Source organism: Pollutimonas nitritireducens (assembly GCF_002849615.1).
In the GTDB taxonomy this organism is placed as follows: Bacteria; Pseudomonadota; Gammaproteobacteria; order Burkholderiales; family Burkholderiaceae_B; genus Pollutimonas; species Pollutimonas nitritireducens.
The window spans coordinates 1-57,283 of sequence record NZ_PDNV01000013.1 but is presented as its reverse complement, the minus strand read 5'-3'; the positions used below and the strand labels follow the sequence as shown (position 1 = coordinate 57,283).

General features: G+C 58.3%; 53 protein-coding genes, 1 tRNA gene and 1 pseudogene (1 of these 55 cut by a window edge). 35 read left to right on the top strand and 20 right to left on the bottom strand.

The genetic code is table 11. The features are described from left to right. From metH to CR155_RS18090, 4 genes are all read left to right on the top strand, one after another. On the top strand, positions 1-2,581 hold the 3' portion of the coding sequence (metH, locus tag CR155_RS18105) for a methionine synthase (protein ID WP_102071436.1). The gene continues 1,193 nt to the left of window position 1, outside the view; the window shows 2,581 of its 3,774 coding nt (coding positions 1,194-3,774); its start codon lies beyond the left edge, outside the window; the stop codon is at positions 2,579-2,581. 23 nt (positions 2,582-2,604) lie between these two features. Then, positions 2,605-3,468, top strand: a complete 864-nt coding sequence (locus CR155_RS18100; RefSeq protein ID WP_102071435.1) for a helix-turn-helix transcriptional regulator — start codon at positions 2,605-2,607, stop codon at positions 3,466-3,468. 125 nt (positions 3,469-3,593) lie between these two features. Further along, the gene (gene relB / locus CR155_RS18095; RefSeq protein ID WP_102071434.1) at positions 3,594-3,803 is read left to right on the top strand and encodes a type II toxin-antitoxin system RelB family antitoxin; all 210 of its coding nucleotides are present in this window, start codon (positions 3,594-3,596) and stop codon (positions 3,801-3,803) included. 49 nt (positions 3,804-3,852) lie between these two features. After that, positions 3,853-4,128: a type II toxin-antitoxin system RelE/ParE family toxin gene (locus CR155_RS18090; protein ID WP_102071433.1), complete on the top strand. Its 276-nt coding sequence runs from the start codon at positions 3,853-3,855 to the stop codon at positions 4,126-4,128. 88 nt (positions 4,129-4,216) lie between these two features. On the opposite strand, the gene CR155_RS18085 is transcribed toward CR155_RS18090, so the two are convergent. Continuing rightward, a complete protein-coding gene (locus CR155_RS18085) occupies positions 4,217-5,677 on the bottom strand; it encodes a DHA2 family efflux MFS transporter permease subunit (protein WP_439650459.1) in 1,461 nt (486 codons plus the stop codon). 72 nt (positions 5,678-5,749) lie between these two features. On the opposite strand from CR155_RS18085, the gene CR155_RS18080 reads away from it, so the two are divergent. The 4 genes from CR155_RS18080 (at position 5,750) to CR155_RS18065 (ending at position 8,051) form a co-directional block, all read left to right on the top strand. Next, complete coding sequence (locus CR155_RS18080; RefSeq protein WP_102071432.1) at positions 5,750-5,938, top strand: DUF3460 family protein; 189 nt, start codon at positions 5,750-5,752, stop codon at positions 5,936-5,938. An 8-nt stretch (positions 5,939-5,946) separates the two neighbouring features. Beyond that, the gene (locus CR155_RS18075; RefSeq protein ID WP_102071431.1) at positions 5,947-6,825 is read left to right on the top strand and encodes a segregation and condensation protein A; all 879 of its coding nucleotides are present in this window, start codon (positions 5,947-5,949) and stop codon (positions 6,823-6,825) included. Positions 6,826-6,861: 36 nt separating this feature from the next. Next, the gene (panC, locus tag CR155_RS18070; protein ID WP_102071430.1) at positions 6,862-7,704 is read left to right on the top strand and encodes a pantoate--beta-alanine ligase; all 843 of its coding nucleotides are present in this window, start codon (positions 6,862-6,864) and stop codon (positions 7,702-7,704) included. A gap of 116 nt (positions 7,705-7,820) precedes the next feature. After that, complete coding sequence (locus CR155_RS18065; protein ID WP_102071429.1) at positions 7,821-8,051, top strand: response regulator transcription factor; 231 nt, start codon at positions 7,821-7,823, stop codon at positions 8,049-8,051. Between the two features lie 3 nt (positions 8,052-8,054). On the opposite strand, the gene CR155_RS18060 is transcribed toward CR155_RS18065, so the two are convergent. Beyond that, positions 8,055-8,717: a copper resistance protein NlpE N-terminal domain-containing protein gene (locus CR155_RS18060; protein ID WP_102071428.1), complete on the bottom strand. Its 663-nt coding sequence runs from the start codon at positions 8,715-8,717 to the stop codon at positions 8,055-8,057. Between the two features lie 115 nt (positions 8,718-8,832). Here CR155_RS18060 and CR155_RS18055 point away from each other — a divergent pair, with 115 nt between their 5' ends. The 7 genes from CR155_RS18055 to CR155_RS18025 all read left to right on the top strand — a co-directional run bounded on the left by CR155_RS18055 (position 8,833) and on the right by CR155_RS18025 (position 20,487). After that, entirely contained in the window at positions 8,833-9,615 is a 783-nt protein-coding gene (locus CR155_RS18055; RefSeq protein ID WP_102071427.1) for a prepilin peptidase, read from the top strand. A gap of 167 nt (positions 9,616-9,782) precedes the next feature. Then, positions 9,783-10,421 carry a dephospho-CoA kinase gene (gene coaE / locus CR155_RS18050; protein ID WP_102071426.1) on the top strand — a complete coding sequence of 213 codons (639 nt, stop codon included), beginning with the start codon at positions 9,783-9,785 and terminating at the stop codon, positions 10,419-10,421. A gap of 21 nt (positions 10,422-10,442) precedes the next feature. Beyond that, positions 10,443-11,195, top strand: coding sequence for a cell division protein ZapD (gene zapD / locus CR155_RS18045; RefSeq protein WP_102071425.1), 753 nt, complete (start codon positions 10,443-10,445; stop codon positions 11,193-11,195). 219 nt (positions 11,196-11,414) lie between these two features. Beyond that, positions 11,415-12,713, top strand: coding sequence for an MdtA/MuxA family multidrug efflux RND transporter periplasmic adaptor subunit (locus CR155_RS18040; protein WP_102071424.1), 1,299 nt, complete (start codon positions 11,415-11,417; stop codon positions 12,711-12,713). Between the two features lie 9 nt (positions 12,714-12,722). After that, positions 12,723-15,830 (top strand): multidrug efflux RND transporter permease subunit, encoded by a 3,108-nt coding sequence (locus CR155_RS18035; RefSeq protein ID WP_102071423.1) that lies wholly within the window; start codon positions 12,723-12,725, stop codon positions 15,828-15,830. After that, positions 15,827-18,949 (top strand): efflux RND transporter permease subunit, encoded by a 3,123-nt coding sequence (locus CR155_RS18030; protein ID WP_102071422.1) that lies wholly within the window; start codon positions 15,827-15,829, stop codon positions 18,947-18,949. Before CR155_RS18035 ends, CR155_RS18030 begins: the two co-directional genes overlap by 4 nt. Before the next feature lie 2 nt (positions 18,950-18,951). Continuing rightward, complete coding sequence (locus CR155_RS18025; RefSeq protein ID WP_199171816.1) at positions 18,952-20,487, top strand: efflux transporter outer membrane subunit; 1,536 nt, start codon at positions 18,952-18,954, stop codon at positions 20,485-20,487. A gap of 20 nt (positions 20,488-20,507) precedes the next feature. Here the strand turns inward: CR155_RS18025 and CR155_RS18020 are convergent, their stop codons facing one another. Both CR155_RS18020 and CR155_RS18015 read right to left on the bottom strand, forming a co-directional pair. Next, the gene (locus tag CR155_RS18020; protein WP_102071421.1) at positions 20,508-21,524 is read right to left on the bottom strand and encodes a Bug family tripartite tricarboxylate transporter substrate binding protein; all 1,017 of its coding nucleotides are present in this window, start codon (positions 21,522-21,524) and stop codon (positions 20,508-20,510) included. Between the two features lie 51 nt (positions 21,525-21,575). Next, complete coding sequence (locus CR155_RS18015; RefSeq protein ID WP_102071420.1) at positions 21,576-22,736, bottom strand: M20 family metallopeptidase; 1,161 nt, start codon at positions 22,734-22,736, stop codon at positions 21,576-21,578. 110 nt (positions 22,737-22,846) lie between these two features. Between CR155_RS18015 and CR155_RS18010 the strand changes: the two genes are divergently transcribed. Next, positions 22,847-23,605 carry an IclR family transcriptional regulator gene (locus CR155_RS18010; RefSeq protein WP_102071419.1) on the top strand — a complete coding sequence of 253 codons (759 nt, stop codon included), beginning with the start codon at positions 22,847-22,849 and terminating at the stop codon, positions 23,603-23,605. Positions 23,606-23,609: 4 nt separating this feature from the next. Here the strand turns inward: CR155_RS18010 and CR155_RS18005 are convergent, their stop codons facing one another. Together CR155_RS18005 and CR155_RS18000 are read right to left on the bottom strand one after the other, a co-directional pair. Then, complete coding sequence (locus CR155_RS18005; RefSeq protein WP_102071418.1) at positions 23,610-24,674, bottom strand: Nudix family hydrolase; 1,065 nt, start codon at positions 24,672-24,674, stop codon at positions 23,610-23,612. Next, complete coding sequence (locus CR155_RS18000) at positions 24,667-25,533, bottom strand: ATP-binding protein (protein ID WP_102071417.1); 867 nt, start codon at positions 25,531-25,533, stop codon at positions 24,667-24,669. The genes CR155_RS18005 and CR155_RS18000 overlap by 8 nt, the downstream gene beginning before the upstream one ends. A gap of 147 nt (positions 25,534-25,680) precedes the next feature. Here CR155_RS18000 and CR155_RS17995 point away from each other — a divergent pair, with 147 nt between their 5' ends. The 4 genes from CR155_RS17995 to CR155_RS17980 all read left to right on the top strand — a co-directional run bounded on the left by CR155_RS17995 (position 25,681) and on the right by CR155_RS17980 (position 27,906). Beyond that, the gene (locus tag CR155_RS17995) at positions 25,681-26,646 is read left to right on the top strand and encodes a polyprenyl synthetase family protein (protein ID WP_102071416.1); all 966 of its coding nucleotides are present in this window, start codon (positions 25,681-25,683) and stop codon (positions 26,644-26,646) included. A 60-nt stretch (positions 26,647-26,706) separates the two neighbouring features. Continuing rightward, positions 26,707-26,783, top strand: a tRNA-Pro gene (locus CR155_RS17990). Between the two features lie 452 nt (positions 26,784-27,235). After that, a complete protein-coding gene (locus tag CR155_RS17985) occupies positions 27,236-27,490 on the top strand; it encodes a FitA-like ribbon-helix-helix domain-containing protein (RefSeq protein WP_233214409.1) in 255 nt (84 codons plus the stop codon). Further along, positions 27,487-27,906, top strand: a complete 420-nt coding sequence (locus tag CR155_RS17980; RefSeq protein ID WP_102071414.1) for a type II toxin-antitoxin system VapC family toxin — start codon at positions 27,487-27,489, stop codon at positions 27,904-27,906. The genes CR155_RS17985 and CR155_RS17980 overlap by 4 nt, the downstream gene beginning before the upstream one ends. Before the next feature lie 133 nt (positions 27,907-28,039). On the opposite strand, the pseudogene CR155_RS21170 reads toward CR155_RS17980, so the two are convergent. Next, positions 28,040-28,171, bottom strand: a pseudogene (locus CR155_RS21170) (AraC family transcriptional regulator); the annotation flags it as partial. Between the two features lie 367 nt (positions 28,172-28,538). Here CR155_RS21170 and CR155_RS21165 point away from each other — a divergent pair. The 7 genes from CR155_RS21165 to CR155_RS17940 all read left to right on the top strand — a co-directional run bounded on the left by CR155_RS21165 (position 28,539) and on the right by CR155_RS17940 (position 35,136). Beyond that, positions 28,539-28,889, top strand: a complete 351-nt coding sequence (locus CR155_RS21165) for a hexameric tyrosine-coordinated heme protein (RefSeq protein WP_233214408.1) — start codon at positions 28,539-28,541, stop codon at positions 28,887-28,889. A 245-nt stretch (positions 28,890-29,134) separates the two neighbouring features. Then, positions 29,135-29,383 (top strand): hypothetical protein, encoded by a 249-nt coding sequence (locus CR155_RS17965; RefSeq protein ID WP_102071413.1) that lies wholly within the window; start codon positions 29,135-29,137, stop codon positions 29,381-29,383. Positions 29,384-29,425: 42 nt separating this feature from the next. Further along, positions 29,426-29,710, top strand: coding sequence for a hypothetical protein (locus CR155_RS17960; protein WP_143705215.1), 285 nt, complete (start codon positions 29,426-29,428; stop codon positions 29,708-29,710). Positions 29,711-30,170: 460 nt separating this feature from the next. After that, positions 30,171-31,637: an MFS transporter gene (locus CR155_RS17955; protein WP_102071411.1), complete on the top strand. Its 1,467-nt coding sequence runs from the start codon at positions 30,171-30,173 to the stop codon at positions 31,635-31,637. A 95-nt stretch (positions 31,638-31,732) separates the two neighbouring features. Further along, entirely contained in the window at positions 31,733-33,013 is a 1,281-nt protein-coding gene (locus CR155_RS17950) for a M20 family metallopeptidase (RefSeq protein ID WP_102071410.1), read from the top strand. Between the two features lie 26 nt (positions 33,014-33,039). Next, positions 33,040-33,675 (top strand): trimeric intracellular cation channel family protein, encoded by a 636-nt coding sequence (locus tag CR155_RS17945; protein WP_102071517.1) that lies wholly within the window; start codon positions 33,040-33,042, stop codon positions 33,673-33,675. A 99-nt stretch (positions 33,676-33,774) separates the two neighbouring features. Continuing rightward, positions 33,775-35,136, top strand: a complete 1,362-nt coding sequence (locus CR155_RS17940; protein WP_102071409.1) for an MBL fold metallo-hydrolase RNA specificity domain-containing protein — start codon at positions 33,775-33,777, stop codon at positions 35,134-35,136. A 43-nt stretch (positions 35,137-35,179) separates the two neighbouring features. Here the strand turns inward: CR155_RS17940 and CR155_RS17935 are convergent, their stop codons facing one another. The 6 genes from CR155_RS17935 to CR155_RS17910 all read right to left on the bottom strand — a co-directional run bounded on the left by CR155_RS17935 (position 35,180) and on the right by CR155_RS17910 (position 44,836). After that, complete coding sequence (locus CR155_RS17935; RefSeq protein ID WP_102071408.1) at positions 35,180-38,362, bottom strand: tetrathionate reductase subunit A; 3,183 nt, start codon at positions 38,360-38,362, stop codon at positions 35,180-35,182. A gap of 35 nt (positions 38,363-38,397) precedes the next feature. Then, a complete protein-coding gene (gene nrfD / locus CR155_RS17930; protein WP_102071407.1) occupies positions 38,398-39,438 on the bottom strand; it encodes an NrfD/PsrC family molybdoenzyme membrane anchor subunit in 1,041 nt (346 codons plus the stop codon). A 9-nt stretch (positions 39,439-39,447) separates the two neighbouring features. Beyond that, positions 39,448-40,224, bottom strand: a complete 777-nt coding sequence (gene dsrO, locus CR155_RS17925; protein WP_369406188.1) for a sulfate reduction electron transfer complex DsrMKJOP subunit DsrO — start codon at positions 40,222-40,224, stop codon at positions 39,448-39,450. A gap of 128 nt (positions 40,225-40,352) precedes the next feature. Further along, positions 40,353-40,991, bottom strand: coding sequence for a response regulator transcription factor (locus CR155_RS17920; RefSeq protein ID WP_102071405.1), 639 nt, complete (start codon positions 40,989-40,991; stop codon positions 40,353-40,355). Beyond that, positions 40,988-42,844, bottom strand: a complete 1,857-nt coding sequence (locus tag CR155_RS17915) for a sensor histidine kinase (protein ID WP_158238302.1) — start codon at positions 42,842-42,844, stop codon at positions 40,988-40,990. The genes CR155_RS17920 and CR155_RS17915 overlap by 4 nt, the downstream gene beginning before the upstream one ends. Before the next feature lie 354 nt (positions 42,845-43,198). Further along, positions 43,199-44,836 carry a thiamine pyrophosphate-dependent enzyme gene (locus CR155_RS17910; protein ID WP_102071403.1) on the bottom strand — a complete coding sequence of 546 codons (1,638 nt, stop codon included), beginning with the start codon at positions 44,834-44,836 and terminating at the stop codon, positions 43,199-43,201. 199 nt (positions 44,837-45,035) lie between these two features. Between CR155_RS17910 and CR155_RS17905 the strand changes: the two genes are divergently transcribed. The 3 genes from CR155_RS17905 (at position 45,036) to CR155_RS17895 (ending at position 48,124) form a co-directional block, all read left to right on the top strand. After that, positions 45,036-45,977 (top strand): LysR family transcriptional regulator, encoded by a 942-nt coding sequence (locus CR155_RS17905; protein ID WP_102071402.1) that lies wholly within the window; start codon positions 45,036-45,038, stop codon positions 45,975-45,977. Positions 45,978-46,142: 165 nt separating this feature from the next. Further along, a complete protein-coding gene (locus CR155_RS17900) occupies positions 46,143-47,117 on the top strand; it encodes a Bug family tripartite tricarboxylate transporter substrate binding protein (protein WP_102071401.1) in 975 nt (324 codons plus the stop codon). A gap of 2 nt (positions 47,118-47,119) precedes the next feature. Continuing rightward, on the top strand, positions 47,120-48,124 hold the full coding sequence (locus CR155_RS17895) for a D-2-hydroxyacid dehydrogenase family protein (RefSeq protein ID WP_102071516.1): 1,005 nt from the start codon (positions 47,120-47,122) through the stop codon (positions 48,122-48,124). A gap of 27 nt (positions 48,125-48,151) precedes the next feature. Here CR155_RS17895 and CR155_RS17890 read toward each other — a convergent pair whose 3' ends face one another. Further along, positions 48,152-49,201, bottom strand: a complete 1,050-nt coding sequence (locus CR155_RS17890; protein ID WP_102071400.1) for a DMT family transporter — start codon at positions 49,199-49,201, stop codon at positions 48,152-48,154. Between the two features lie 135 nt (positions 49,202-49,336). On the opposite strand from CR155_RS17890, the gene CR155_RS17885 reads away from it, so the two are divergent. Genes CR155_RS17885 through CR155_RS17875 form a run of 3 tightly spaced genes read left to right on the top strand, consistent with a single transcriptional unit; the run spans position 49,337 to position 51,425 of the window. Continuing rightward, positions 49,337-49,750, top strand: a complete 414-nt coding sequence (locus CR155_RS17885; RefSeq protein WP_102071399.1) for a YgaP family membrane protein — start codon at positions 49,337-49,339, stop codon at positions 49,748-49,750. A 56-nt stretch (positions 49,751-49,806) separates the two neighbouring features. Further along, positions 49,807-50,469 carry a c-type cytochrome gene (locus CR155_RS17880; RefSeq protein ID WP_439650462.1) on the top strand — a complete coding sequence of 221 codons (663 nt, stop codon included), beginning with the start codon at positions 49,807-49,809 and terminating at the stop codon, positions 50,467-50,469. Then, entirely contained in the window at positions 50,466-51,425 is a 960-nt protein-coding gene (locus tag CR155_RS17875; RefSeq protein ID WP_102071398.1) for a c-type cytochrome, read from the top strand. Before CR155_RS17880 ends, CR155_RS17875 begins: the two co-directional genes overlap by 4 nt. A 62-nt stretch (positions 51,426-51,487) precedes the next feature. Here CR155_RS17875 and CR155_RS17870 read toward each other — a convergent pair whose 3' ends face one another. Genes CR155_RS17870 through CR155_RS17860 form a run of 3 tightly spaced genes read right to left on the bottom strand, consistent with a single transcriptional unit; the run spans position 51,488 to position 52,682 of the window. Beyond that, positions 51,488-51,910, bottom strand: coding sequence for a DUF6691 family protein (locus CR155_RS17870; protein WP_102071397.1), 423 nt, complete (start codon positions 51,908-51,910; stop codon positions 51,488-51,490). 12 nt (positions 51,911-51,922) lie between these two features. Then, positions 51,923-52,354, bottom strand: a complete 432-nt coding sequence (locus CR155_RS17865) for a YeeE/YedE family protein (RefSeq protein WP_102071396.1) — start codon at positions 52,352-52,354, stop codon at positions 51,923-51,925. A gap of 10 nt (positions 52,355-52,364) precedes the next feature. Next, entirely contained in the window at positions 52,365-52,682 is a 318-nt protein-coding gene (locus CR155_RS17860) for an ArsR/SmtB family transcription factor (protein WP_102071395.1), read from the bottom strand. A gap of 124 nt (positions 52,683-52,806) precedes the next feature. Here CR155_RS17860 and CR155_RS17855 point away from each other — a divergent pair, with 124 nt between their 5' ends. Then, positions 52,807-53,556: an MBL fold metallo-hydrolase gene (locus tag CR155_RS17855; RefSeq protein WP_102071394.1), complete on the top strand. Its 750-nt coding sequence runs from the start codon at positions 52,807-52,809 to the stop codon at positions 53,554-53,556. 29 nt (positions 53,557-53,585) lie between these two features. On the opposite strand, the gene CR155_RS17850 is transcribed toward CR155_RS17855, so the two are convergent. After that, the gene (locus CR155_RS17850) at positions 53,586-54,503 is read right to left on the bottom strand and encodes a LysR family transcriptional regulator (protein WP_102071393.1); all 918 of its coding nucleotides are present in this window, start codon (positions 54,501-54,503) and stop codon (positions 53,586-53,588) included. Between the two features lie 136 nt (positions 54,504-54,639). On the opposite strand from CR155_RS17850, the gene CR155_RS17845 reads away from it, so the two are divergent. Further along, a complete protein-coding gene (locus tag CR155_RS17845) occupies positions 54,640-55,650 on the top strand; it encodes an MBL fold metallo-hydrolase (protein ID WP_102071392.1) in 1,011 nt (336 codons plus the stop codon). Here the strand turns inward: CR155_RS17845 and CR155_RS20705 are convergent. Both CR155_RS20705 and CR155_RS17835 read right to left on the bottom strand, forming a co-directional pair. Continuing rightward, complete coding sequence (locus CR155_RS20705; RefSeq protein WP_143705213.1) at positions 55,626-56,024, bottom strand: hypothetical protein; 399 nt, start codon at positions 56,022-56,024, stop codon at positions 55,626-55,628. The two genes, CR155_RS17845 and CR155_RS20705, sit on opposite strands and share 25 nt — an antisense overlap. 138 nt (positions 56,025-56,162) lie before the next feature. Continuing rightward, a complete protein-coding gene (locus tag CR155_RS17835; RefSeq protein ID WP_102071390.1) occupies positions 56,163-57,152 on the bottom strand; it encodes a Bug family tripartite tricarboxylate transporter substrate binding protein in 990 nt (329 codons plus the stop codon). Positions 57,153-57,283: the final 131 nt, after the last annotated feature.

Below are 57,283 nucleotides of genomic sequence, written 5' to 3'. Positions count from 1 at the left end.
CCGCCAGCAGGTCGAGAACGGCGCGCAGATCATAGACATCAATATGGACGAGGCCATGCTGGACTCGGCCGCCTGCATGCATCGCTTCCTGAACATGGTGGCGTCCGAGCCTGATATTGCACGGGTCCCCATCATGATCGACAGCTCGAAATGGGACGTCATCGAAACAGGGCTGCGTTGCGTGCAAGGCAAGGCGGTGGTCAATTCCATATCCATGAAAGAAGGCGAGGGTCCTTTCCTCGAGCATGCACGCCTGTGCCGCAAGTACGGCGCCGCGGCTGTGGTCATGGCATTCGACGAAGAGGGTCAGGCCGACAACCTCGAAAAGCGCAAGGCCATATGCCGGCGCGCCTACGACTTGCTCGTCAATGAGGTCGGCTTTCCACCCGAAGATATCATTTTCGATCCTAACGTATTTGCCATTGCCACTGGTATCGACGAACACAACCATTATGCGGTCGACTTTATCGAGGCGACGCGCTGGATCACGGACAATCTGCCGCATGCACGCGTGTCCGGCGGCATCTCCAATGTCAGCTTTTCCTTCCGTGGCAACGAAGCCATGCGCGAGGCCATTCATGCGGTCTTCCTGTACTACGCGATCCAGGAAGGGCTCACCATGGGCATCGTCAATGCGGGTCAGCTTGGGGTGTACAGCGACCTGGACAACACGCTGCGCGACATGGTCGAAGACGTGGTGCTGGATCGCCCCGTGCCCCTGGGCAAGACTGAACCCGCCGATGAGCGCAGCCCGACCGAGCGGCTGGTCGAGCTGGCGGAAACGGTAAAGGGATCCGGCGCGAAGAAGGAGGAAGACCTGACATGGCGCGAACAATCGGTCGAGGCCCGGCTGTCGCATGCGCTCGTTCATGGCATTACGACATTCATCGTCGAAGACACCGAGGAGGTGCGCCAGAAAATCGCCGATGCGGGCGGACGTCCGATCCAGGTGATCGAAGGACCGTTGATGGACGGCATGAACATCGTTGGCGATTTGTTCGGCGCGGGAAAAATGTTTCTTCCCCAGGTCGTGAAATCGGCACGTGTCATGAAACTGTCGGTCGCTCATTTGGTGCCCTTCATCGAGGAAGAGAAACGGCAGATCGAAGCGGCAGGCGGCGACGTGCGCGCCAAGGGCAAGATCGTGATTGCCACCGTCAAGGGCGACGTACACGATATCGGCAAGAATATCGTGACCGTGGTTTTGCAGTGCAATAACTTCGAAGTAGTGAATATGGGCGTCATGGTGCCTTGCACCCAGATACTGGCCAAGGCCAAGGAAGAGAAGGCCGACATGGTCGGGCTCTCCGGCCTGATTACGCCCAGCCTGGAAGAGATGGCCTATGTGGCGTCGGAAATGCAGCGCGACGATTACTTTCGCAGCCGAAAAATGCCTCTGCTCGTGGGTGGGGCTACGACCAGCCGTGTGCACACGGCGGTGAAGATAGCACCCAACTACGAGGGGCCGGTCATCTATGTGCCGGATGCAAGTCGTTCGGTGGGCGTGGCCACGCACTTGATGTCCGACGGCGCCGACACCTGGTTGGCGAATCTTGCGGAAGAATACGAAACGGTGCGCACGCGCCATGCCAATCGCAAGGCAACCCCCCTGGTGAGCCTGGCCGAGGCACGGGCCGGACGCCCGGCCATAGATTGGTCCAGCTACACACCACCGCGGCCAAAATTCATCGGGCGCCGCACATTCAAGAACTACGATCTCTCCGAGATTCTTAAATTCCTGGACTGGACGCCGTTTTTCCAGACCTGGAGCCTCTTCGGCCAGTATCCCGCCATTCTGCAGGACAAGGTCGTGGGCGAGCAGGCACGCAAGCTCTTCGAGGAAGGGCAGGCCATGATGAAGAAGGTGGTGGACGGGCGCTGGCTGACGGCCAATGGCGTCATCGCCTTCTATCCGGCCAATACGGTCAATGATGAAGACATCGAGATCTATCGCGACGAGACACGCTCGGAAGTCCTGTTCACATGGCGCAATGTGCGCCAGCAGCAGGAAAAGCGCGAAGGCGTCGATTACAAATGCCTGGCTGACTACATTGCACCCAAATCCAGCGGCGTGGCCGATTACATCGGGATGTTCGCGGTGACCGGCGGCCTGGGTATTGAAAAGCACGACAAGCGCTTCCTGGACGATAACGACGATTATTCCAGCATCATGCTCAAGGCGATCGCCGACCGCCTTGCCGAAGGATTTGCCGAAACCCTGCATGCCCGGGTACGTCGCGACCTGTGGGGATATGTACCCCACGAAGATCTGCCCGATGCGGAGATCATTGCCGAGAAATACCAGGGTATACGCCCGGCGCCCGGCTACCCGGCATGCCCCGAGCATGTGGTCAAGAAAGAAATGTTCCGGGTGATGGAATGCGAGGATATCGACATGCAATTGACCGACAGTTATGCCATGTATCCGGCTTCCAGCGTATCGGGCTTTTATTTCAGCCATCCCATGTCGCAGTATTTCAATGTTGGCAACATAGGCGATGACCAGGTCAAGGACTATGTGCAACGCAGCGGACGCGATGAAGACGATGTGCGCCGCAGCCTGGCAAGCCTGTTGAGATAGGCCTGGCGTAACGGAGGTAGTCCATGCAGGCCAAGGGCGCGCCGCCGTCGGCGGACCAGGTCAACTCGGCGCGGCGCAAAGCGCTGGGTGACTTTCTGCGCAGCGCTCGCGCTCGCGTACAGCCCGAAACCATGGGGCTGCCCGCCGGCGTGCGGCGCCGTACGCCCGGGCTGCGCCGTGAAGAAGTGGCACAGCTCTGCAGTATCAGCGTCACCTGGTACACATGGATAGAGCAAGGCCGAGATGTCTCCGTGTCGCCCAGCGTGTGGGCCCGGCTGGCCTCGGTATTGGCACTGTCGCGCGCCGAGCGCCATTATCTGTTCGAACTTGCGGAGTGTACCGACCCCGAGCATGGCCGCGAGCATGCGCATCCCCTGCCCGAGGGGCTCGCCGATTGCGTGCACAGCATCATTGCACCTGCCTACATCCTCGATCGGTGCTGGAATGTGCTGGCTCGCAATGAAGCCTTATTGCATCTTTTCGATGGCTGGCCCGATCGCGACGCAAGGCCCAATCTGTTGCGGTATATCTTTCTGGATCCTGCGGCCCGCCAGCTGGTGGTGGACTGGGACCAGCGGGCCAGCCGAGTCGTGGCTGAGTTCAGGGCCGATGCGGCCGCACACGCCGACGAGCCCGACGTGCGCGCTTTGCTGGATGAATTGCTGCAGTCCAGTCCCGTGTTCGCACACTGGTGGACGCGGCATGCGGTCGTGGACCGCGAAGGCGGCCTTCGCGAGTTCCAGCATCCCGTATCGGGCGCTTTGAGCTACCAGCAGATCACTTTCCGCCTGGCAACGCGGCCGGACTGCAAGCTTGTGATGCTGCTGGATAATGGGACGATTGGGTCGTCTTCCGATTCAAGTCGAGACCGAACCTCCAGAATTTAGGGGGTGATTGTTGTTTTTGTCATGGGTAAATGCTTGCAATAACGCAAACCCGCGAAAAACAGGAAACTGCCCCGGTTGTGCTCAATTGTTTTAAACTAGAGGAACAGTCAACAAGGAGCTTTTCCATGAGCGTTGCCCTCTCTCCCATTGTCTCGGAATTCGAGACCGAAGAACAAGCGGCCAGCTATGACCGCTGGCTTCGTGCGAAAGTGCAAGCTAGCTTGGCAGACACCAGCCCGCGCATCCCCCACGATGAAGTGATGGCTCACATGGACGCCATTATCGAAGAAGCGGAAAAACGCCACCAAGCCAAGAATAAAACACGCGCACTATAAAGGTCGTGACGGCTAAATAAGCCTGTGTCTCACGCGCGACCTAATAACCATGCTGACTATTACCTGGCTTTCCACTGCTAAACGTGATTTAGCGGAAATTATCACCTACATTGCCGAACGCAGCCCCCAAGCGGCTCGTAATATCAGACGGCACATTGAAAGCGCCCTGCTGCCGGTTGCAGAACACCCCTACTTGTATAAGCCTGGTCGTATATCCGGCACACGCGAAATCGTCGCACACCCAAACTACATCATTGTGTACAAAGTGACGTACTCGGCCATCGAAGTTATGAACGTCGTGCACGCCCGCCAGGAATACCCTTAAGCTGCGACTGATGCCGCCACGCAATTGGGTGGCGGTTTGGCCGCAATGACTGCTGCCGCCTGCAGCACCAGGCGTAGAGCATTTCCACTCAAACTCGGCCAACCGATTTGGTCTTGTGCAAGTTATTGCCTGCCGTGGCCGGCAGGCGCGAGAACGAAATGGCGGACGCGGCGGTGATCAGGCCGATAACGATGAAACCCCACACAATATCGGCCAGCGCCAATTCCGATGCGCCGCGCCATTGCATGCTGAGATTCATGGTGACGGCGGCGCAGGCCACGCCCAGGCTGATGCCCAATTGCTGCGCCATGGCGGCAAAGCTGCTCGCGCGGGCCATGTCCGCCGAGCCAAGGTCGGCATAAGTCAGCGTATTGACCGCCGTGAATTGCAGCGAGCGGAAAAAGCCGCCGATGACCAGAATGGCAATCATGATCCACAACGGCGTATCGGCGCGGAACAGTCCGCATAGCATGATGAAGGCAGCGGTCAGGACGGCGTTGGTGACAAGCACGCGCTTGAATCCATAGCGCCTGATGATCGGCGTGGCGACGAACTTCATGACCATAGCCCCGGCCGCGCTGGTGAAGGTGATCATGCCGGCCGAAAACGGCGTCAAGCCAAAGCCTACTTGCAGCAGAATGGCAAGCAGGAAGGGGCTGGCGCCGACGGCAAAGCGGCACAGATTCCCGCCCAGTGTGGCGATGGCAAAAGTGGGAACCCGTAACAGGGACAAGTCGATGATGGGGTGTTCGATGCGCCGGGCGTGCCAGATATAGAGTGCGCCGCACGTCAGCCCCACCGCCACCATGATCAAGAGCTGCGGCAGCGACAAGGACTGATGGCCGACGGCCTCGAAGCTGGACACCAGCGTGGCCAGGCTGACACCGCTAAGGATGAAGCCGACCCAATCGAGCCGGGGCGCGGTCACCGGGAAGTCATCGCGTATGTAGTAGATCACCAACCCGATGCCCAGCACACCCACCGGGATATTGATCAGGAATATCCAGTGCCATGACGCATAGGTGACCAGGAACCCGCCCAGGGGCGGCCCTATCAGGGGACCCAGCAAGGCCGGAAGCGACAGGAAGGCCATGGCCTTGAGCAATTCGGTCTTAGGTATCTTGCGCAGCAAAATGACGCGTCCGACGGGGACCATCATGGCGCCTGCCAAGCCCTGCACCACGCGTGCCACAACAAGCTGGGCAATGCTTTGGGAGGCGGCGCAGGCTATGGAACTGAGAGTGAAGAGCAGGATGGCCGCGATAAAAACCCGTCTTGCCCCGTAGCGATCAGCGGCCCAGCCGCTGATCGGGACAAATACCGCTACGGCGAGCAGATAGCTGGTGATGGCGACGTTCATGTGCACGACGGAGGTGTCCAGCGAAAGCGCCATGGCCGGCAGCGCGGTGGCCACGACGGTGGCGTCCAGCATCTGCATGAACAGTGCGCAGCCCACGATAAACGGTATCATGCGGATTGCGCTGCGTTCGCGCGGGGAGATCGGTTCTACGGAAAGTTCGGGTGTCGGGTAGGCGGTCTCAGTGGGCATTAGGCACTCAGTTCAGCTCGAGTGAAGTAAACTTGGGTTTCGTCGGTTAACCATATTTGGTCTTTACGCATTATGGCAAAGAATTTCGAGTCAGAAATTACTCAGTTTCTGAAAAAGTACAAGGCAGAGCATCCTGATACCGAGGCGCGTCAGCGCGAAGGGCGTGGACGTCTTTGGGACAAGCAAATTGATCCGGAACTCCAAGATGGGTATCGCGCCGGGCGTGTACCGCAAAAGCCATACGTGTACCAGACGAACTAAGCGGGCTCATGCCGTTGTCCGGGGCAGGAGGCGTGGGAATGGATGCGTTGGTCACGCCGGCCATTGATAGCACCCCCGACGTGGTCGATAGTGTGGCCTTGGCTCGCCTGTATGGCGAACCACTGTTCGCCATGCCCCACGATTTGTATATTCCCCCGGATGCCCTTGAAGTATTCCTGGAAACATTCCAGGGCCCACTGGATTTGCTGCTTTACCTGATACGCAAGCAGAATTTCAATGTGCTTGACATCCCCATGGCCGAGGTCACCAAGCAGTATCTTTCTTACGTGGAACAGATCCGCAAGCATAACCTCGAGCTCGCCGGCGAATATCTGCTTATGGCGGCGCTGCTCATCGAAATCAAGTCGCGCATGTTGCTGCCGGTCAAAAAATCGGACAGCGGCGAAGAGGTCGACGACCCGCGCGCCGAGCTGGTCAGGCGTTTGCTTGAATACGAACAAATGAAGCTGGCGGCACGCAAGCTGGATGCCTTGCCGCAACTGGGCAGAGACTTCCAGCGTTCGCATGCATTCTTGGACTTGCAGGTGGAACGCATCTTGCCCGAGGTCAGCCCCGACGACCTGCGCAATGCCTGGCTCGACATCATGCGCCGCGCCAAGCTCAATCAACATCACCGCATCACCCGCGAACAATTATCCGTGCGCGACCACATGAGCCAGATCCTGCGTCGCTTGAGCGACGTTCGATTCATGGAATTCACCGAGCTTTTCAGCGAGCGGGTGGTGGACGGCGACTCAGTGCCCATCCTGGTGGTACATTTTCTGGCCATGCTCGAACTGGCACGTGAATCGTTGCTGGACATCACCCAGGCCGAACCCTACGCGCCCATTTACTTGCGCCTGTCCTATATACGCGCCGCCGCCTGATATGGCGGGCACATTCTATTCCGCACGGAGATTTTTTTGAAAGTCGTTCACACCATCGAAGAACTGCGCGACCAATTGCGCGGGCAGTTGCGGGTTGCATTTGTGCCTACCATGGGCAACTTGCATCAGGGTCATCTTTCACTGATGAAGCTCGCTCGCCAGCATGGCGATCCGGTGGTTGCCAGCATATTCGTCAATCGCCTGCAATTCGGTCCGAATGAGGATTTCGATCAATACCCGCGCACCCTGGCGGCCGATATTGAAAAGCTCGAACGCGAGCGCGACGTCTATGTGCTGTTTGCGCCAAACGAGCGGGAAATGTACCCCGAACCACAAAGCTTCCAGATACAACCGTCGGCCGACCTGGGCGGGATATTGGAAGGCGAATTTCGTCCCGGGTTTTTTACGGGCGTCAGCACTGTGGTGCTCAAGCTGTTTTCCTGTGTCCAGCCCAGTGTTGCCGTATTCGGCAAGAAAGATTACCAGCAGCTGATGGTGGTGCGCCGCATGTGCCGCCAGTTCCAGCTGCCAGTAAACATCCTGGCACACGAAACCGTGCGCGACACTGACGGTCTGGCGCTGTCTTCGCGCAATATGTACTTGCAGCCTGAACATCGTGCCGAAGCGCCCCAGTTGTATGCCGCCTTGCAGGGCGTCAAAAAGCGCGTGGAGGAAGGTCATGCCGATCTGGATGCGCTGGAGCGCCATGCCATCGACCATCTGCGCGATCGCGGCTGGCAGGTCGACTACGTTTCGCTGCGACGCCAGCGCGATCTGCTGGCGCCCACCGCAGGCGAGATCAATGCCCGCGAGCCACTGGTTGTTCTAGCGGCCGCCAAACTGGGCAGCACTCGCCTCATCGACAACCTGGAGATTTGATAGGCCGGCACTCCCATGCCTTCCACGGCCGTCTACCGGCGCTCTGTAAGAATTGACAGGAGACCCCGTCTATTGGCCATGACAGAATAGTACATAGCCAATAGACGGAGATAAGCATGCTACAAGGACGCAATCATGGCGGTTCGCCTATCTCGCGGTTAACACCGCGCGAGCGTGACGTCATGGACTACGTGGTATCGGGCAAACCCAACAAGATCATCGCTGCCGAACTGGGTGTATCGCAGCGCACCATCGAAGCTCATCGGGCCCGAATTTTTCAGAAAATGCAGGTCAGGAATGCAGTCGAATTAACCCGCTGCATTATGTCGCAGGGTGTTCCGTTCTAGGGTTTATTGACACTGCAGCGGTGTCTGGCTGGAAATTTCGTCGATGGGGTCGATGTCTTGCTGGCGTGTCAGGTGGTGGTCAAGCGTGGGCTTTATATCGTCGATTGTATTGATGCGCAGCACGTTGTCGTTGACAAAGGTCAGGTTGGCCTTGGTGGCTTCATTGGGTAACTGCAGCACGATGCGCAACGGCTGCGTGGCCACGACATTCCAGCAGCCCTGCTGAACAATGTTGTTCTTGGGCTCGGGATGATCAAGCAATACGGTGCGGGCGCGCCACTGCCCCTCGGGAGCCAGTGTTAGCGTTACCCGTGTGGCCGAGCAGCCAGGGCCTGCGTTGAGCAGGCAAGGTACGGTGCCCAGGAAGGTTTTGGCTTCGGCTACGGCACGCGCTTTTACCGCCGTGCCTTCCGCCGCTTGTTGCTGCGATTTCCGCCTGTTGGCTTTTTGTTCTTCATTCCCGAAACCCAGCTGTATCTGCGATGGTGCCCTGGCAACGTCGCGACCCTGCGCGTGAATTTGTGCATCGGTTGCGGTGTTGTCATGCGGAGTGTCGTAATAGCCCGATGGTTTTTGCTGGGCACAGCCAGCAAGAACCAGGGCCAATACGGCGGCGCCCAAGGGATTGCAAAACGAACGTCGAGTGAGCTGGGCAGGGAAGGGCATGGCAATTATCCGTCAACAGGGGGCAATGAGCATTCTACGCATTTATTGTCCTGGCGGTAAGTCGCCTTTTGTAGAAACCCCGGCAACGCCGGTATATTACGTGTGAGCATGGTTTATGCACGTGACTCTTTACGCGGTGTCGGCTCAGTTGACGGCGGCCGCCTTGGGTGCATTGACCGGTGCCTATTGCGCCCGGGCGGCAGATGCCTATGTTGCCATGCTCTCTGCCGGGGGCGAGCCCGATCCGGCCACCCTGCGCAGGGCGCTGGCGAACGCTCTGCGGCGCTTTCCGGGCCAGGGAATTGTCCCGCATCCTCGCCGTCCAATCGCAAAGCAAGAGATCGTGGCCGGTTGCATGCTGCTCATGGCTGTTTGTTTTGCCGTCCTGAACCAGACGCATGGCTACTCGTTGTTTTTTTTCTGTCTGGCCGTTGTCACCGCCACGCTGCTGATGCTGGCCTTGATCGACGCCCATACGCGGCTGCTACCCGATGCGCTGACGCTTCCATTGATGTGGGCTGGCTTGGCGCTAGCCTGGAGTAGCTACGGCGTCGGACTGCACAATGCCGTAGCCGGCGCCATGCTGGGTTACGGTTTCCTGTGGTTGCTGTTTTCGGCCTTCAAGTGTCTTAGCGGGCATGATGGCATGGGCTACGGAGACTTCAAGCTGTTGGCTGCTCTGGGTGCATGGCTGGGCTGGCGTCCGCTGGCCATGGTTCTGTTGGCGTCGAGCCTTGCCGCTATTCTGTTCGCCATGCTGCGCCAGCGTTCCCTGACCCCCGAGGGGGCCTATCCATTCGGACCGTTCCTGGCAGCCAGCGGAACGGCTTCACTGCTGTTCGAATCGGGACAGACGGGGACATTCCTGACCGGACCTTTCCTGACCGGATTATTCTGACAGCCCCTGCCACGTACCGGTATAACCATACAGACACCGACCGGGTTCATGCCGACCCGGGCGCGGCACGTGCAGACCGCGTCCATGCAGACCGCATCCATGCAGACTGCATCCATCCACACCGGACGTAGGTTACATTGGTATTTTCGGAGTAAAGGTATTCGATCATGTTGAAGATAGGACTGACCGGAGGCATAGGCTCGGGCAAAAGCCGTGTTGCGGACTTCTTTGCTTCATGGGGCGCCGCCATCGTGGATACCGATGTCATCGCCCACGAACTTACTGCGCCAGGCGGTGCGGCGATCGAGCCCATCCGTCAGCATTTTGGCCCCGATGTCATTGCTCCCACCGGCGCGCTGGACCGTGAGGCGATGCGCGAGCTCGTGTTCGCGAGCCCGCAGGCTCGCAGTCAGCTCGAAGCGATCATACATCCGCTGATAGGATCCGTTACAAAACGAAGGGCCGAATCGGCACAAGGATGTTATCTTGTTTTTGTCGTGCCGTTGCTGGTGGAATCGGGTCGGTGGCGCGACCAGGTCGATCGCATCTGTGTAGTCGACTGCGATCCGGCAACGCAGGTCGCCCGTGTGAAGGCCCGCAGCGGGCTGACGACAGAGGCTATTGGGCGTATTATGTCCGCTCAAGCGTCGCGCGAGGCCCGCCTGGCCGTGGCTGACGATGTGGTGTTGAACGACGGGCAGACCAAGGTCGAGGACCTCGAACGTCGCGCTTGGGAGCTGCACCTGCGCTGGTGCGCCCTGGCCCAACAAGCATCCGGTAAATTTTCAACCACCAGCCCCACTTAAATTGAAAAGGTTCTTGGTCGCGTGATTCTTTATGAATATCCCTGCAATGAACGGGTTCGGTCCCTGTTAAGGGTCGAGCATTTGTTCGACAGGCTATTTTTTTTCGCCAAAGGCATCGACGCGCATTATCATCACATTGCGGTGGCGACGCTATTCGACCTGCTCGATATCTGCGATCGAACCGACCTGCGCGGTGCCATCCTCCAAGACCTCGAACGTCAGCGCACAGCGCTCGGTGCGCTGAGGCAGCATCCCGGCGTGGACGTGCAATTGCTCGATGCCATGCTTGCCGAGATCCAGTCGGCAGCCGCCAACCTCGGCGCGCAAGGCAGGGTGGGGCAGGAACTACGTGACAACGAATGGCTCGCCAGCCTGCGGGGGCGCGTGTCGGTACCCGGGGGATCTTCCCAGGTCGACATGCCTTCCTATTTTTCCTGGCAAATCAAGCCGCCCGAGGCGCGTTCCGAAAACCTGCGTCAATGGATCATGACCTTCATGCCTTTGTATAAGGGCCTTGCGCTCATTCTGCGGTTGCTGCGGGATTCCGGCGACGTGGTCGATGCGGTGGCGCGTCAGGGCGCCTACCAGGACATGCTGGGCGGCAAGGTCTTCCAGCTCTTGAGGGTATGGGTGGACGCCGGTCTGGACGTCTTCCCCGAAATGAGCGCGAATAAATATGTGATCTGGGTTCGATTCGCCAGGCAGGACAGCGACCTCAAGCCCCAACCCATCACCGACGATGTACCTTTCAAATTGGCCCGCTGTAACCTTTAGGTCCGGTGCCGCAGCACTGTCGTTTCTCCCTGGCTAACCGCGCCCGCGCTGCCTCACGACTCCTTCCCATCGCGCGTATACGGCAAATGACTTCGCCTGATGCAAACAGGCCTGGCATAAATTGTTGTTGCGTTGCATTACAAATCCAGGATTTCGACGCCCGTCAGCGCTCCGATCGGTGAAAATGGCGGCTGTTTCGTGTTAACCGGAGAACTGTGCATGTCGGAATCAAGCTCCGAACCGTATCGACCCAGGCGCGGTCGATGGCCCTGGCTAATTGTGTTGGTGCTAGCGATCGCTGGCGGCTATTGGTTTTTCGTCAAGAGTCCATCAGCTCCGGGCCAGCAAGCTGGAATATCGGCTGGACGTGGAATGCCTCCCGCCATGGCGGTTCCCGTCAGGCTGGCCACGGTGGAAACCGGTCCCATCGACTATACGCTCAAGGCGATAGGCACGGTGACGGCATTCAATACCGTTACCGTGCGCAGTCGTGTCGATGGCGAGCTGCAGAAAATAGCCTTTACCGACGGCCAAAAGGTACGGGAAGGCGATCTACTGGCGCAGATCGATCCGCGCAGCTATCAGGTCGAACTGGACCAGGCATTGGGTCAGCAAAAACAGAATGAGGCCCAGTTGCAGAATGCGCAGCGCGACTTGCAGCGCTACCAATTGCTGTTCAAGCAGAATTCCATTGCCAAGCAGCAAGTGGACGCTCAGGCCGCACTGGTTCAGCAGTACCTGGGGTCGCGCAAGAGCGATCAGGCTGCCGTCGACAGTGCAACGTTGCAGTTGAGTTTCACGCGCATCATTGCGCCGATTTCAGGACGGCTGGGTTTGCGCAAGCTCGACCAGGGCAACATGATCAACGCTTCCAACACCGACGGTCTCGTGGTCATCACGCAAACGCAGCCTATTTCGGTCATGTTCACCTTGCCGCAGGCCCAATTGCCCGATGTCCTGGAGAAGATCCGTGGTGGCCAGACGCTGGCGGTCGAGTTGTACGACCGGGACGACGTACGCAAGATCGCCACGGGTGACTTGATGGCTCTGGACAACCAGATTGATGTCGCCACAGGTACCGTAAAGCTCAAGGCGCGCTTTGCCAATGAAAATGAATCCCTGTTTCCGAATCAATTTGTCAATGTGCGCCTGCGAGTCGGCACTGCCGAATCATTGGTTGTGCCCACCATGGCCGTGCAGCAGGGCTCCATCGGTGCCTTCGTCTATTTGGTCGACGATGAAAGCAAGGTACACGTGCAGCCCATAGTCATCGGCCGGGTCGATGAAAAACGGGTGGCGGTGGCATCCGGCCTTTCGGCCGGCCAGCGCGTGGTGGTTGAAGGGCTGGATCGGTTGCGCGAGGGTGCCAAGGTCGAGGTCGTGAGCGCCACAGCGGCGGCACCTGGGGGCCCTGACGCCAGCGCGGGACTCAAGGCGCGCGCACCCCAGACCGGAGCGCCGGCCGCCGGTGCGCCGGCCGCCGGAGCGCCGGCCGCCAGCCCACCCAGCGCACATTAAGGACGGGTCGTGAATCTTTCGCGCCTTTTTATCTTGCGGCCGGTTGCCACCACGCTCGCCATGGTGGCGCTGCTTATATCCGGCATCCTGGCCTATAGGCTGCTTCCGGTGTCGGCCTTGCCGCAGGTCGACTATCCCACCATCCAGGTAACCACGCTGTACCCGGGTGCCAGTCCCGATGTCATGACAGCGCTGGTGACGTCACCGCTTGAGCGCCAATTCGGGCAGATGCCGGGCATGACGCAGATGACGTCGTCGAGTTCAGGCGGGTCGTCGGTGATCACCCTGCAGTTCGATCTGGGCCTGGCCCTGGACGTCGCCGAGCAGGAAGTGCAGGCGGCGATCAACGCCGCGTCCAACCTGCTGCCCAACGACTTGCCTGCACCGCCGATCTACAACAAGGTCAACCCTGCCGATACGCCCGTGATCAGTCTGGCTGTCACGTCTCCGACCCTGCCCTTGTACGAAGTGCGCGATCTGATCGACATAAGGGTGGCCCAGAAGCTGTCGCAGATTTCCGGCGTAGGGCTGGTCAGCATCGCGGGCGGGCAACGTCCGGCAGTGCGCATTCAGGCCAATCCGCGGGCGCTGGCGGCGCATAACCTCACCCTGGCCAGTCTGCGCACCGCCATCACCGGCGCCAATGTGAACCAGCCCAAGGGCAACCTCGACGGGCCGGAGCGTTCCACCACCATCAATGCCAACGATCAACTCAAGACTATTGCCGACTACGAGCAGTTGATCGTGGCCTACGAGAATGGCGCGCCATTGCGCTTGCGCGACGTGGCCGAGGCCAGGCAGGATGCCGAGAATACGCGCCAGGCGGCCTGGATAGGCAAGACTCCGGCAATCTTGCTGAATATCCAGCGGCAGCCCGGCGCCAACGTCATCGAGGTTGTGGATGAGGTGCTGGCCTTGCTGCCGTCGCTGAAAACGGCCTTGCCCGCGGGTGTGGACGTGGTCGTGGCCACCGACCGCACCCAGACCATACGCGACTCGATCGACCACGTGCAGATCGAAATGCTGCTGGCCATTGCGCTGGTGGTGCTGGTTACCTTCGTGTTCCTGCGCAGCTGGACGGCGACCTTCATTCCCAGCGTGGTGGTGCCGTTGTCGCTGGTTGGAACCTTCGGCATCATGTACCTGGCAGGCTTCAGCGTGAACAACCTGACGCTGATGGCGCTGACGGTGGCCACCGGCTTTGTCGTGGACGACGCCATCGTCATGATCGAGAACATCGCAAGGCATATCGAGAAGGGCGAAAGTGCCATGAAGGCCGCCCTGAAGGGCGCCTCGCAAATCGGCTTCACGCTGGTGTCGCTGACTTTATCCCTGATTGCGGTCCTCATTCCGCTGCTATTCATGAGCGACCTGATTGGCCGCCTGTTTCGCGAGTTTGCCATTACGCTGGCCGTCGCCATACTGCTGTCGCTCGCGATCTCGCTGACGCTGACGCCCATGATGTGCGCACGCTTGCTCAAGCCGGAATCGGAAATGAAGTATGGGCGTTTCCAGCGCTGGTCAGGCGCCGCCATGGACCGGCTGGTCGGATCTTATGACCGCGGTCTGATCTGGGTGTTGGCCCATCAGCGGGCGACCTTATGGGTCGCCCTGGGCACGCTGGTGTTTACCGGACTGCTTTATGTGGTAGTGCCCAAGGGGTTTTTTCCCCAGCAGGACACCGGCCTGATCCAGGCCATCAGCCAGGGGCCGCAGACCGTGTCGTTCAGTTCCATGGCGCAGCGCCAGCAATTGGCCGTTGACCGCATACTGAAGGACCCCGATGTGGCGGCGGTGTCGTCATTCATCGGTATAGATGGCACCAACGCCACCTTGAATACCGGGCGCCTGCAGATCGCGCTCAAGCCCTTGGCAGAGCGCAGCGATAGTGCACCGACGATCATTCGGCGCCTGGGAGAAGACCTGGAGTCACTCTCCGGTATTCAGGTGTTCATGCAACCCGTGCAAGACCTTACGGTGGATGACCGCATCAGTCGTACGCAATACCAGATGAGCTTGTCCGAGCCGGATCACGCCGTGCTTCTTGAATGGACGCCGCGCCTGGTGGATGCCTTGCAGGCGCTGCCCGAACTGGTCGATGTCGTGGACGACTTGCAAGGCGATGGACTGCAAACGATATTGAGCATAGACCGTGACGCGGCGGCCCGTCTGGGCGTAAGCAATGCGGCGATCGACGATGCCTTGTACGATGCTTTTGGCCAGCGCCTGATTTCCACCATTTTTACGCAGTCTACCCAGTACCGTGTGGTGCTGGAGGTGGCATCGCAGTTTCGCCAGAATCCACAGGCGCTGGCACAGATCTACGTGCCCACGGCCTCCGGCACACCGGTGCCGATCAGCAGCCTGGCACAGATCAGCCAGCGCGATGCGCTGTTGTCCATCGAGCGGCTGGGGCAATTCCCGGCCACGACCATTTCGTTCAACCTGGCACCCGGCGTTGCGCTGTCGGACGCGGTAGAGGCCATAGCCGTGGCGCAGCAAGCGCTCGGGATGCCCGCATCCGTCGAGCTGAAATACCAGGGCGCCGCCAAGGCCTTCCAGTCGTCATTGTCATCGACCTTGTGGCTGCTACTTGCCGCGGTGGCAACGATGTACATCGTGCTGGGCATACTGTATGAAAGCTATATACATCCCATCACCATTCTTTCCACATTGCCGTCGGCGGCGGTCGGCGCGCTGCTGGCCTTGTTGATTACCGGTTCGGACCTGGACATGATCGGAATTATTGGCATCATTCTGTTGATCGGCATCGTGAAGAAGAACGCCATCATGATGATCGACTTCGCGCTGGATGCCGAGCGCCAGCGTGGGTTGAGTCCCCGGGCCGCCATACACGAAGCGGCCCTGCTGCGATTCCGTCCCATCCTCATGACCACGCTGGCGGCGCTGTTCAGCGCGATTCCATTGATGCTGGCCACTGGCTCCGGTTCCGAGCTGCGTCAGCCGCTGGGCCTGGTCATGGTGGGTGGTCTGTTGTGCAGCCAGGTGCTCACCTTGTTCACAACGCCGGTCATCTACTTGATGTTCGATAACATCGCGCGGCGATTCAAGGCCTACCGCCGGGTCGGACCCCGCCGCGTGGAGACCTCTCCATGAGGTGGTTCACCCTGTTCATCATGCGCCCGGTGGCCACGACCTTGCTGTGCGTGGCCCTGGTGCTGACGGGTGGGCTGGCCTATTTCTATCTGCCTGTGGCGCCGCTGCCGCAAATGGATTTCCCCATGATTTCCGTGTCGGCCAGCATGGCAGGCGCCAGTCCCGAAACCATGGCATCCAGCGTAGCGACGCCGCTCGAGCAGTCCCTGGGCGCCATAGCGGGCGTCTCGGAGATGAGCTCGCGCAGCTCCGAGGGGTCGACACGCATTTTCCTGATGTTCGATATGGACCGGGATATCAATGGCGCGGCACGTGATGTACAGGCGGCCATCAATGCGGCCCGGGGCATGCTGCCCTCCAGCCTGCGCAACAATCCGACGTATCACAAGGTCAATCCGGCGTCAGCGCCGGTCATGGTGCTGGCGCTGAGGTCCAACACGTCGACGCAGGGGCGCTTGTATGACCTGGCGTCCACGGTGCTGGGCCAGAAAGTTTCCCAAGTGCCGGGCGTGGGCGAGGTCGAAGTCGGCGGCAGCTCGCTGCCCGCGATACGCGTAAGCCTCAATCCGCAAGCCCTGAACAGCGCCGGCGTGTCGCTGGACGAGGTGCGTACGGCGCTATTCAACGCCAATACCATGCGGCCCAACGGCGGGGTGGAGAATGACGCCTATCATTGGCAAGTCAGTTCGGGGGGGCAGTTGACCAAGGCGGCGCAATACCGGCCGCTGATCGTGGCCTGGCGCGACGGGTCGCCGATACGGGTCCAGGACATTGCCAAGGTCGAGGACTCTGTCGAGAATCTGTTCAACACCGGTTTTTTCAACAAGCAGCGCGCCGTGCTGCTGGTCATCAGGCGCCAGGCTGACGCCAATATCATCGAGACAGTCGATGCCATCCGCAACCAGTTGCCCGCGTTCGAGGCCATGTTGCCAGCCGACGTGACACTGACGGTCGCGCAGGACCGGACCCCCAGTATTCGCGCCTCCCTGCACGAGGCGGAGCTCACCTTGATCATTGCCGTCATTCTGGTCGTGCTGGTGGTGTTGCTGTTCCTTCGAAATTGGCGCGCGGCGCTCATTCCGGCCATCGCCGTACCCGCATCCTTGATCACCACGTTCAGCCTCATGCTGTGGTTCGGCTACACCTTGAACACGATCTCCTTGATGGCCCTGATCGTTGCCACGGGATTCGTGGTCGACGATGCCATCGTGGTGCTCGAGAACATCATGCGCCATATCGAGCGCGGCGTGCCACCCTTGCGCGCGGCTATCCGCGGCGTGCGGGAAGTCGGCTTTACCGTTCTCGCCATGAGCCTGTCACTGGTGGCCGTGTTCATCCCCATGCTGCTGATGAGCGGCTTGCCAGGACGGCTGTTCCGGGAGTTTGCCGTTACGCTGTCCGTATCCATTCTGGTCTCATTGGTGCTGTCGGTTACGCTGACTCCCATGATGTGCGCCTACATGCTGCGGTCCCGGAGCGAGCACAAGCCTCGTTCCGCCGGCATGCTGACGCGGACATTCCAGGCCATGGGTCATCGGTTCTGGAGCGGGTATAAGCGTTCGCTGGCGTGGTCTCTTGCGCATGGACGCATTATGTTGCTGTTGCTGCTGGCCACGATAGGGCTTAACTTCTACCTGTACGCGGCGGTGCCCAAAGGTTTCTTCCCGCAACAGGACACGGGTCAACTGTTGGGTTTTTTCCGGGTTGACCAGGGCACTTCATTCAATGCCATGCTTCCCAAGCTGGACCGGTTCAGGCAGACGCTGCTTCAGGATCCCGCAATTCAAAGCGTAAGCGGCTATGCGGGGGGGCGCGGTGGCAGCAACTCCAGCTTCATGCAGATCCAGCTCAAGCCGCTGTCCGAGCGCGATGTCAGCGCCAATGACGTCGTCAATCGCTTACGCGGCAAGTTCCAGGGTGTGCCGGGGGCGCGCCTGACGCTGGTGCCCCAGCAGGATATCTTCGTGGGCGGGCGCCAGAGCAGCGCCGGGTCTTATGACTACACGATGATGGGCAGCGACCTGACCTTGCTCAAGACCTGGCTGCCCCGCGTGCAGCGCGCCATGGCATCGCTGCCGGAGCTGGTCGATGTCGACACCGATGTGGAGGACAAGGGCAGGCGCGTGGAGCTTGTCATCGATCGCGATGCGGCGACGCGGTTGGGGGTGGACATGGCGCTGATTGCCTCGACGCTGAACAATTCATTCAGTCAGCGACAGGTGTCGGTCATCTATGGGCCCTTGAATCAATATCACGTCGTCATGGGTGTGGAGGAACAGTACGCGCAGGATGCCGAGTCGCTGAAACGCGTGGAGGTGGTGACGAAAGAAGGCAACCGCGTCCCGCTGTCGGCATTCACCCGTTTCGAGGTGGGCAACGCGCCCCTCAGCGTGAACCATGAAGGCTTATTCGCGGCGGAGTCGGTGTCGTTCAGCCTGGCGCCGGGCGTGTCGCTGGAAGCGGCAACCCAAGCCATCGATACTGCCGTGGCTCGCATAGGCTTGCCGACCCAGCAAATACAGGCGGGCTTCCAGGGCACGGCCCAGGCCATGCAGGAGTCCATGGGTCAGATGCCCTGGCTGATTCTTGCCGCATTGCTGACCATGTACGTCGTGCTGGGCATACTGTATGAAAGCTATGTGCATCCCATCACGATCCTGTCGACGCTGCCCTCGGCAGGAATCGGGGCGTTGCTGGCCTTGATCCTGCTGGGCGAGGAGTTCACCCTGATCGCCCTGATCGGGGTATTCCTGTTGATCGGTATCGTGAAAAAGAATGCCATCATGATGGTCGATTTTGCCCTGATGGCCGAACGGCACGATGGGCTGTCCTCGCGCGAGGCCATTTATCAGGCTTGCCTGGTACGTTTCCGCCCCATCATGATGACGACCATATCGGCCCTGTTCGGTGCCTTGCCGCTGATACTGGCTTCAGGAGCTGGCGTGGAAATGCGCCGGCCCTTGGGCCTCACGATCGTAGGCGGGCTGATCCTAAGCCAGATTCTGACGCTCTATACCACGCCGGTGGTTTATCTGTACCTGGATCGCTTCCGCCTCTGGGCCAACCGTAAGCGCAGGCCGCCTGCCTTGTACGAGACAAAAGGTACCTTGAGTCCATGACTATGTTCGCATTTCGTATGACCTCTACGACGCCACGACTCCGGCCCTGGGCGGCATGCGGCGTCTTACTCTTGCTGGGCGCGTGTACGGTGGGCCCTGACTACCGTCGGCCTGGCCTGGAAGTGGGTGCGGCCTACAAGCAGGCGACGCCTGCTACGCAAGGGGGGCTGGCCGGCGGAGAATATGCCAGCGGGGGGCCGGCGGCCGTTGATGGCTGGGTCCCGGCCCAGCCCAGCGACCAGCTGCTGCGCGGTGACTGGTGGCGTTTATTCAACGACCCCGTTCTTGGTGGCCTGATGGATACGCTGCAAACGTCGAACTTCAGTATTGCGCAGGCCGAGGCCCAGTACCGGCAGGCACAGGCTTTATTGCAGTCGGCCAGGTCGGCCTTCTTTCCCACGTTGGGAGCATCGGCATCGGGTACCCGATCCGGCAGCGGCAGCGACGACAGACTCGGATCCAGTACCGGATCCGAGTCCTTCGGCAGTGGCAACCCCAGCAACCAGTATTCACTGAGCGGCAATGTCAGCTGGGAAGCGGATGTATGGGGCAAGGTGCGTCGCAGCGTGGAGTCCAGCCGCGCCAGCCTGGACGCTTCAGCTGCGGACGTTGCCAATACAAGGTTGAGCATGCAGTCGACATTGGCGCAGACCTATTTCAGGCTGCGGGTCATGGATGCCGAGCAGCGCCTGTTGCAGCAGACGGTCGCGGCCTACGAGCGCTCGCTTACCATGACGATGAACCGCCTTGCTGCCGGCATCGCGGCGCCGGCCGACGTGGCGGTGTCGCGCACGCAACTGGAAAATACCCGCACACAGTTGCTGGCGCTGGATTGGCAACGCGCCCAGCTCGAGCATGCGATCGCCGTGCTGACCGGGCAGCCGCCTTCCGCATTTGCGCTGAATACGTCCGAGATTCTTGGCACAGTGCCCGCCATTCCCGTTGGTTTGCCCTCGCAGTTGCTTGAGCGGCGTCCCGACGTGGCGGCGGCGGAACGCCGTACCGCCGAAGCCAACGCCCAGATAGGCGTTGCCCAGGCGGCCTGGTTTCCGGACCTTACGCTTAGCGCGCAGGCCGGTTTTCGCAGTGGCCAGTGGGCACAATGGTTGACCGCGCCGGCCAGCTTCTGGTCGCTGGGGCCCGCCTTGGCATTGACGATATTCGACGGCGGCGCCCGGCAGGCGCAGCTGGACCAGGCGCGAGCCGGCTATGATGCCCAGGTCGCCGCCTATCGCCAGACCGTCCTGACGGCGCTGCGCGAGGTGGAGGATTTCCTGGTGCAATTGCATGTGCTGGGTCAGGAGCAGATCACGCAGGGCCGGGCGTTGGCCTCGGCCCGCGAGTCGCTGCGGCTGACGCAAAATCAGTACGATGCCGGCCTGATCGATTATCTGAGTGTGGTGCAGGTCGAGACGACCGCGTTGAGTACTGAACGGGCGGCATTGCAGCTGACGGCCGACAGGCTGGTCGCCAGCGTGCAATTGATCGCCGCGCTGGGGGGCGGATGGGAGGCTATTGCTGCGATAACCCGCCCTTGACCCCAGCGTCCGGTGTATGACTAGTTGGTGGGCTGGAAGCCAGTGGTCTTGATGATGTCTTTGTACTTTCCGATCTCGACCGCGTAGGCGGCTTGGGCCTCTTCGAGAGTCATCGGCTTGGCCACCGTACGTCCATCGGCTTCCAGTTTGGCGATGACTTCAGGGTCCTTCAGCGCTACGCCGATAGCTTTGTTCAACGTCCGGCTGATTTCCTTCGGTGTGCCTTTCTTCACGAAATACCCCGCGTAGCTCGCGTAATCGAAGTCTTTAAGCGCATCCGTTTCGGTGATGCTGGGAAAGTCCGCCAGGATTTTTGGTTTGTCTTTGGACATGACTGCAATGATCTTGATACGACCGCTTTTGGCCATTTCTTTCATGGACGCTTGGAACGGCATAATCGAAAAATCGATTTGTCCGCCGGACAGGTCCTGGACCACTGCAGCAGTACCCTTGTATGGCGCATGAGTCAGCGGCACTTTGGCAACCGTAGCCATGCGCTCGGTGATCAGGTGATAAAGCGAACCCACCCCGACGGTCCCGTACGTCAACGAGTCAGCGGTGGTTTTCTGTGCGGCAAGCTTCAAAAATTCGTCGGGAGTGTTCACCGACAAGCCCGCACGCACCAGCAATACCAGTGGGGTAACGGTAATGGGCTGGAGGCTCTCAAATTCTTCCGGCTCGTAGCGAATAGCTTTATTGGTAAGAGGCGGAAGAATCAGTTCATTTTGCGTACCTTGGAAAAACACGGATCCATCCGGCTTGCCATTCAGTACCTTCGTCGCGGCAATCGTGCCGGTGGCCCCGCCCATGTTCTCGACCACCACTTGCTGGCCCAATGCTGCGCTGATAGGTCCGCTTAGGATGCGGGCGCTGACGTCGCTGGGACCGCCTGCGGGGTACGGCACCATCATTGACACGGGCCCGGATGGATATGAGTCTGCCGCTGTCGATGCGAGTGGCGTGAAAGTCAGGCCTAACGCCAGACAGGCGGACTTGAGAAGCTGTCGATTAAAACGGATGCCGGTGCTGTTGTTCATGCGGATGTTTCCTATGACGCCATAAGTGTATGTGTTGCCTGGTGCGTGAGGTCAGGCGGGCAGTTTTGAAATGGTCAGCGCAATAGCTTGAGATCTTGGAACGAAGGTATTGACCTCCATGTATTCATCGGGTGTATGCGGCTTGCCCCCCACCGGGCCCGTCGCGCACAGGGTTGTGCATCCAAGGCTTGATGTGATTCCCGAGTCGGCGCATCCGCCGCTGAATTGCTCACCGGCATTATGGCCAAGCGTTTGTAGCGATTCGCGGTAGAGCTTATAAAGGTGCGTCGATGCAGGCGTCTGGACGAAAGGCCTGAACTCTCCGATGATTTTCAATTCTGATCTGGTTCCATTTACGAAGCTTTGCTGCGTAATGGCCGTGATCGCCTTCACGGCGTTTTCACGTTCTTCAAGATTGAAAATGCGTAAATCAATCCCCGCACGCGCATTAGGAGCCGTGGTATTGACTGATTGCCCCCCTGAAATCAGGCCTACATTCACCGTAATGCCTTTTTCGAGGTCAGTGAGTTTGTTTAGCTCTATGACTTTCAGGCACAGTTCATTGATGGCGCTTATGCCTTCAGAAAAGTTGGCGCCAGAATGGGCGGCCTTGCCGAAAACTTCCAGTTCGAGAAATACGCCGCCCTTGCGGCCCGTGACGACGTCGCCATTGGCGCGTCCAGGCTCGGAGTTGAATACCGTGCCGGCCTTTTTGGCGAAGATTTCAATAATGAATTTCGAGGTCGGTGATCCGATTTCTTCGTCGTTGGTAAAGAGACCGATAAGCGGTGAGTGAGTACCCCCGAATTTGGCGTAGGCGGCCAGGATAAAGGCGTTCATTGCAATGCCCGCCTTCATGTCGGCAACGCCCGGTCCGTAGGCACGTTCCCCAACGATCTTGAAGGGACGTTTTTGTGTTTCGCCTTTGGGGTAGACCGTATCGCAATGGCCCATTAGCATGATGGCTTTTTTATTCGGGTCTTGTTGGCTTGGAATTTCCACCGAAATAGCGTTCTTGACGCCTTCGTGCTCGTGCCAGGTAACTTTTACGTCGAACGTGCCGAAAAATGTTTGGAGGCGTTCGAACACCGCGACGATTCCCGGTTTGTCGTAGCTGTTGGAATCTATGTTCACCAGGTCTTCAAGCAGCGCAAGCATGTTTTCATGCTGGCTAGCCAACCATTCGGTGATTGACGGTGTGTTGTCGGTCATTACAGTGCCTTTACTGTGAGGTTTTTATCTAAATACAATATAAAATATTGGTATGTGATATTTGATATTAGAATAAGGGCATTCCTTCCATCGGTCAATTAGGGAAAACAATGAAGGTCGACTCGCTAAATGTTGCGTCAGTTGGGAAGGCGCTACACGTATTGCAATGTTTTGAGAAGTCCCGGGGCGATCTGAGCTTCACGGAGCTTGTCACAATTTCCGGCCTGGAAAAAAGCAGTGTGCAACGCTTTACCCATACCTTGCTGCAGCTCGGCTATCTGGAAAAAAACGTAAAGACGAAGCGCTACAAACTGGGGAAAAAGGTGCTTGATTTAGCGTTTCAGTTTTTACGCGCCAACAGCTTGGTCGAATCGATCAACCCACTGATCATCAACTTGTGCCGCGCAACCGGAGAAAAAATAAGTCTTAGTTTGTTTGACGATACGACGCTGGTGTATGTCATGCGACATCAAGCAAAAATGGAATATTATTTTTCGTCGCTGATAGGGCGGCGGGTTCCCGTGTTCTGCACCGCCGGGGGAAGAGCCATCTTGAGCAAGCTTGACAGTACGGTGGTTGACGAGATTTTGGCCCGTTCTGATCTGATTTCCTTCACGGCTAAAACGATTACCGATAAAGAACAGGTCAAAAAAGAAGTGGCTTTGGCCAAGACAAATGGCTACGCGGTAGCGCTGGAAGAAATTGCGTACGGCGAAATTGCGCTGGGCGCCGCTGTTCTTGACGCCAGCGGCGTACCAGTGGCGTCCATTCACATTTCGGGGTCGTTAAGCGAATGGACGCGTGAAGACTATGTCGAAAAATTTTCGCCGCTTTTGCTCGAAACCGTTCATCGAGTGAATCAACGATAGCGACTTACTCGACCGGGAATCGAATTCCCGCGATGCCATGAGCACCGTACTGGCGCGCCGTTGTAATCGTGCGCGGCGATTGGCCACCGATCGCGAAGACGGGCCGGCCGGCTTGTGCGGCCAAGTCGGAAAACCGTTCCCAGCCCATGCCCGCGGCATCGGGATGCGACGGCGTGGCCAGCACGTGTCCCAGCACGACAAAATCCGCATCGAGTGCTTGCGCGGCAGCCAGATCGCTAGCTGTGTGGGCCGATACGCCGATAAGGTACACGGACGAGGTGCTTGTGTTTGCCGGTGCCGCCGTCTGGTCGGATGGCTTGGCCGTAGAAGCATTCTTTGCGCTTGCATAGGCCTGCGCCGCAGCCGAACCCGCATCGTCTGTCCTGAAATGCACGCCGTCCGCCTGCCTCCACCACTCTTCGGGATGGCAGCTATTCACCAGGCAACGCGCGCCGGCGTCATGGCAGCGCTGGGCTACCTGTAAAAACGCCGTATAGACGTCGTCAGGTGACCCGGCGACTGCCCAGGCAGGTTCGCGGAATTGCACGAGCTTCACGCCCTTGTGGAGGGCTGTCTCCAACTTTTCCAGAAACGGATCCAGGCCGGTGTAATCGCCTATGGAGGTCAGCAGGTATTGATCCGGTAGCCGGAGCCAGCGCAATGGCGGCTCGGTTGCTGGCAGCAACGGGCCTATCCGCAGCGATTGCCGCGGATCAACCCAGGCCAGCCGCTGGCCTTCGATGCCGGCGGGCTCGCCTGTCCACCCCGTGACCCGGCAGAAGGACAGGCGTACGATGGTCTTGGGGTACTCGTGCGTATAGGTGACCCATGGCGTGGACTCGTTGACATCGATGCCCAGCTCTTCCTTGAGTTCGCGCGCCAACGCTTCCAGCACGCTTTCGCCCGCTTCTATCTTGCCACCGGGCAGCTCCCACCATCCCGCCCATGGCTTGCCTGCAGGCCGTTCGGCCAGCAGCAAGGAACCATCGGGCCGGGTAATAAGGCCCGCGGCGACATCGATGAACGGTTTGGAGTAGGGCGTCGAGGCCAACCGCGCTGCATCAAGCATGACGGGCCGCCCAATCGCGTGCAAATTGCCGCGCCACGCGTCCTGACCGCGAGCCGCGTTCCAGCGCCCATTGCAATGCCTCGGTGCGCGAGGCCCGGATATCGTCTGCCGGGCAGCCGTGTTCCTTGAGCCAGTAATAGACGATATCCAGGTAGTCATCCTGCTTGAACGGATAGAACGACAGCCAGAGCCCGAAGCGTTCAGATAGCGAGATTTTTTCCTCAACAGTTTCACCGGGATGGATTTCACCATCTGGCTGGTGCTGGGCGCTAAGGTTCTCGCTCATGTATTCCGGCATCAGGTGGCGGCGGTTGGACGTGGCATAGACCAGCACGTTCTCGCCCGAGGCGCTGACCGATCCGTCCAACACCGATTTCAGCGCCTTGTAGCCCGGTTCGCCTTCCTCGAAAGACAGGTCGTCGCAAAAAATGATGAAGCGTTCCGGTCGTGTGCTGACCAGATCCACGATATCGCCCAGATCGCCCATGTCGGCCTTGTCGACTTCAATAAGACGCAATCCCTGGTCACCGTAAGAAGCCAGCATTGCCTTGACCAGCGAGCTCTTCCCCGTCCCGCGGGCGCCGGTCATCAATACATTGTTGGCCGGCTTCCCATGCAGGAAGTGCCGGGTATTGCGGTCGATGATTCCTTTCTGGCGTTCAATATGCTGCAAGTCCTCCTGATTGATGGTCGACACATGAGCGACGGCATCGAGCCATCCGCGCGCGCCGCGCTTGCGCCATCTGAAGGCGTGAGCCGTCCAGTCTATGTCCGGTGGCGCAGGGGGTAGCCACGCCTCCAGTTGCGCCAGAACGCGTTCAGCGCGACCGATGAGCGTGTTCAGATCAATGGCTGTCACAGGTATCTCCCACGATAAATCGTAAACAATCGAGCATTATCGCCAATTTGCGGTCTGTAATGACAGCTTTGGGTGAATTCCCGTCACGTATAATCCTACTGCTTGACCCGCCGATCTTATTAACACTTATCTAAGCCGGACCGTGCCTTGAATCTTACCGAGTTGATTGCCCCTATTACGAACGACATGAAAGCGGTCGATGCGGTCATCCGCGGCCGGCTCGATTCCGACGTCGTCCTGATACGCACGATAGGAGACTATATCGTCGGTGCCGGCGGCAAACGCATGCGGCCGGCCATGGTGATCATGATGGCAAAGGCGCTGGGATACCAAGGCACTATCCATCATCTGCTCGCCGCAGTGGTTGAATTCATTCATACCGCAACCTTGTTGCATGACGACGTTGTGGATGAGTCCGACATGCGCCGGGGCCGCGGCACGGCCAATGCGGTTTTCGGCAACGCCGCCAGCGTCCTGGTGGGCGACTATCTCTATTCCCGCTCGTTCGAAATGATGGTGGAATCCAGGTCCATGCCCGCCATGTCGGTGCTTTCGGCCGCAACCACCGTCATTGCCGAAGGCGAAGTGCTGCAGTTGTTGAACGTGCACGATCCCGATGTTTCGCTTGAACGCTATTTGCAGGTGGTGCGTTACAAAACCGCCAAGCTGTTCGAGGCTGCCGCCCAGGTCGGCGCCATCGTGGCCGGCGCCACCACCGAACAGGAACACGCTGCGGCCGCCTACGGCCGTCATATCGGCACCGCTTTTCAATTGATCGACGACGTGCTGGACTATAACGGTGACGTTGATGCCCTGGGTAAGAATGTGGGCGACGATTTACGCGAAGGCAAACCCACCTTGCCGCTGATACGCGTCATGGAAGTGGGCACCAGCGAACAGAAGCAACTGATCCAGGATGCCATCCGTACCGGCGTAGCAGATTTTGCGGCAGTGGCTCAGGCCATCCGCGACACAGGCGCTCTGGACTATACCCGCGATGCGGCCGTGGCCGAGGCTGAACTGGCGCGCCAGGCCCTGGTCGGTTTCCCTATTTCCGTACACCAGGAATCTTTGATAGAATTTTGTACTTTCGCGGTGGATCGCGATCATTGAAATCCCGTTGTTGCCGGGCAGTCACTTCTTACGGATTGTCGGGCGCAAGCTTCAGTAAATCGGGGCGTAGCTCAGCCTGGTAGAGTACTGCGTTCGGGACGCAGGAGTCGCATGTTCGAATCATGTCGCCCCGACCAACTTCTTCAATAAAAGGCCTTTGTTTTACGGGGCCTTTTGTTTTTCGCTGCGGGGGATTGGAGCATAAGAAATGGCCTTATGCTCCAATCGTGCTCCAACGTGCCGATGTCTTTTTTCGGGCGTGTGCCAAATAGTGCACGCAAAAATGGCCTCTTTTGCTTATACGGTACTCCATCACCACGGAGTTACGTATGTTCCAGCAGTCCCCCCTTCCTTCCAATATCCGCAATCGCTCGCCTTGGCGCGTTCAGGTGCGCTCGCCCCCTTAGCTATACAAGGTAATCGAAGTCATGTGAATTAGCAGGATTATGCACCGAGGCGGCTTGTTGATAAAAAGCTCACTGCCGTAATGACCGAGGATTCGCAAGACTTTATCAGTCAAAAGCCCGCTTTCTTGATTTGCCATTAGTCATTGACTAAAATTCACTCATTGACTAAGGGAGGTGGCGTCATGGCTACGACAATGACCATCCGCAACATAGACGAGCAACTCAAGAGGCGCTTGCGCGTGCAGGCCGCGATGCATGGCCGTTCGATGGAGGACGAAGCACGGGATATTTTGCGGTCAGCGCTCTCTATGGCGCCAGAACATGGCCAATCGCTCATCGAGGCGATCCGGTCGCGCATCATCACACCGTTGGAAGGTGTCGACTTGGAATTGGCGCCAAGAGAAGCCATCCGCACTCCGCCGGAGTTTGACGTATGATCGTCTTGGACACAAACGTGTTGTCTGAAATTCTGCGTCCGGCACCTAATGATCGCCCTCTGTCCTGGCTGGCCGCGCAGCCCCGCTCAGTGCTGTTCACCACCACGGTGACACGCGCCGAATTGCTCTACGGGGTACAGTTGCTGCCCGACGGGCAACGCAAAACAGCGCTGCTTATCGCGATCCGGCAAATTTTTTCGCTTGATATGGCCGGGCAGGTACTGGGATTCGACAACGACGCGGCCGATCACTATGCGGAGATTGCCGCCGTACGAAAGAGCTGCGGCAAGCCCATCAGCCAGTTCGACGCCATGATCGCGGCGATAACCAAATCCCGCGGGGCTCGACTGGCGACACGCAACGTTAAGGACTTTGTGGACTGTGGCATCGACGTCATTGATCCCTGGAACGCATAGCGCATCGCAGCCAAACTAGTCAGGGCGAGCGGAACGATCAGGCTCTCGCGGCCGCCGCCAAGTATCCAGATCGACTTGCGGTGATCGGTTCGGTCGACAGACGTCGTACACTTTTCATTGAATCGGTCCAGACTTTGAAACCTAGGTACAAGCTTCTTAGACTGACGCCCGCAATCTCGGCGACCTGATTAGCGCAAATCGGCTCATGGGCGTGGGTGTGAATATAGTCTTGGGCACGGCGGACATGCCTGGGCAAGATAGGCCCGTGTTTGGCCGAGATGGCCCACAACGTCAAGTCCATTCCGGATGCGAAGAAGATTTCGACGAGATGTCTGGCATCGCAGTAAACATGGTTGTAACTGCTCGCATCGAGGTGGCCGGCCTCTAAGGTATCCGAAGACTTCCTGGTACTCCAATTGCCCGCATGTGCTTGTAGTCAGTAAAACCCTGCCTGTCACTTCCGTTCTGCGGGTAAATTTAAACGAATCTGAACACCCATAACCTCGTTGACAATGTTGGAAATCTCCAGCTAGGATGAATTTGATTGAGTATGATTTTGTACGTCGCGGTCATTCTAAAGAAGCCATAAAAACTTTGCGATAAGCAATGCTTTTAACCAAGGAGACAACAAGATGAATACAACCGTATGCCGGCAATATAAGTGTGCGCCAAAACGATTTTTCTTTACGTCGTTGCTGACGGCAGCAATGGCGATTGGCTACATAAGTATCGCCATTGCTCAAGACAAACCCGAGATGAAGGCAGGGTTGACGACCCTTATCACAGACACACCTGAAGCAGGCTTCGCCCTTGCAGTAAAGCTATCACAGAAGGGCGTGGCTACTACACAAACCGATCCGGCCATTCGCAAAGCACTGCGTCCAAGTTATGCGCACGACGCCAACAGCCTGATCGCCGTTTCTCATGTTGTAGCCACGCATTTTCAGACCATTGCCGCAGCCAATGATTATTGGCGCAAATAGCCAGACAGAACGTGCGTTAGTCTGAAGAAATCGCAGGGTGTTTACCCTGCGATTGTTGTGAGGATGATCGCAACGGACGCTTTGAAGCCATTTTGATTCCCAAGTGTCATCACTCAGGGTATTGACGTTATGTTCTCTTCGGGATTTCAAGAACACCGATTTTCGGCCACTTAGGGAAGGTCTGAAGAAGTCGATTTCAAACGCATAAAACCACGACCTGACGAACCTCATTTCAAAAGTTTCGTATGTCTATAAAGAGCGCTGTCAACCTGAATATCAATAACCGTTCACCGTCGCACGTGCAGTCCCAGCCGTTGCTGGATGCCCAGTTTTCATTTTCCGCGCGGCACAAAGCGCACGATTACCGAGAGAGTATCCAGGCGCAAGGTCGTGGCGCAAAACTGATCCAATTGGAGACGTCGTTCCTATTACGCTTGCGCCGCAAAGGTGTAAAGGCCCAGGCGTTGGCGTTCGATACCTTCAAAGAGGCGTAGCAAGCGCGTCTGAAAATCGAATCAGATCTGTCGGTCAGCATTGTGCGCGATTATACGATTGTGACCCAGTGCACGCTGGCTGAGGTGATGGTGCGATACGCTGACGAAGTCGTCCCCCGGCACAAAGGTGGGGATGTGATTTCGCAAGTAATCCGGTACGCCGACGACGTTTATATGGAGCCGGGGAACATTCTTGCCCTCGGAACTGCGATGCGACGCGGCGAATTGCTGGCGCTCGCTACTGACGGTATCAACTATGAGCGGCGCAGCGCTTTGGTACGTGATTCGAAAAATGGAGTAAACCGCGTAAATGTCGAACTCAGTTGAGCGGTGCTGCTTCCGCCAGCGCGCCGCTGCGCAAGTCTTCTTCTACCAAGAAGGGGCGGCTGCAAGATGATTCCCTAGTGCTCCAATGTGGCAACTCTGCACGTGCCACCACTTTTGCTGCGCATCATGGGATGCATCAGCACATTCACCTTTCCTTCCGGCGCCTCTAGCGCCCAATGGTCACGCTAATAGGAGATGAGTCGGGCAGGCTACTAATGCGCCCCCCCGGCCTACCGCGCCCGCAGTGCGGGCTTCAATCATTAATTGACTCCAAGAATTCCAAGGTGCAGTATTGGCGATGGCGTCGCTGTTTCATTTCATTCAGACTCTGAAAGAGGAACTCAGCCATGTCACAACGCGTACTCATCACCGCCGGTGCTGGCGGCAGTGGTCGGATGGAGCCTCTCGATGACGCGGCCGTCGACATAAGATCGGTTGCATCGGCGCAATGGAGAACCATATGAATACCGTCGTTCAATCGAAAACGCCATACAAGGGCAACGATCGCCTGCTTTTCGGCATCATCATGGGCGTCGTCGCATTCTGGCTGTTTGCCCAGACGACGCTCAATATCGCGCCCGACATGAGCCGCGACCTTGGCATCAATGCGAACATGATGAACGTCGCGGTGGCCATTACTTCGTTGTTCTCGGGCATATTCATCGTGGTGATGGGCGGGCTCGCCGATCGAGTTGGCCGAGTGAGGATCACTCGCATTGGCTTCTACATGAGTATCGCCGGCTCGCTTCTGGTGGCCATCACGCCGCAGGGGCAACTGGCAACACCGGTGCTGCTCGTGGGCCGCGCGTTGCAAGGCCTGTCAGCCGCCTGCATCATGTCAGCCAGTCTGGCACTCCTAAAAGCATTCTGGGATGGTCCCGAACGCCAGCGTGCAATCAGCATGTGGTCGATCGGCTCATGGGGCGGTTCGGGCTTGTGCTCGCTCGTCGGTGGCCTAATGTCGCAGAACTTTGGTTGGCGCTCCATTTTCTGGGTGGCGCTGGCAGTGAGCGTGCTTGGCTTGTGGATGATGCGCGGCACGCCCGAGAGCAAAGCAGAAGCCAAGGGCGAGTATAAGTTCGACCTGCCTGGTGTGCTTGCGTTCATGGTCAGCATGGTGGCGCTGCAAGTGCTGGTGACGCAGGGCAATAAGCTGGGCTGGTCCAGCCCAGCTGCCCTGGGTCTGTTGGCGGTAACGGTGGCGTTCGGCTGGCTATTTTTCCGTATCGAGAACAAGGCGTCAAATGCGTTCTTCGACTTCAGTTTGTTCAAGAACACAACTTTTACCGGCGCGACGATTTCCAACTTCCTTATCAACGGGACCGCCGGCACGCTGATCGTATCGCTGCAATTGGTCCAGCTCGGCGGTAACATGAACGCCCAGCAGGCCGGTTTCCTGACGCTGGGTTACGCGATTGCCATCATTGCCTTCATCCGGGTGGGCGAGAAACTGCTGCAACGCTTCGGTCCACGCAAGCCGATGATCTGGGGCTGCTTGATCACAGGCGTAGCGATCTTGCTCGTGTCGCCCGCCAACCTGCTGTTGTCGGACTACAAGATCCTCGCGAGCGTCGGCTACGCGCTGTTCGGTGTCGGTCTGGCGTTCTACGCCACCCCCTCGACCGATGCGGCGCTATCGAACCTGCCGGCTGCCCAGGCCGGGTCGGGCTCGGGCATCTACAAAATGGCTTCATCGCTTGGGGCGGCCTTCGGCGTGGCGATCTCCGCCGCCCTTTTCACCGCGCTCGGCGGCGACAGCGCGAGCATGAACTGGCTTGAGGGCGTAATCACCTTCAGTGGCCGCCAGGACAACCTGGCCGTGCGGGAGGCTGCCATCGTCGCTCTGGGTTTCAACGTGTTGATGGTCGTGGTGGCCATCATCTCAATCATGCTCACAGTACCCAAGGGGGCGAAGGCGCAGGCCTGAATCCCCAATCTTCATGTCAAGCGTTGACCATCCCTATTCAAGCATGCTTGCTGTCAGGCTTCTTTCAACCTCGCTTCGTCACTTCTGGAGCTATCATGAATGCACTCACTCAAGCTCTCGGCGCCGCCGAATCCACACTGATCACCGAACTTGAAGCGCTCTACAAAGACCTTCACTTGCACCCCGAGTTGTCGATGCATGAAGTACGCACCGCGAAGATTGCCGCCGACGCGATGCAGGGGCTTGGCTACGAGGTGACGCGCAATGTCGGTGTCACCGGCGTGGTCTGCGTCATGAAAAACGGTGCCGGCCCGGTCGTGATGCTGCGCGCCGACATGGATGCGCTGCCAATGGCCGAGAACACTGGGTTGCCGTATGCCAGTACAGTGACCTCGTACGATGAGGACGGTGTCGAGGTCGGCGTTGCACACTCATGCGGCCATGACATACATGTGACCTGGATGATCGGCGCCGCGCGCATCCTGTCCGCGAATCGCGCCGCCTGGAGCGGTACGCTGCTTATCGTGTTCCAGCCCGGCGAGGAAACAGCCGAGGGCGCGAACGCCATGGTGCGTGACTGGGGCGAAAGCCGCTTCCCGAAACCCGACATCATCCTCGGCCAGCACGTGATGGTCGGTGCGGCCGGCACCGTGAGTTACCGACCCGGTGTAACACTGTCTGCCGGAGATAGCCTGAAGATCAAGCTCTTCGGGCGCGGCTCGCACGGTTCGCAGCCGCAGACTTCGATCGATCCGGTGATCATGGCCGCAGCGACCACGCTGCGCCTGCAGACCATCGTTTCGCGGGAGATTGCGCCCACCGAGCCGGCTGTGCTTACGATCGGTTCGCTGCAAGCCGGCACCAAGGAAAACATCATTCCCGACGATGCCACCATCAAGTTGAACATGCGCACCTTCAATGAGGACACGCGCGAATACATGCTCAAGTCCATCCGCCGCATCTGTTGCGCAGAATGCGATGCCTCCGGTGCGGAGCGCACGCCAGAGTTCACCACGATCAACAGCTACCCGCTGACCGAAAACGACTTGGCAGCTACGCAAAAAGTAGCCGAGGCGTTCGGCCGCCAGTTTGGCAAGAACGCCTCACTGGCTCCCAGCCCGGCGTCGGCCAGCGAAGATTTCAGCAACTTCGGCCGCACCTGGGGCGTGCCCTATGTGTTCTGGTTTGTCGGCGGCACCGACCCGGCGGTGTACGCCAAAGCGCAACAGGAAAAAACCGTCAATAAGATCCCGAGCAACCACTCGCCGAAATTCGCGCCGCAGATCCACCCGACCCTCGAGACCGGCTTGCAGGCCATGCTGACCGCCGCTGCTGCGTGGTTGTGCCCCTCGGCGCGGGCGGAAACGAACAGATGAGCATCCACGAATTGGCAGTTGCCGGCCTGAACGACCACCGCCTGTTCACCACTCTTGATCTAGCGGGCACGTTCGCCTTTGCCATCAGCGGTGCCGTCGCTGCCAGAGATCGCGGCCTCGACTGGTTCGGCGTCGTCGCCATAGCGTTCACGGTCGCTTGCGGCGGGGGCGTGCTGCGCGACCTGTGCATCGGCGCCGTGCCGCCAGCCGGGCTGACCGATTGGCGCTACCTCGCTGTTGCCATGGCAGCGGCGTTGATGACGATAGCCGCAAACACGCTGGTCGTGCGCTTGGCGCACCCGGTGATCCTCTTCGACGCCATCGGCCTGGGGCTATTTGCAGTGACTGGCGCGCAGAAGGCCATGATTTTTGGCCATAACGCGGAGGTAGCGGTGCTGCTGGGCATAGTCACTGCTGTGGGCGGCGGCCTGGTGCGTGACGTACTGCTCAATCGGGTGCCGGTGATCCTTCAGCGTGAGATCTATGCGTCGGCTGCGCTGGTCGGTGCTAGCTTCGAGGTGGTTGGCGAGCGCCTAGGATGGTTATCGAGCGGGCGGACCTGGGTTGCTTTGGCGGCGTGCTTCGCGCTTCGTTACCTATCGCTGCGCTACAAGTGGAACCTGCCGCGCTCCTCTGGGCGCGGCGGCAGCGGCGCGGACTAGCTATATCTGAGTCGAGCTTGGTTTAAATTATCACCATATAAGGGTACGCTCTCCCGAGCGCATTTTTATTTTTATGTACCCATTAATAAGCGAGTGTCCATGGAGCTTTCATTTCTTGGTGCGGCTGGTACCGTAACCGGATCTCGATATCTACTTGAGGTTGATGGGCGGCGTATTCTCATTGATTGTGGGTTATTTCAGGGCTTGAAGCCGTTGCGCCTGCGCAACTGGGGGGCTTTTCCTGTGGCTCCCGACAGCATCGAGGCCATCGTTCTGACGCATGCTCATCTTGACCATTCGGGGTATGTACCGCGACTCGTACACGATGGTTTCCAGGGTGCCGTCTATGCCACGCAGGCCACCGTCGACCTGTGCAAGATTCTGCTGGCCGATAGCGCTCATATTCAGGAGTCGGATGCAGATTTTGCAAATCGGCATAAGGTATCCAAGCATTCGCCCGCCTTGCCCTTATACACGGTAAAAGACGTCGATAAAGCGATGAAGCGGCTAAGGGCGCTATCGTTCAACATGTTGCATGAGCCTTTGAATGGGGTCGGCATGCGATTTCACCGTGCAGGCCATATATTAGGCGCGTCCATCGTCGAAATACACTGGAAGGGGTGCAATATTGTCTTTTCCGGAGACTTGGGCCGCTACAACGACCCGCTCATGGCGGATCCTGCCGTAGTAAGAGATACCGACTATCTGGTATTGGAGTCAACGTACGGAGACCGTCGCCATGACCAAGAAGACCCGACAGACAGGCTGGAAGAGATCATTCGTCGCACTGCAACGCGGGGTGGTACGGTAATCATTCCGGCTTTTGCAGTTGGACGCGCTCAATTGCTGCTTTGGTACCTGTACCGGCTTAAGCAACAAGGACGCTTACCTGACAATCTGCCTATTTACCTGGATAGTCCGATGGCGGTGAACGCCGTAGAAATTTATCAGGGCAATCTTGAGGGCTTGCGCGTAACCAAAGCCGACTATGCGGCAGCCTGCAATGTTGCTCATTATGTTCGCGATGTCGAAGAGTCTAAAGCCCTGGACACCACCCCCATGCCCAAAGTTATTATCTCCGCTAGTGGTATGGCTACCGGAGGGCGGGTTCTGCACCATTTGAAGCGATATGCGCCCGACCCGCGTTCATCGATATTATTCGCAGGCTTTCAAGCAGCAGGAACGCGAGGCTCCAAAATGTTGCACGGTGCAGAGACCATCAAAATCCATGGTGAATACATTCCCGTACGAGCTGAATTACATAACCTGTCGATGCTGTCTGCTCATGCGGACTCTGATGAAATCATGCGTTGGCTAGGGAATTTTAAAAAACCACCCAAAGAAACGTTTTTGGTGCATGGCGAACCAGAAGCGGCAGATACCTTGCGCCTACGGATCAAGGATGAATTAGGCTGGTCATGCCGCGTGGCGGCCGACCTTGAGAAAATCACATTGCGCTAAGGTGTGCTTGGACGTTCTCTTGGTCATGGCAGGAGCAACATAGCTATATGCGCACGGGCTCTACGCGAGCCGGCAAGCCTTGCCTGACTGCTGCGCCAGAGACCCAGTCTATCCAGACGTTTGCATGTTCCTCCCGGCTTGGATCGGCAAAGCCAAGATCGTTCAGGTTGACGCCGGCACCCAGACGCGGGTTGTGCGATGTCTGTTTGCCGTCGATGATGTGTGCGGTGGTGCCCAGCTGCGTATGACCATAGCCGTGTTCTATTGCTATGGCGCCCGGCATGATGCCTTCCCGCACCAGTGCAACGCCGGTTACGCGACCGCCCGGCGTCACGACGTGTACGGGGTCACCGTTCTTGATGCCTAGACGCGCCGCATCGCTCCGGTTGAGCGATATGGGATTGTGCGGATGTAGTTGCCGCAGACGATCCACGCCGATCGACATCGAGCTCATAAGGTTGGATTTATAAGAGGTCATGAGGAACGGCCATTCTTTCTCGTCAAAACGCGTGCGCATCGGCGTGCCATCGCCAAGACGGGTTGGGTAATAGGTGGGGCAGCCACTGTAACGCTCGCCGGTCATGGTGTGGCGCATGCTTGCCACCTGTTCGCTCCAGATGTTCAACGTATGCTTATGGGCTTTGCGGATCTGGTCGCCCTTCCATGCGGCGGTAAGGTCATCGAAGCGACCGCCTCGCGTCATCAGCATGGCGACGCGACGCCATTCTTCGGGTTTCAGCTGCTCTTGCAGCAGGTCGGCGTAGCGGTCCACACCGGTGAGCAACATGTCGTCGTCACTGGCTTCGCCGACCGGCTTGCCGGTCGCGAAAGCCATGTTCGCCAGCCCCCGCAAATAGAAATCTTCAGCGTTCAACAAGTCATATGCGTTGCCGTCCTTGTCTTTGATGACGCCTTCGCCGAAGCCGGGCATCTTCAGGCGCAGCGCCACCTGGATCAGGAAAGTTTCAAGACACACGGGCTGGCCATCGGCGGTGCGGGCGACGGAAGGCTCTACCGTAGGCCAGCGCACCGTCGAGGATCGCGCGATCACATCGGCCCAAGGTGCACCGATACCCCAGCTTTCGTAAGTGATAGTGTCCGGCACGATGTAGTCGGCCCACGCGCTCGTTTCATTAATGAATGCGTTAACCGAAATGTGCAGCGGCAGCGCCTTGGGATCTCTCAGCTTGTCCAGCAGCGCGTTTTTGAAGCCGCACAGCGCATAGACGGGATTGCTCATGTGGTTGAGCCAAATTTTGACCGGGTAGGGGTAGCCCAGAAGACCAGAGGCCAACATTTCGCTGCTCAGTGCGCCCACTGCTGGATACCAGGGTGCTTTGGCAGGATAGGGTGTGCCCGCTTGTTCAAGCTTGCGTCGGTACTCGCTGGTCTTCTCGTACGGAAAACGGCTGCGCGACAGGGAGACGCCTTTCGGAGCGACCTTGCCGGGGAACTGGGCGAAGTTATAGCGGGGCCCGGCACCAAAAGGTCCGAACGGACCGGCGTCAAGCACCAGTCCGCCCTTGACATTCAAATTGCCGACCAATGTGTTGAGCATGTAGATAGCGTAAGCCGTATAGAAGCCGGCACCGTTCATCGTGCCGCCGTGCATGTCAGTGACCGCCTGCTTGCCGTAGCTCGTGAATTCGTCGGCTAGTTCTTCTATGACCTGTTGCGATATGCCACAAGCCAGGGCATAGTCCGCGCGACTCATACGGGCGGCTTCCTGACGTAGCTTCACGAAACTGCTGCAAACCTGGACAGAGCTGCCGTCAGCGAGTGTCAATAGGTGAGGCTCGACCAGCAGGTCGGCAGGCTGGGCGACGGTGTGGGCGGACAATGTGCCGTCGGCCAACTTCACTATATAGACGTCTTCGTGCTGTGTGCCGACCTGGTCGGCATTTTCTCCAGTTTCAGGTAGCGGCCAGCCCAGGTCGGCACCTTGCAGGAAGGTGCCGAAACGCGGGTGATCTTCTTGAACGATCAGCAAATGTGTTGCGTTGGTACAGGCGGCTTCGCCTGCCGCCAGCGCTGCGGCGGCGCCGGGCTGGGACAGCATCTGGGTGTCGTAGCGCCCGTTCTCAATAATCCAATCGATCATGGCCATGCATAACGCAAGGTCAGTACCGGGATTTACGCCGATCCAGCGGTTACCGGAACCGGCGGCAAGGCTGGATGATGTCGGCAGGATCGGGGACACGACCACATAGCGGAACGTGTTCTCCTTCCGTGATCGGGCTTCTGCGAGCTCGCGCCCCTGGCGCTGAAAGGGGTTGCCGGCCTGTGCTGGTGCCGCTCCAATGAATAACCCGAAGCGTGCACTTTTCCAGTCGGGCTTGCCGTGCGGCATGCCAGGCAAGTCGCCCAGTGCGGCGGCGGCGCCGATACGGCGGGTCTGACCACAATATGAACCATGGTTGCTGCGGTTGATGGTACCGAAGGATTGCTGCGCGAACCGGTTGAGCAGGGCTGAACGTCCTTCATTGGATGCGTCATTCACCACCAATTGGTTGCATATGGGGCCATACTCAGGGTTGTCCGGGTCGATGAGTGTTTCGTGATCCATCAGCGCGCGCAGGCCGTCAACGTGGCCCTCTCCGAACAGATCGCCGCCGTCGCAGACTTCCTGCACGAGTTGCTCGAATGAAATCGTCTTCCACTCACCCGACCCCCGCGGACCGACGCGCTTGAGAGGTTTGAGTACACGGTAGGGACTCTCCAGATGCTCCAGCATCGACGAGCCCCGTGCACAACTGGTCGCGCGGCCTTCCAGACCATTATCGCCGCCGAGCATGGCATACACCTCGCGTACGGGGGTATCCATTGACGCGGGACGGGTGGTCGCGAGCGGGTGATACGGATTGCCCGCAATTCGCACAATGCGGTTGTTGGTGGTGTCGACACGTACGCGGACGCCGCATTGTGTCCAGCAGCCCAGGCAACTGGATGGACTAACCACTTGGCCGTTCTGCATCGAGAGATGGCCGTCGGTACTTATCTGGAACTCGGGCATCAGTGAGTTGCCACGCACGGCATGGGCGGTGGGCTCGCCGCCGGAACCACTGGTCAGGCCCTTGACCGCTTTTTGCAGCGTATTGCCGTAGCCAGCGGTAAAGGCCGCCAGGCCGCCAGCAGCGATTCCGCCGTGTGCCAGCAGTTTGCGCCTATCCGCGCTGGATGGAGCGTTATCGGACCCGTGACTATTGTCGTGTTGTTTCTTGCTCATTGTCGTGTCTCTGTTTAGATTGGTTGCGTGATGGCTTATGCCGGGGTACGGGTCAGACAGCGCCGCCCGCGCAGTTCGCTGACCAGCCATGTGGCGATGGCGATCAATGCGATGCACAGGCCGAGGACACCCGCCATACCTAGCAGACCGTCACTGCCCAGCGGCAGGCTGTACAGATACAGGCCGGCGCCGTACTTGGGGACTTCTTGTGCTTCCATGAAAACGATCCAGCGGAACACCCAGCCCACGGACAGCAACATCCCCGCTACCGTAAGCGAATAAAAGGGATGCAATAGGCGGCGGGGAGCGCAAGACATCAGCATGATGATTGCCAGGCCTGCCACGATCGATCCCAGGAAACTCATCCTCCATGCGGGAAACTCGGCAAAAAGGCGTTGTGCCTGAGTGAACGAGGCGTCCTCTCCTGCCATGCCCGTGGCCATCCATGACAGGGCAGTCAGGATCGCGCCGATAATTCCGGCCCAGATCAGGCCGCGGACCAGCGCCCCAGGAAGGGAGGCGGTGCCGCCCGGCAGCCAGCGCGCCACCAGCAGCATTGCCCCGAGTGCAGCTAACCAGGCCGTCAGCGCAAAGTTCACTGGCAAGAACGGGGTGCTCCATAGCGGCCGTGACTTCAGCACCATGACTTCAGAGCCGCTATACACGAGCACCGATATGGCGGCGGCCGCCAGCAGGACACCCAGCACGCGCAGCAGTGGGCGATGGCTGAACCACCAGGCGGCGCAGAACGCCAGCGCGAGTCCTACGAACGCGGGGAGCAACACTGCCCCTAGCGACATCCAGGACCAACTTGTAAAGTGGGCATAAAAATGCCAGAACCGGCCGGGCTGATGCAGGTCAGCCAACAGAGAAACCGGCGCGGCAATCGCGGCGACGGCCAGCACCACCGTCGCCGCAGGCAGTAGGCGATCACCCGCTGAGGCGGGCGCGGCAAAGGCGCAGCCGGCCGCAATCAGGGCTGCGCATGTCGCGATGCCCACTAGGAAAAAGTACTGCACTGCCCAGGGGAGCCAGGCAACCTCATAATGCGGTGTCAGCAGTTCGATGATTTCCATAGAATTCTCCTAGATATCCAGCAGGCGTACGCTGGCTTGGCCGTCGATGCCGTCCACGAACTCATCGGGCAGACCGATGTAGAACACATGTGGCTTGGTCCCCTGACCCGGCTTGAGGACTTTTACGTCTGCCTGGTTTTCGGCCATGCGGCGTGATATTTCGCTGTTTTTATCGTTCAAATCACCAATGACGCGTGCACCGCCCACGCAGCTTTCTACGCAGGCGGGCAGCAGCCCGACTTCGAGTCGGTGTTCACAGAAGGTGCATTTGTCGGCGGTCTGGGTTTCGTGGTTGATGAAGCGGGCGTCGTAAGGGCATGCCTGGACGCAATAGCCACAGCCCACACAGCGCTCGTTATCAACCAAGACGATGCCGTCCTCGCGTTGAAACGTTGCTTGCACCGGACAGACCGGCACGCATGGGGGTGTATCACAGTGATTGCACAGTCGGGGCAAGCTCAGCATGGCGGCCTGGCTTTGGTCGGGCATGTTGACTTCGTATTGCAGGACGGTCGTGCGGAACTGTCCGATCGGAGCCTGATTTTCGATCGAGCAACTGACGGTGCAGGCTTGGCAGCCGATGCATTTGCGCAGGTCTACCAGCATGCCGTAGCGTTTACCGGGCATGCCGGGACGGCGTGGGGGCTGATCTCCGATCGCTGCCTTAACGGGGGTGATGGGGATGACAGTCGCCGCAGCGCCCAGCCCCAGCATTTCCTTCAGAAAGCGACGACGACGTCCTGGTTCGGGCGTCCCAGGAAGGGAGGGGTTGCGGTTTTGGTCCACGTGAGGGCTCCTACAGGCAGGTGATGCCCCACGATACGAAAGGTAAAGCCCTACAACAATCGAGGTCTTTTCTTAGTGGCCTAGATGGTTATACCTATTTTGACGATTTAAATCGCAGAGGCTTGCGTTTAATCAAGCAGTGCCCCGGGATCAGCACGCAGCATCAGCCGGGTCAGGCTGGGGGCATTGCCGGCCGCCGTCTTTTCCATGACGTGTTGGCGGTGGATATGCACGGTTTTTTCGCTGATGCCCAGATATCGTGCAATCTGCTTGTTGGGTAGTCCCCGCGCTACCAGTTGCGCGACTTCGGCTTCACGGGGAGACAACTGCGACAGGATCGCCTGAGCATCAGCTTGTGACCGCTCCCGTACACGCGCGTGCTGCGTGCGTGCGACCGCTTGCGATACGGCATCCAAAAAAGCTTGATCATGGAACGGCTTTTCAAGAAAATCGCACGCGCCGGCCTTCATCCCCTGGACGGCCATCTGAACGTCACCGTGCCCGGTCATGAATATGATGGACACCGGCCATCCAAGCTCTATAAGTTGCTGTTGCAACGCGAGCCCACTCATCATAGGCATACGTATATCAAGCACCAGACAACCCATGTCTCCGGGTAAAACGGTATGTTGCGCGAGAAACGCCGTGGCACTGTCGTAGGCGTCCACTTGCCAGCCCGACGATTCAAGCAGAAAGACCAGTGAGCCGCGAAACGAGTCGTCATCGTCGATGACGTAGACGGTGCAAGGTGGACTTTTTTGCTTCAAGTGGAATCCTTTTCATGCTTGCCCTGATGGTAGCGTGCCGGCGGCAATGATAACGAAAAAACCATTCCCCGACCTTCCTCTGGAGTGCTTGCTGTCAATGTGCCGCCATGCGCCGCCGCGATGTCGTAGCAGATCGACAAACCTAACCCGAGGCCATGCTCCTTGCTGGTATAGAAGGGCTCGAACAGCCGGGCCTGCTGGGCTGTGGTCATGCCAGAACCATGGTCACGGACGCATATACTCACGTTTCCCTCCTGAAGCATCAGGGATATTTCAATACTTCGCTCCCCGACAGGTATGTCGGACATGGCGTCCAGGCTATTCTTCAACAGATTCAGCAACACTTGCAGTATCTGTTGGCTATCCACTCTTATTCGTATTTCAGGCGGCAGCCGGTCGTCGACATGTAGTTGCGGGAACGCTGTCTGCATGCCGCAAAAGAGGGAAACGGCGTCTGACACTACGTCGACCGGTCGACGCAATTCGTGTACGGCAGCTCGTTTGCGAGCGAATGTGCGTATCCGGGACAGTACGTTGGCCGCATGTTGCGCCTGTTTCGTAATCTCTGTGGCCGCTAACCGAACTGCCTCGTTGCTCAGTTGATTGTTGTCCAGCCGTCGCAGCAGGCCGCGGCTGTAGTTGGTGATGCCGGCCAGAGGCTGGTTTAGTTCATGCGCCAGCGTGGTCGACAGTTCACCAAGGATGGAAAAACGCGACATGTGATCGACGGCTTCTTTATTTGCAAGCATGCGAGCTTCCCAAAGCTTGCGTTCCTCCAGTGCGTGGCGCAGTGCCCGAGTGCGCACGTGCACCAGTTTTTCGATCCAAAAGGTATACATCAACCACAGCATAGCCACGATGCCCAGCAGCGCCAGTACGGGCCAATTCCGTCGTGCCATCGCCGCTACGCCGTGCTCGCGCAGATAGCCGTAGGGTCCAATCTGCAATTCACGAAACAGCTCGTGCACGGATTGATAGTCTGCAGGCACGGTGAATCGCAGTCCATCCGCCGTGGCCGGCATCTGCAGCAGGGCCACTGCGACTGTGCGCGCCACCTCAGTTGGGGTGTGTCGGAATGTCGCGAACGGCCAATCGGGATAGAGCCTTGTGGAACTTAGACACCCCAGACCAGTATCCGGCTGCTGGGACAAGACCTTGTATCGTGTCTGCCAGTCGGGCACATTCTCAAGCATGCACGTGCGCACAATCCCGGCATCGGCTTGCTTGTCGGCTACGGCGGCCAATACGCGCGTCATCGGAAAGCCGACAAAGCTACGTCCTCCGAGGTCGGAGGCAGGGTCCATGCCGATGGCAGCCAGCTCGCGCCATACGAGCTGATAGCCTCCGAAGCCTTCCTCGGTGGTGGCAGCCACCACGTGTCCGCGCAGGTCTTGCATGCTATTCAAATCGTGTCGGTCCGACCGTGTAATAACAGTGGAGCCTAGCCCGAGTCCGTTGACGGAATGTCGGTCCCGTTCAACCGTTGCAATCCGGCTGGCCCCCGCAGCCAGTTCAAGCGTCACGTATTGTCCAGGGCTGGTCAGTGCAAAATCGATGGACCGCATCATGGCCGCATTGCTTATGCCGTCGAGATCCAGATAGGTGAATTCGATATCGTAGGTCGGTAGGGCGCTTTGCAGAAACTGCCGTATGGGGTCCCATTCTCGAGTTGTGTACTCGGTCTCCATATAGGCAAGCACGCCGACGCGTATAACGGCATTCGATGTCTCCATGGACGGCGCTGCGCTGTTTGTCGCAGTGGCGTTTGTCATGGGCAGCTGCTGCGCGCTGTGCGCGCCGGTTATGTGTTTGGCCAGTGCCTCAGTGGCCAGTGAGGTATGCGTCACTGTCATGGTTGCCACCAGTGCCGATAAGAACCAAAAGAGGCGTCTATGGCCTGTCGGCGAAGTTATATTGAGCATGCTGGTACGCCGCACGTAGCCGCTGGATGCATAACGGCTTCCTGGATAGGTTGTTAGCGAATCATAACGTTGATTGTCGATCGCGGACTTCGTAGAACCGTTTTACGTCAAGTGGGCCGGCTGATGGACACACCCTTCTATTACCCGTAGCAGGTTTGCCTGATCTGCAGTACACGACATGATAGGGCCTGAGCCGTGAGGTCGCCAGCTTGTGCCGCTTAGGCAGTTTGAGGCGCGACTTCACGACATTCTCGTCGCTTCGTCCGACATTACATTCTGGAGCGCCTATGCAAGCTCTGGCAGTACCGAGCTTAAATCTGTTCTCACCTCGATGAACATAGGCCCGTCGGCTGCCAATGCGTCACCGATCACTTGGTCAATGTCAACGTCATGGTGCAGTGTGACGGCCCGTATCCCAAAGGCATCCGCCATAGCGCGGAAGTCCGGATTCAACAGCGACGTGCCACTCACGCGGCCCGGGTATGCGCGCTCCTGGTTGATTCGGATGGATGCATAGCAGTTGTTGTTCGAAAGAATGAACACGATGGGAAGCCGATATTGCACTGCGGCGATCATCTCGTTGCCCGTCATCATAAAGCCGCCGTCCCCGACCATGCAGATCGTCTTTTTGTCCGGGTGGCGCAGCGCATGGGCGACTGCCGCTGGCGTTCCATAGCCCATGGCGCCCGAAAGCGGCGACATCAGGCGCTGGTCGGCGCGGAAGCGGAAGTAGCGATAAACAGGCGCAGCAAATGTGCCGGCATCGACACATATCGCGGCGTCTGACGGCGCCTGCTCAGACACACTGCGAACCACTTTGCTGAAATCTATCCCTTGGCTTGTGGCACGCGTGGGCCATGCGGCATGACCATCGTGGATGTGGGCCAGCCGTTGGCTCCACGCCGCGCGCTCGGGCGGGATTGCAGGTGCCGTATTCGGAGTGATGGCTTTCACCAGTTGCACCGGATCGCATACCAAGCCGTAGTCGGCCGTGTAGTGCAGGCCCACGACATGATCGTCGGGATAACAATGCACCAGCGTCTGTTCTGGTCTGGGCAGAACGGGAAAGGTATAGCCCTGGGTGGTGACGTCGCCCAGGCGGGTGCCCAATGCGAGAATCAGGTCGCTTTCCTGGAAGGCCTCGAGTTGGGCAGGCGATGTAGCCAGTCCGAGTTCCCCTGCATACAGCGGATTCGTCTGTGGGAAGATATCCTGGCGGCGAAACGATATTGCAACTGGAATGCCCCAAGCCTGTGCAAAGTTGTTCAAGGCGGCGCGTCCTCCAGGCCGCTCGAACACTCCACCGGCGATGATCAGTGGGCGCTTGGCCTGGTGCAATTGTTGTTCGAGGGCGGCCAGTGTGTCTGGATCGGGCAACGCAGGTGCGTGCGGTGTCAGTTTCCATTGTGGCTGGTCGACGCGCTGTTGTTGAATGTCTTCAGGAATGACGAGCACGACGGGGCCGGGTGCGCCCGAGGTGGCCACGCGAATGGCCTTGTAGGCGGCTTCGGCCAGTTGCTGTGGCTCAGTGGCCTCGAAGACCCATTTGGCGATCGATCCGAACATTTTCTGATAGTCGATTTCCTGAAATGCTTCGCGTCGCAAGTCGCGCCTGGGAATTTGCCCCACCAACAGAATCAACGGCACGCCGTCTTGTTGCGCCGTGTGTACAGCGATGGCCGCGTTGCTGGCGCCCGGGCCACGGCTGACCATGGCTACGCCGGGTCTTCCTGTCAGTCGTCCATCGGCCACCGCCATATAGCCTGCCCCCCCCTCGTGCCGACATACCACGGTATCGATTTGCGGGAAGTCCAGCAATGCGTCCAGGACGCCCAGGTAGCTTTCACCAGGAACAAGAAACACGCGATCTATACCGTTTGCATGGAAGACATTCAGGAGCGCGTGGGCCGACGTATTTTTCATGGTTCGATGCGAATAATGTGAAGGGTGATGATGGCAGAGCGATTTGGTATTGTCGGAAAAGGCGTCACTAGTGACAATGGCGGCCGCAGCATATCAGCTATACTTTTTGAATACGCACAAACGGCGGTAGCGGCATAGCTTCCTATGTTCCAATGGCACGGCACCCTCACAGACTCTTTCTTTGCATAGGTGGTTTGCCGTGGATCTGAAGCGTCTCGAATACTTTCTGTTAGTCGCCGATCACGGCAGCTTTTCAAGGGCTTCCAGCGTCATAGGAGTGGCGCAACCGGCACTTGGGCGTCAGGTGCAGCGGCTGGAAGAGGAATGCGGCGCAAAGCTGTTGTATCGCCATGGCCGGGGCGTATCTCTGACGCCTGAAGGTGAGATCTTTGCCGAACGAGTTCGCCCGCTGCTCACGAAGCTGGCAATGGCTGCCGATGGCTTGAACCAGAACGAACGCCCATTAAGCGGTTCGGTTACGCTAGGTATGACGCCGACGATGATGTCGCTGATGGGTTTGCCCTTATTACAAAAAATGCGCGCGATCGCACCTGGCATCAAGTTGAACTTTCTGACCGGCTACAGCGGGTACGTGCACGAATGGCTGGTCGACGGCCGCCTGGACATTGCCATTCTTCACGACGCACGTCGATCGCGGCATATTGCTGTTGATGCTCTAGCGATCGCACGGTTGTTTTTGGTGTCGCATCCGAGTTTGGCGAAACAGCTTATCGCACCGCACATGGCCAGTTTGCCGGTGCTTGGCCTTCAAGGCTTGCCGTTGGCTTTGCCCAGCGGGTCGCACGGGTTGCGCCGCACGATTGATCAGGCTACGACAAAGCTTAAGGTCAATCTAGACATTCAATATGAATTGGATACCCTTACGTTGATGAAGGCGATTGCCTTGGCTGGTATCGCCCACACCATACTGGCCTTGCCGGCCGTGGCCGATGAGGTTCATTCCGGCGCGCTGACCGCGACGTTGCTGGATGCGCCTTCCATGGAAACGCGTTTGATGATTGCCACATCGCTAAACCGTCCTTTGACTCTTGCGGGGCGAGCGGTGTTGGAGCAAGTCCGCCCGGTATTGCAGCAGTCCATAGATTCCGCCGTTATCCCTTTGCACATGCGGCTAGCCTGATTCAGGCTGAAAGTCGTTACAAGTTAGCCCAAAAAAGCATAGCTGATACAAGAGCGAAGCCATGGAAATGTGCCTGGCAAGCCATGCATAATCGCTGGACATACTGATGTTCTGCCCGGCCGTCGCGCTTGCTCGGAACATTCCTATAACCAGGAGAGACATAACATGTTCAAGAAAACACTGAAATGGCTGGGCGTAGGCCTTGGCCTGGCTGCCGCAACTGTGGCGCATGCGGCAAGCGACTATCCGAATCGTCCCATCACGCTGATTATCCCCGTGGCGGCTGGCGGCACGACAGATATTGCGGGGCGTGCCTTGGCCAAGCAACTGAAAGACGAGCTCGGCCAGCCGGTTGTGGTGGAAAACCGGCCCGGCGCCAGTGGCAGCATTGCGAACTCTTATGTCGCGCGCGCGCAGCCCGACGGGTATACCCTGGTGCTGTCTTACGAGGGTTTTCACACGGGTAATCCTGTGTTGATGAAAGACTTGAGTTGGGATCCTGTGAAAGACTTCACACCGATCGCGGAAGTGATACGGGGACCGCACCTGTTTCTGGTTCCCGCGAACTCGCCCGCCAAGACCCTGCAGGAGTTCATCGAGTTGGCCAAGCGAAAACCGGGTTCCATGAATTTTGCGTCGTCGGGTGTCGGTTCAATACAGCATCTGGGCGGCGAGCTGTTCCAGCTCAAGACGGATACAGACATGGTACATGTGCCCTACAGTGGCGCCGCGCCTGCAATGCAAGATCTGCTGGCCGGGCGCATCGACGTTTTCATTACAACGCCACCTACAGCGATGGCGCATGTGGAAGCGGGCACCTTGCGCGCACTGGCCATTACCAGCAACCAGCGGCATCCGAAGTTGCCTAACATCCCCACGACTGCGGAAGCCGGCCTGCCGGAATTCCAGCTGGAGGCCTGGTTTTCGGTATTTGGCCCCGCCAGGATGCCCGCCGATGTGGTGGAAAAGCTGGCCGGCGCCATGCAAAAGGTGATCACTTCGGACGAATTCAAGTCCCAGATGAGTGCACAGGGTTCGAACGCCAGCTACCGCTCACCTGGCGAATTGGGCCAGATCGTGAAGGACGATCTGGCGAAATGGAGCGAAGTGGTCAAGACAGCCGGTATCGCGGCGAATTGATCATGTATATTTCGCGTCCCGTTATTGCCATCATCGACGACTACGAGGGCTTCGTCCCTGCGTTGGACGCGTACTGTATGTTGAACGACGCTTTACCCAACGCCGACATCCGCGTCATCACCCGGCAGCCGCTGGATGACGCGGCTGTTCGGCAAATGCGCGATGTCGAGTATCTGGTTCTGATACGTGAGCGCTCGCAGATAACGGCGCAGTTTCTTGACCGTCTTCCCGTATTAAGGGCGCTGGTGCAGACAGGCACGGCGGGCCAGGCAGCTACATCGCATATCGATCAAGAAGCTTGCGCTCAGCGGGGCATCGCGATACTTGAAGGCGGAGCCAGCGATGGTCACTCGGCCGCCGAAATTACCTGGGCTCTGGTTCTCAATGCCAGCCGAAATGTGCATCATTACATGATCAGCATGAAGCAAGGTTCGTGGCAGCAAGGCAATCCGATGGGCCAGATAGGTCGCGCCCTGCACGGCCAGACACTCGGCATATTGGGTTATGGACGAATCGGACAATTGCTCGGCGGCTATGCGAAGGCTTTCGGTATGGACGTTCTGGTTTGGGGGCGCGAGAATACACGCTTGGCGGCCCAAAGGACCGGAGCACGACTGGCCGACGGAAGAGACGCCTTGTTCGAACAGAGCGACGTTCTTGCTCTGCAGATGCGCATGAATGCAGAGTCACGCCATTCCGTTACGTTGCGCGATCTCGCCCTGATGAAGCCGACATCTTTACTGGTGAATACGGGCCGCCCGGGTCTGATCGAGCCGGGCGCTCTGGTGGCAGCCCTGAAAGTGGGGCGTCCGGGTCGCGTAGCGGTCGATGTCTTCGATCACGAGCCTGTTCTACAGGCCACCGAGCTTACGGAATCGCCCCGCTGTACTGCGACCCCGCACATCGGATATGTAGAGCGCAATAGTTACGAACTACTTTTCGATGCCGCGTTCAGGAAATTGATCGCGTACTTGAATACGGCAGAAGTCGTCGACAAACCTGCGTAAGATCAATACGGGTATGGGCTTCTGGGGTCAGTGCTTGTGTCGATGGTGGGCGTCGGGAAAGTGCTCGTGCGTGTGCGTCAATGGCTCATGGCGATGCGGGTGCCGATGTGTGGTTCCTGCTGCAACGGGCGTGTCGTGCGAGTGTTGGTGGTGCTCATCGTGGGTGTGCTCATGTTCGTGCTCCAGGATTTCGTGCGTATGGGTGTGCTGGTGCCGTTCGGTCAGATGCAGCAAGATGCCAATCGCCATCAACGCGCCAGCGATTAGCAGTGGCACGGTGACCGGTTCGCCCAGCGCAATCGCTAGAACGGCACCGAAAAATGGCGCGACCGAAAAGTAGGCTCCGGTACGCGCCGTGCCCAGATGACGCAAGCTGATCACGAAGAGCGCCAAACTTACGCCATACGCCAGGAAGCCGACGACCATGGCGCCTCCCACACTTGACCATGACGGCAACAAGGCGCCCAACATAATGGCGAGAAGCAGATTAACGACGCCCGCTACCAAACCCTTAACCGCAGCGATCCAGGTGGCATCGGTAAGCGATACCTTACGGGTCAGGTTGTTATCAATGCCCCAGGCCAGGCAGGCGCCTATTACCGCCAACGCCGGCCACAGCCCGGCAAAACGCGCTTCGCCGGGCCAGCTCAACACGAGGGCGCCGGCGACAATGGCGACCATGCCAAGCGCAATGCGCCGATCAACGTTCTCTTTAAAGACAAACCACGCCAGGAGCGCCGTAAATACTCCCTCGGCGTTTAGCAACAAGGCGGCGCCCGACGCAGGCATGCCGGTAAGACCGAGCATGAGCAAGACCGGCCCGACCACCCCTCCTGCGCCTATGGCCCCAAGAAGCCAGGGGACTTCGCGCCGCGGCAAACGCACGGCCGGGGCGCGTCGCAGGCGACGGTAGATCGTGAGTCCAACTCCCGACCCCAGATAAAGCAGGCCTGCCAAGAGCCACGGACTGACGCTATCCAGCAGCAGTTTGGCCAGAGGCGTTCCACCGCCAAATAGCAGCGCCGCAAGTAAAGCTGGCATCACCCCCTGTTTTTGCAGCCCCTGTTTCCAGTTCATGGTTGGTATTCTTTGTGTGATTGATGAATGAACTGGAAGAGTAATGGGTTCGTGCGACCGTCGGGTACGAAGGTTGCTGAACGATTCGAGCACGCCGCCAGGATTTTCCGGTTCTTGAGATCTTTCGGAGGTACTATGACGAATCTAATCCATGATGCAATGCTATCGGGTGCTGATCGCGTTCGCCGTTCTACGCCGCCACAGGTGAACGAGCAGATTGATCGGGATACGGACAGCAATATCCGCCGCTATTCCAATAGTAACAAAGCGGGCATCCGGCGACGCATGCGCGCATTGGATGAAGAGTGGGACGTGGAACGCGTATTGGAGGTCAACGCCTCGACATTGGCGCTTACCGGACTTGTATTGGGCCTGACGGTCGACCGGAAATGGCTGTGGTTGACCGGTGGTGTGCTGGGATTTCTGCTGCAACACGGTATACAGGGCTGGTGCCCGCCATTGCCGGTCCTGCGCCGACTGGGCATACGCACACGCGGGGAAATCGACCGCGAAAAATACGCCTTGAAGGCTTTTTTGGAAGAAAAATAGTGACTTACACCTATCGGCTGAACAGGCGCAGCAAGAACACCATTGTCGCCATAGGCATGATCTTTTTTGCGTCGCCGGTATGGGCGGACGCCGTTGCCGATGGACGAAAAATCATGACGGAAGGGGGCGGCGGCGTTATTGCGTGCGCGACGTGTCACGGCGTAAACGGCGAAGGCATGGCCGCAGCGGGCTTTCCCTACTTGGCAGGACAGGGTGCCACGTATCTTGCGGAGCAACTCAAAAACTTTGCGGCAGGGGAGCGGCATAATCCTGTCATGGAACCTATCGCCAAAGCAATGAATCCCGCTCAAATCGAAGCAGTAAGCATTTATTTGTCCCAGCTCCCGAAACCTTACGATGCCCTGGCCCTGACCAATATGGTCGAGACTTATCCCGACAAATCCGCGATGGGTGCGTGGGTAGCGAATCGGGGTGACTGGGATAACAACATACCGGCCTGTATTCAGTGCCACGGCCCGGGGGGAGTAGGGGTGGGTGCCAGCTTTCCAGCGCTCGCAGGTCTTCCTGCCAATTACATGCGTCAGCAACTTATCGACTGGAAAGCTGAAAAGCGCCCTGCCGGGCCATTGTCCCTGATGGGGGATATTGCGCAACGCATGAGTGATCAGCAGATCAGCGCCGTCGCTGATTACTTTGGCGGCCTGCCGGCTGGCGCGGCGACCAAAGCCGCTGTCACCACGAAAAGTGGAGCGAGATGATGGAACTGAACTTCATGCGCCTGGCCCAGGCCGCCTTGATACTGAGCGTGGCGGGCGCTTCGGGTGCAGGCGCCCAAACGCAGCTGCCCGCGCCAGACAGCGGCACCCCGATCGCGCCAGTCGCTACGACGAATAAGGACTTCACTCCCCCCGACGCGCGGTCCATACCCGACAACGAATTTGGCGCAATGGTCAGAAAAGGGCAGGATATCTTCATGCGCACGGGTGAATACACGAAGGACTACGTGGGAAACTCGATGAATTGCGCGAGCTGTCATCTGGATGCCGGACGCCGAGAGGATTCCTCGCCGCTGTGGGCGGCCTATGTGCTTTATCCAGCCTATCGAGCGAAGAACAACCGCGTCAATACGCTGACGGAGCGCTTGCAAGGCTGCTTTCAATACAGCATGAATGGAATCGCGCCCCCCGCCGACAGCGAAACCATCATAGCGCTGCAAAGTTATATGTATTGGCTGGCACAGGGAGCGCCCACGGGGGTCAAGCTTGAGGGACAGGGTTACCCGCGACTGGAGGAACCAGAGCAGAAACCCGATTTTGTTCGAGGCGAGCGCGTTTATGAGCAGAATTGCGCGCTCTGCCACGGTACGGATGGCGGTGGGCAGAAAGTCGAAGGAAAAATGGTCTTTCCTGCACTATGGGGAGACGATTCTTTTAATTGGGGAGCCGGCATGCACAGCGTTTCCACCGCTGCGGCGTTTATCAAGGCAAACATGCCTTTAGGCAAGGCGGGCACGCTCACCGATCAGGAGGCGTGGGATGTTGCCCAATATATGAACAGCCATGAGCGGCCGCAGGACCCTCGATATGACGGCTCGCTTGAGGCCACGCGAAAGCAGTTCCATGACGAACCGTCGGATCTGTACGGGATGTCCGTGAACGGCAAGATCCTTGGTCAGAACGCCACGCCAGCTGGTGGAACGCTACGCAATAAATAAGGTGGCGGGCCGAGGTCGACCTGCGCAAAAGCATGCAGAACGTGTCCGTTATAGTACCGCTGCTATAGGTTTTTCTTTGCTCTTTCGAGCAATTCGAACAATGCCATGCCAGCCAGCATGGCAGCGAAGAACAGCAGCGGCTTTACGCCACCTTGTGCAAGCGAGGCCAGTGCCGGTCCGGGGCAATAGCCCGCCAGACCCCAGCCCACGCCGAACGTGAGTCCACCCAGTACAAGGCGCCAGTCGATGTTCGTGGCAGTGGGCAGACGCATCGCATCGCCCAGGATGGACGTTGGCCGTTTCATCGCAAAGGGAAACGCCAGCGTGCCGACTAGCACTGCGCCTCCCATGACGAAGGCCAGCGATGGATCCCAATTTCCAGCCAGATCCAAAAACCCGAGCACCTTTGAAGGGTTGCTCATGCCAGACAGGATGAGCCCAAAACCAAACAATAAGCCACATAACAAAGCCGTGAGTAGTTTCATATTTTGCTCCGCTTAAGCAAGCACGTGGCGAACGATGTAGACAGTCAGGAAACCGGCGAACATGAAGGCAACTGTCGCGACCACGGAGCGCGGCGAACGTCGGGAAATCCCGCACACGCCATGTCCGCTGGTGCAACCCGAGCCGTAACGCGTACCGACACCGACCAGCAGTCCGGCTATGAGGAGCATCAGGTAGCTGGCCTCGATTTGCACCTCCGGCAAGGGCCTTGCCAGTGCATATAACAGGGGCGAAGCGATCAGGCCGCCTAAAAATGCAAGACGCCAGGCGACGTCCCCCCGCTGCGGCCTTAACGCACCGCCCAAGATGCCGCTAATGCCCGCGATCTTGCCGTTGAACAGCAGGAAGAGCGTTGCGGCAAGACCTATCATCAGGCCGCCCGCCAGTGATGTCCACGGCGTGAAGTTGTTCCAGTCGATTGTCATTGCATGCCTCCTAGTCCTTCGGGCAGTAAAGATCGTACAGCACCTGCAGCACGGTCAGTGCCTCGTTGCTGACGATCGAGTAGAAAATCTTCTTGCCGTCGCGACGAGTGTTTACGAGTTGCTCTTCGCGCAACACAGTGAGTTGCTGCGAGAGCGTGGGTTGGGAAATGCCGGTCATTGCTTCGAGTTCGCTGACCGAAAATTCGCCCTGGGTCATCTGGCAAAGCAACAGCAGGCGATCTGTGTTGGACAGCGTCTTCAGTAACTTGCCGGCCTCTTGCGCAGCAGCCTCAATTTTTCGGAGATCTATTTGTTTCGTTGCAGTCATCAGGGTTTCAGTCGTTCATAGTCACGTTGTACCTTTACATTATATATTATAATAATATATAAATATCTTATTCGTTAGAATTTTTATGTTGATATGTCCTTCAGCGCCCATCAGGAGAGCGATCATGATCTTCCGTCAATTGTTTGAGCCCTTATCAAGCACCTACACCTATCTTCTCGGCGATACCGACACAGGGTTGGCAATACTCATCGACCCGGTCATCTCGGCAATGGAGCGTGATCTGGCCGAAGTGCGCCGTCTTGGCCTGACGCTAGCTTATACCGTCGATACTCATATCCATGCTGACCACATCACGGCGGCATTGGAAATGAAGCGCGCCGTTGGCAGCAAGATTGCGGCGGCGGCCCACGATCGGTTGCCTTGTGTTGATGTCGGTATCGAAGAAGGCAAGCCGTTTCAGGTGGGCGCCATTCACTTGCAGCCATTGCACACCCCGGGACATACTGACGGACATTTCTCGTATCTGTTCAATGATCGGGTGTTCACTGGTGATGCGTTGCTTATAGAGGGCTGCGGCAGAACCGACTTTCAAAACGGCGATGCCGATGCGTTATACAAAAGTGTGCGCGAGAAGTTATTCACGTTGCCTGAAGAGACCCTGGTCTACCCGGCACACGATTACAAGGACCGATTCGTGTCTTGCATCGCGCAGGAAAAAAAGCGAAACCCCCGCCTCGGTGACGGCAAGACGCTGGAGGAATTCAAGACCATCATGGCCAACTTGAATCTGCCGTACCCCACGTTTATCGACTACGCCGTCCCCGGCAACCGGCAGTGCGGGGTATGTCCGTCAGACCTTCCGGAGAATCTCTCGAATTACTGCCGACAGATGACCGAGAGCCTGCAAGGCTGACGAACCACAACCACGGAAAAATGTCGCCATCACACAGCGGCAGTCTGGCCGGCAGCCCGAATAAAATGCTCGCGCAGCCATTGATGAGCGGGGTCTTCATGAGACCTGGGGTGCCAAGCCATGGCAATGTCAAACGTTGATAGATGGAAAGGCAGGGCCAGGATATCCAGCTTTGCGGCATAGCGTCGCAGCAGTCGCTGCGGCAGGGTGGCCACACAGTCTGTTTCCTCGAGCACGAGTGGTATCTGGTTATAGCCTGACACCGTCAGCGCTACATGGCGCTGGTGCCCCAAACCTTCCAGAGCGTCATCGACACCGCTTTTGAACTGGCCGTCCTGGGACACCATGACATGCGCGAGAGTGCAGTACTCCTCGATGCTGAGATTCCCCGTGCCGCGGGGGTGCCCCTTGCGCTGCGCCAACCTGAAGTCGTCTTTGAGCAGGAATCTGGCCTTCAATGCGTCGGGTACTTTTTGCGTAAGCCCGACATACAGGTCAATTTCCCCCTTTTCCATTCTGTAAGTCAAATTATCTTCTTTTGGCGCAATAAAGCTAAGGCGTATGCCAGGCGCACGATGCGCCAAAACCGATTGCGCGACGGCAAGCCCCACTTGCGTGAAGAAATTGTCGTTGACGGCGACTAAAAAATTCCGCCGTGCCGTGAGCGGTTCGAAGTCTTCGGTCGATGCAACAGCACCCTGAAGATCCAGCAAGGCTTGATGCAAACGCGGCTGCATGGCCAACGCACGGTCGGTGGGCAACATACCGCGGCCAGCCTCAGAGGGAACCAGGAGGGGGTCATTGAACATGTCCCTGAGACGGCCGAGCTGTGTGGAGAGCGCGGGCTGACTGATGTTCAGTCGCCTGGCAGCGCGCGTGACATTTTGTTCTTCAAGAAGCACATCCAGTGAAATAAGCAAGGGCAGATCCGACCGTCGGATATTCATATTCCGTATACCTCATATAGGGAAAGGCAACTCACTATCGCAACAGTGGAGCGTTAGAGTGAGGTCTGTACTGATTTCGGCACGTTGATGTGGTCCGGACGGTCAATAGATTCCAATCAACACTTTGGAGCAGTCCATGCAAGTTATTCCATTCTTTATCTCGCGCGCGCTGGCAGCCTCGATAGCGATCGTTGGCGCCTTTCCTATCGGCATCAATGCGGCGGGTCATGCTCAGGTGGCGCCGGTGGCGGCAGTCGCGCAGGGTCGTGCCCAAGCTCCAGGTGTTCATCATTATCGTGTAGGCGACTTTCAGGTTACCGCACTGTCCGATGGTACTGTGCCTCAGGACCTGCATGCCCTGTTGATCAACACCAGCGCAGCGGAGACCGACAGTTTACTCAAGCGGTCATTTTTATCTAACCCGGTCGAAGCGTCGATCAATGCCTTTCTGGTCGACACGGGGACCAGACTGGTGCTGGTTGATACCGGATCCGGCTCATTCTTCGGTCCCGGAAATGGCGGCAAGCTGCTTGGTAACCTGAAATCGGCGGGTTATTCGCCTGAACAGATCGACGACATCCTGCTGACCCATATCCACACTGACCATAGCGGTGGCCTGGTCAGCGCAGGGCAACTGGTCTTTCCGAACGCGACCATCCACGTGGGCAAGCCGGACCTGGATCTTTTCCTCGATCCCGCAAACAGCGAAGGCGTGGACGGCTATGACAAGAAGTATTTCGAGGAGGCAGTGAAAACCGTCGGCGCGTATGTCAAGGCGGGTAAAGTCGAGTCTTTTACTGGGCCGACCCAACTCTTTCCGGGTGTCATAGCTATTCCGACGCCGGGACACACGCCGGGACACAGCTTCTATAAGTTTGAAAGCAAAGGGCAGTCGATTGAGTTCATCGGTGACATTGTGCACGTGGCATCGGTGCAATTCCCAAAGCCGAAGATTGCCATTCGGTACGACGTTTCACCGGAGAAAGCGGTGGCACAACGTGAGAAGCATTTCGCTACAGCAGCGTCTGAACGGGATCTTGTAGCGGGCGCGCATCTTCCTTTTCCGGGCCTGGGTCACATTCGGGCTGAAAGCGACGGTGGCTACGTGTTCGTGCCCATCGATTACCGTGATCGTGCCGGACGGTAGTTTCGGTCGGATTCTTCGATACTCGGCCGCTCTTTGCCGGAAAGTAACTCATCATTCTTGATCGTGCCCGCGTCGGGTCGCCTGGATGGAAGCGCCGGCTTTATCGCGGGCGGCTTGGGCCATGCCTTATCAGGCGTGACGGGATGGCCGTCGAGCGGCCTGGGTGGCGCCAAACTGGGTACACGACGGTTGGGCAGGGCGGGATCGATATCTGGCACGAAATTGGGCACGGTACTTCCCGCGCCTTCCGGTCGGTTTACAGAGGGTTGCGTAGCGGGTGGAGGCGGCTCGCCTTGCACCGCTTGCGCCCAAACGCAAACAGGTCCGGAAACTGCACACGCTGCGGCAATCGTCAACCAATGCTGTAGTTTCATGATCTCTCTCGAGCGTGAAGGTCGAACTTCAGACAATATCTTGAAGATCATGGGATACGACCATGTCCTTCAGAGTTTACGGGCTGCCTTTAGCGCAGGGCAACCGGTATTACAGCCGGATACGAGGGTAGAACCTGCTTAATCGATGCTGGCGCCTGACTTCTTCACCACGTCTGCCCAGCGCGGGATTTCCGCGGCCATCAGATCGCGTAGCTCTTCAGGTGTGCTGCCCACCAATTGCATGCCCATGGTCTTGCCCAATTGCTCCTGCACTTCGGGGTCTTTCACAATTACTGCCAATTCCTGGGCCAGACGATCCAGAATGGGCTTGGGTGTACCCTTGGGCGCATAAACCGCCTGCCACGACGCAACATTGAAGCCTGCCACGCCCGCTTCTTCCATCGTGGGGGTTTGCGGCGACAGGGCGATACGGTCCTTGGTGGTGACGGCGATGAGCTTGAGCTTGCCGGCCTGCAGAAGCGGCAGGGCCGCTGTCATCTGATCGAACATGAACGTGACCTGGCCCGAGGAGACGTCAACCATGGCGGGTGGCGTACCCTTGTACGGCACATGAGTCAGCGGTACGCCAATGGCGTTGGCGAACAGCTCGCCAGTCAGGTGGGTTGAGGTTCCAGCGCCCGACGACGCGAACGTGCGCTTGTCCGGATTGCGTTTCAGCAACTCGATAAGTTCGGCCACCGTATTGACGCCCAGGTTGGGATCCACCAGCAGCACATTGGGCAGGTAGGCGATGAGTGAAACCGGCTCGAAATCCTTTACGGGGTCGTACTTCAGGCTCTTGTACAGGCTGGCATTGATGGCGTGCGTACTGATGGTGCCGCCAAACAGCGTGTAGCCATCGGGTGCCGAATTGGCGACATAGGCGGCACCGATGGCGCCGGCGGCGCCGGGCTTGTTTTCGACAATGACATTCTGTTTCAGGCGATCGGCCAGTTTTCTGGCCAGCATGCGCCCAACCACGTCGGTGGAGCCGCCGACAGTGAAAGGAACCACGTAGGAAATTGGTTTGGCGGCTGGCCAGTCGGCGGCCTGCGTGGGGACGGCGGCCATAGCGAGCAGACTGCCTGCAAGTAGAGCGTTGATCAATAGACGGCGTTGGGACTTCATGGGTTTGTCTTATATGGACGCCTCCTTTGTGGCAATCGAATTTTTGAAATGTGTGGCTAGGCGAGAACGGTTGCAGTCTTATATCCGGCCTGTTTGCGCAGTAACGGATAGACCGACTGCTGGCCCTGATG

Coding starts and splice junctions, on each gene's coding strand:
- CR155_RS18100 (WP_102071435.1), top strand. CDS start 2,605: ATGCAGGCCAAGGGCGCGCCGCCGTCGGCGGACCAGGTCAACTCGGCG.
- relB (WP_102071434.1), top strand. CDS start 3,594: ATGAGCGTTGCCCTCTCTCCCATTGTCTCGGAATTCGAGACCGAAGAA.
- CR155_RS18090 (WP_102071433.1), top strand. CDS start 3,853: ATGCTGACTATTACCTGGCTTTCCACTGCTAAACGTGATTTAGCGGAA.
- CR155_RS18085 (WP_439650459.1), bottom strand. CDS start 5,677: ATGCCCACTGAGACCGCCTACCCGACACCCGAACTTTCCGTAGAACCG.
- CR155_RS18080 (WP_102071432.1), top strand. CDS start 5,750: ATGGCAAAGAATTTCGAGTCAGAAATTACTCAGTTTCTGAAAAAGTAC.
- CR155_RS18075 (WP_102071431.1), top strand. CDS start 5,947: ATGCCGTTGTCCGGGGCAGGAGGCGTGGGAATGGATGCGTTGGTCACG.
- CR155_RS18065 (WP_102071429.1), top strand. CDS start 7,821: ATGCTACAAGGACGCAATCATGGCGGTTCGCCTATCTCGCGGTTAACA.
- CR155_RS18060 (WP_102071428.1), bottom strand. CDS start 8,717: ATGCCCTTCCCTGCCCAGCTCACTCGACGTTCGTTTTGCAATCCCTTG.
- CR155_RS18055 (WP_102071427.1), top strand. CDS start 8,833: ATGCACGTGACTCTTTACGCGGTGTCGGCTCAGTTGACGGCGGCCGCC.
- coaE (WP_102071426.1), top strand. CDS start 9,783: ATGTTGAAGATAGGACTGACCGGAGGCATAGGCTCGGGCAAAAGCCGT.
- CR155_RS18040 (WP_102071424.1), top strand. CDS start 11,415: ATGTCGGAATCAAGCTCCGAACCGTATCGACCCAGGCGCGGTCGATGG.
- CR155_RS18030 (WP_102071422.1), top strand. CDS start 15,827: ATGAGGTGGTTCACCCTGTTCATCATGCGCCCGGTGGCCACGACCTTG.
- CR155_RS18025 (WP_199171816.1), top strand. CDS start 18,952: ATGTTCGCATTTCGTATGACCTCTACGACGCCACGACTCCGGCCCTGG.
- CR155_RS18020 (WP_102071421.1), bottom strand. CDS start 21,524: ATGAACAACAGCACCGGCATCCGTTTTAATCGACAGCTTCTCAAGTCC.
- CR155_RS18015 (WP_102071420.1), bottom strand. CDS start 22,736: ATGACCGACAACACACCGTCAATCACCGAATGGTTGGCTAGCCAGCAT.
- CR155_RS18010 (WP_102071419.1), top strand. CDS start 22,847: ATGAAGGTCGACTCGCTAAATGTTGCGTCAGTTGGGAAGGCGCTACAC.
- CR155_RS18005 (WP_102071418.1), bottom strand. CDS start 24,674: ATGCTTGATGCAGCGCGGTTGGCCTCGACGCCCTACTCCAAACCGTTC.
- CR155_RS17985 (WP_233214409.1), top strand. CDS start 27,236: ATGGCTACGACAATGACCATCCGCAACATAGACGAGCAACTCAAGAGG.
- CR155_RS17980 (WP_102071414.1), top strand. CDS start 27,487: ATGATCGTCTTGGACACAAACGTGTTGTCTGAAATTCTGCGTCCGGCA.
- CR155_RS21165 (WP_233214408.1), top strand. CDS start 28,539: ATGAATACAACCGTATGCCGGCAATATAAGTGTGCGCCAAAACGATTT.
- CR155_RS17965 (WP_102071413.1), top strand. CDS start 29,135: ATGTCTATAAAGAGCGCTGTCAACCTGAATATCAATAACCGTTCACCG.
- CR155_RS17955 (WP_102071411.1), top strand. CDS start 30,171: ATGAATACCGTCGTTCAATCGAAAACGCCATACAAGGGCAACGATCGC.
- CR155_RS17950 (WP_102071410.1), top strand. CDS start 31,733: ATGAATGCACTCACTCAAGCTCTCGGCGCCGCCGAATCCACACTGATC.
- CR155_RS17940 (WP_102071409.1), top strand. CDS start 33,775: ATGGAGCTTTCATTTCTTGGTGCGGCTGGTACCGTAACCGGATCTCGA.
- CR155_RS17935 (WP_102071408.1), bottom strand. CDS start 38,362: ATGAGCAAGAAACAACACGACAATAGTCACGGGTCCGATAACGCTCCA.
- nrfD (WP_102071407.1), bottom strand. CDS start 39,438: ATGGAAATCATCGAACTGCTGACACCGCATTATGAGGTTGCCTGGCTC.
- CR155_RS17915 (WP_158238302.1), bottom strand. CDS start 42,844: ATGACAGTGACGCATACCTCACTGGCCACTGAGGCACTGGCCAAACAC.
- CR155_RS17910 (WP_102071403.1), bottom strand. CDS start 44,836: ATGAAAAATACGTCGGCCCACGCGCTCCTGAATGTCTTCCATGCAAAC.
- CR155_RS17900 (WP_102071401.1), top strand. CDS start 46,143: ATGTTCAAGAAAACACTGAAATGGCTGGGCGTAGGCCTTGGCCTGGCT.
- CR155_RS17895 (WP_102071516.1), top strand. CDS start 47,120: ATGTATATTTCGCGTCCCGTTATTGCCATCATCGACGACTACGAGGGC.
- CR155_RS17890 (WP_102071400.1), bottom strand. CDS start 49,201: ATGAACTGGAAACAGGGGCTGCAAAAACAGGGGGTGATGCCAGCTTTA.
- CR155_RS17885 (WP_102071399.1), top strand. CDS start 49,337: ATGACGAATCTAATCCATGATGCAATGCTATCGGGTGCTGATCGCGTT.
- CR155_RS17880 (WP_439650462.1), top strand. CDS start 49,807: ATGATCTTTTTTGCGTCGCCGGTATGGGCGGACGCCGTTGCCGATGGA.
- CR155_RS17875 (WP_102071398.1), top strand. CDS start 50,466: ATGATGGAACTGAACTTCATGCGCCTGGCCCAGGCCGCCTTGATACTG.
- CR155_RS17870 (WP_102071397.1), bottom strand. CDS start 51,910: ATGAAACTACTCACGGCTTTGTTATGTGGCTTATTGTTTGGTTTTGGG.
- CR155_RS17865 (WP_102071396.1), bottom strand. CDS start 52,354: ATGACAATCGACTGGAACAACTTCACGCCGTGGACATCACTGGCGGGC.
- CR155_RS17860 (WP_102071395.1), bottom strand. CDS start 52,682: ATGACTGCAACGAAACAAATAGATCTCCGAAAAATTGAGGCTGCTGCG.
- CR155_RS17855 (WP_102071394.1), top strand. CDS start 52,807: ATGATCTTCCGTCAATTGTTTGAGCCCTTATCAAGCACCTACACCTAT.
- CR155_RS17850 (WP_102071393.1), bottom strand. CDS start 54,503: ATGAATATCCGACGGTCGGATCTGCCCTTGCTTATTTCACTGGATGTG.
- CR155_RS17845 (WP_102071392.1), top strand. CDS start 54,640: ATGCAAGTTATTCCATTCTTTATCTCGCGCGCGCTGGCAGCCTCGATA.
- CR155_RS20705 (WP_143705213.1), bottom strand. CDS start 56,024: ATGAAACTACAGCATTGGTTGACGATTGCCGCAGCGTGTGCAGTTTCC.
- CR155_RS17835 (WP_102071390.1), bottom strand. CDS start 57,152: ATGAAGTCCCAACGCCGTCTATTGATCAACGCTCTACTTGCAGGCAGT.